The 50,607-nt window shown below is 61.8% G+C and carries 45 protein-coding genes, 2 tRNA genes and 2 rRNA genes (2 of these 49 running past the window's edge); 39 read left to right on the forward strand and 10 right to left on the reverse strand.

Annotation, left to right across the window (positions count from 1 at the left end; all coding sequences use genetic code 11):
- From ACWHYV_RS08400 to ACWHYV_RS08510, 23 genes are all read left to right on the forward strand, one after another.
- Positions 1-122, forward strand: the end of a protein-coding gene (locus tag ACWHYV_RS08400) for a TonB-dependent receptor plug domain-containing protein (protein WP_447980196.1). It extends 1,795 nt beyond the left edge of the window; only the last 122 of its 1,917 coding nucleotides appear in the window; its start codon lies beyond the left edge, outside the window; it ends in the stop codon at positions 120-122.
- An 11-nt stretch (positions 123-133) separates the two neighbouring features.
- Positions 134-1,525, forward strand: coding sequence for a cobyrinate a,c-diamide synthase (locus tag ACWHYV_RS08405; RefSeq protein WP_447980197.1), 1,392 nt, complete (start codon positions 134-136; stop codon positions 1,523-1,525).
- Complete coding sequence (cobO, locus tag ACWHYV_RS08410) at positions 1,522-2,121, forward strand: cob(I)yrinic acid a,c-diamide adenosyltransferase (protein WP_447980198.1); 600 nt, start codon at positions 1,522-1,524, stop codon at positions 2,119-2,121. Before ACWHYV_RS08405 ends, cobO begins: the two co-directional genes overlap by 4 nt.
- Positions 2,122-2,132: 11 nt before the next feature.
- Positions 2,133-2,342 (forward strand): cysteine-rich CWC family protein, encoded by a 210-nt coding sequence (locus ACWHYV_RS08415; protein WP_447980199.1) that lies wholly within the window; start codon positions 2,133-2,135, stop codon positions 2,340-2,342.
- The gene (gene bluB, locus ACWHYV_RS08420) at positions 2,339-3,016 is read left to right on the forward strand and encodes a 5,6-dimethylbenzimidazole synthase (protein WP_447980200.1); all 678 of its coding nucleotides are present in this window, start codon (positions 2,339-2,341) and stop codon (positions 3,014-3,016) included. Before ACWHYV_RS08415 ends, bluB begins: the two co-directional genes overlap by 4 nt.
- A complete protein-coding gene (cobU, locus tag ACWHYV_RS08425) occupies positions 3,013-3,540 on the forward strand; it encodes a bifunctional adenosylcobinamide kinase/adenosylcobinamide-phosphate guanylyltransferase (protein WP_447980201.1) in 528 nt (175 codons plus the stop codon). The genes bluB and cobU overlap by 4 nt, the downstream gene beginning before the upstream one ends.
- 12 nt (positions 3,541-3,552) lie before the next feature.
- Complete coding sequence (gene cobT / locus ACWHYV_RS08430) at positions 3,553-4,605, forward strand: nicotinate-nucleotide--dimethylbenzimidazole phosphoribosyltransferase (protein WP_447980202.1); 1,053 nt, start codon at positions 3,553-3,555, stop codon at positions 4,603-4,605.
- A 3-nt stretch (positions 4,606-4,608) separates the two neighbouring features.
- A complete protein-coding gene (locus ACWHYV_RS08435; protein ID WP_447980203.1) occupies positions 4,609-5,382 on the forward strand; it encodes an adenosylcobinamide-GDP ribazoletransferase in 774 nt (257 codons plus the stop codon).
- Positions 5,379-6,329, forward strand: a complete 951-nt coding sequence (cbiB, locus tag ACWHYV_RS08440) for an adenosylcobinamide-phosphate synthase CbiB (protein ID WP_447980204.1) — start codon at positions 5,379-5,381, stop codon at positions 6,327-6,329. The genes ACWHYV_RS08435 and cbiB overlap by 4 nt, the downstream gene beginning before the upstream one ends.
- On the forward strand, positions 6,326-7,420 hold the full coding sequence (gene cobD, locus ACWHYV_RS08445; RefSeq protein WP_447980205.1) for a threonine-phosphate decarboxylase CobD: 1,095 nt from the start codon (positions 6,326-6,328) through the stop codon (positions 7,418-7,420). Before cbiB ends, cobD begins: the two co-directional genes overlap by 4 nt.
- Before the next feature lie 3 nt (positions 7,421-7,423).
- Complete coding sequence (locus tag ACWHYV_RS08450; protein WP_447980206.1) at positions 7,424-8,191, forward strand: adenosylcobinamide amidohydrolase; 768 nt, start codon at positions 7,424-7,426, stop codon at positions 8,189-8,191.
- Entirely contained in the window at positions 8,188-9,750 is a 1,563-nt protein-coding gene (locus ACWHYV_RS08455) for a cobyric acid synthase (protein ID WP_447980207.1), read from the forward strand. Before ACWHYV_RS08450 ends, ACWHYV_RS08455 begins: the two co-directional genes overlap by 4 nt.
- A gap of 15 nt (positions 9,751-9,765) precedes the next feature.
- On the forward strand, positions 9,766-10,356 hold the full coding sequence (locus ACWHYV_RS08460) for a cob(I)yrinic acid a,c-diamide adenosyltransferase (protein ID WP_447980208.1): 591 nt from the start codon (positions 9,766-9,768) through the stop codon (positions 10,354-10,356).
- Positions 10,357-10,704: 348 nt separating this feature from the next.
- A complete protein-coding gene (locus ACWHYV_RS08465; RefSeq protein WP_447980209.1) occupies positions 10,705-11,439 on the forward strand; it encodes a Tll0287-like domain-containing protein in 735 nt (244 codons plus the stop codon).
- A 47-nt stretch (positions 11,440-11,486) separates the two neighbouring features.
- Entirely contained in the window at positions 11,487-11,849 is a 363-nt protein-coding gene (locus tag ACWHYV_RS08470; RefSeq protein WP_447980210.1) for a response regulator transcription factor, read from the forward strand.
- 23 nt (positions 11,850-11,872) lie between these two features.
- Positions 11,873-12,391, forward strand: coding sequence for a chemotaxis protein CheW (locus ACWHYV_RS08475; protein WP_447980211.1), 519 nt, complete (start codon positions 11,873-11,875; stop codon positions 12,389-12,391).
- Positions 12,392-12,433: 42 nt separating this feature from the next.
- A complete protein-coding gene (locus ACWHYV_RS08480) occupies positions 12,434-14,308 on the forward strand; it encodes a methyl-accepting chemotaxis protein (protein WP_447980212.1) in 1,875 nt (624 codons plus the stop codon).
- 21 nt (positions 14,309-14,329) lie between these two features.
- Complete coding sequence (locus ACWHYV_RS08485) at positions 14,330-17,233, forward strand: hybrid sensor histidine kinase/response regulator (RefSeq protein WP_447980213.1); 2,904 nt, start codon at positions 14,330-14,332, stop codon at positions 17,231-17,233.
- A 19-nt stretch (positions 17,234-17,252) separates the two neighbouring features.
- Positions 17,253-17,903 (forward strand): chemotaxis protein CheW, encoded by a 651-nt coding sequence (locus ACWHYV_RS08490; RefSeq protein WP_447980214.1) that lies wholly within the window; start codon positions 17,253-17,255, stop codon positions 17,901-17,903.
- Positions 17,872-18,390: a chemotaxis protein CheW gene (locus ACWHYV_RS08495; RefSeq protein ID WP_447980215.1), complete on the forward strand. Its 519-nt coding sequence runs from the start codon at positions 17,872-17,874 to the stop codon at positions 18,388-18,390. Before ACWHYV_RS08490 ends, ACWHYV_RS08495 begins: the two co-directional genes overlap by 32 nt.
- The gene (locus ACWHYV_RS08500) at positions 18,365-19,492 is read left to right on the forward strand and encodes a response regulator (protein WP_447980216.1); all 1,128 of its coding nucleotides are present in this window, start codon (positions 18,365-18,367) and stop codon (positions 19,490-19,492) included. Before ACWHYV_RS08495 ends, ACWHYV_RS08500 begins: the two co-directional genes overlap by 26 nt.
- Positions 19,493-19,508: 16 nt before the next feature.
- Positions 19,509-20,507: a hypothetical protein gene (locus ACWHYV_RS08505; RefSeq protein WP_447980217.1), complete on the forward strand. Its 999-nt coding sequence runs from the start codon at positions 19,509-19,511 to the stop codon at positions 20,505-20,507.
- A 308-nt stretch (positions 20,508-20,815) separates the two neighbouring features.
- Positions 20,816-21,367, forward strand: a complete 552-nt coding sequence (locus ACWHYV_RS08510; protein WP_447980218.1) for a hypothetical protein — start codon at positions 20,816-20,818, stop codon at positions 21,365-21,367.
- An 8-nt stretch (positions 21,368-21,375) separates the two neighbouring features.
- On the opposite strand, the gene lpxD is transcribed toward ACWHYV_RS08510, so the two are convergent.
- From lpxD to ACWHYV_RS08535, 5 genes are all read right to left on the reverse strand, one after another.
- Positions 21,376-22,479 (reverse strand): UDP-3-O-(3-hydroxymyristoyl)glucosamine N-acyltransferase, encoded by a 1,104-nt coding sequence (gene lpxD, locus ACWHYV_RS08515; protein ID WP_447980219.1) that lies wholly within the window; start codon positions 22,477-22,479, stop codon positions 21,376-21,378.
- 5 nt (positions 22,480-22,484) lie between these two features.
- Positions 22,485-22,799 (reverse strand): acyl carrier protein, encoded by a 315-nt coding sequence (locus ACWHYV_RS08520; RefSeq protein WP_447980220.1) that lies wholly within the window; start codon positions 22,797-22,799, stop codon positions 22,485-22,487.
- Between the two features lie 10 nt (positions 22,800-22,809).
- Complete coding sequence (gene fabF, locus ACWHYV_RS08525; protein WP_447980221.1) at positions 22,810-24,063, reverse strand: beta-ketoacyl-ACP synthase II; 1,254 nt, start codon at positions 24,061-24,063, stop codon at positions 22,810-22,812.
- A 138-nt stretch (positions 24,064-24,201) separates the two neighbouring features.
- Positions 24,202-25,293, reverse strand: a complete 1,092-nt coding sequence (gene lptG, locus ACWHYV_RS08530; protein WP_447980222.1) for an LPS export ABC transporter permease LptG — start codon at positions 25,291-25,293, stop codon at positions 24,202-24,204.
- 4 nt (positions 25,294-25,297) lie between these two features.
- Positions 25,298-26,377: an LptF/LptG family permease gene (locus tag ACWHYV_RS08535; RefSeq protein ID WP_447980223.1), complete on the reverse strand. Its 1,080-nt coding sequence runs from the start codon at positions 26,375-26,377 to the stop codon at positions 25,298-25,300.
- A gap of 293 nt (positions 26,378-26,670) precedes the next feature.
- Here ACWHYV_RS08535 and ACWHYV_RS08540 point away from each other — a divergent pair, with 293 nt between their 5' ends.
- The 3 genes from ACWHYV_RS08540 (at position 26,671) to ACWHYV_RS08550 (ending at position 29,863) form a co-directional block, all read left to right on the forward strand.
- Positions 26,671-26,892: a cold shock domain-containing protein gene (locus ACWHYV_RS08540; RefSeq protein ID WP_447980224.1), complete on the forward strand. Its 222-nt coding sequence runs from the start codon at positions 26,671-26,673 to the stop codon at positions 26,890-26,892.
- 157 nt (positions 26,893-27,049) lie between these two features.
- Positions 27,050-29,035, forward strand: a complete 1,986-nt coding sequence (locus tag ACWHYV_RS08545) for a tetratricopeptide repeat protein (RefSeq protein ID WP_447980225.1) — start codon at positions 27,050-27,052, stop codon at positions 29,033-29,035.
- A 12-nt stretch (positions 29,036-29,047) separates the two neighbouring features.
- Complete coding sequence (locus ACWHYV_RS08550) at positions 29,048-29,863, forward strand: ExeA family protein (RefSeq protein ID WP_447980226.1); 816 nt, start codon at positions 29,048-29,050, stop codon at positions 29,861-29,863.
- 44 nt (positions 29,864-29,907) lie between these two features.
- Here ACWHYV_RS08550 and ACWHYV_RS08555 read toward each other — a convergent pair whose 3' ends face one another.
- The gene (locus tag ACWHYV_RS08555) at positions 29,908-30,867 is read right to left on the reverse strand and encodes a 2-hydroxyacid dehydrogenase (RefSeq protein WP_447980227.1); all 960 of its coding nucleotides are present in this window, start codon (positions 30,865-30,867) and stop codon (positions 29,908-29,910) included.
- Positions 30,868-31,045: 178 nt separating this feature from the next.
- Between ACWHYV_RS08555 and ACWHYV_RS08560 the strand changes: the two genes are divergently transcribed.
- The 3 genes from ACWHYV_RS08560 to guaA all read left to right on the forward strand — a co-directional run bounded on the left by ACWHYV_RS08560 (position 31,046) and on the right by guaA (position 37,210).
- On the forward strand, positions 31,046-34,015 hold the full coding sequence (locus ACWHYV_RS08560; protein WP_447980228.1) for a 6-bladed beta-propeller: 2,970 nt from the start codon (positions 31,046-31,048) through the stop codon (positions 34,013-34,015).
- 58 nt (positions 34,016-34,073) lie between these two features.
- Complete coding sequence (gene guaB, locus ACWHYV_RS08565) at positions 34,074-35,540, forward strand: IMP dehydrogenase (RefSeq protein WP_447980229.1); 1,467 nt, start codon at positions 34,074-34,076, stop codon at positions 35,538-35,540.
- Positions 35,541-35,659: 119 nt separating this feature from the next.
- A complete protein-coding gene (gene guaA, locus ACWHYV_RS08570; RefSeq protein WP_447980230.1) occupies positions 35,660-37,210 on the forward strand; it encodes a glutamine-hydrolyzing GMP synthase in 1,551 nt (516 codons plus the stop codon).
- 58 nt (positions 37,211-37,268) lie between these two features.
- Here guaA and ACWHYV_RS08575 read toward each other — a convergent pair whose 3' ends face one another.
- Positions 37,269-38,081 carry an IS1595 family transposase gene (locus tag ACWHYV_RS08575; RefSeq protein ID WP_447976685.1) on the reverse strand — a complete coding sequence of 271 codons (813 nt, stop codon included), beginning with the start codon at positions 38,079-38,081 and terminating at the stop codon, positions 37,269-37,271.
- Positions 38,082-38,151: 70 nt separating this feature from the next.
- Between ACWHYV_RS08575 and ACWHYV_RS08580 the strand changes: the two genes are divergently transcribed.
- The 4 genes from ACWHYV_RS08580 (at position 38,152) to ACWHYV_RS08595 (ending at position 42,315) form a co-directional block, all read left to right on the forward strand.
- A complete protein-coding gene (locus ACWHYV_RS08580; RefSeq protein ID WP_447980231.1) occupies positions 38,152-38,958 on the forward strand; it encodes a pseudouridine synthase in 807 nt (268 codons plus the stop codon).
- The gene (gene aspS / locus ACWHYV_RS08585; protein ID WP_447980232.1) at positions 38,955-40,718 is read left to right on the forward strand and encodes an aspartate--tRNA ligase; all 1,764 of its coding nucleotides are present in this window, start codon (positions 38,955-38,957) and stop codon (positions 40,716-40,718) included. Before ACWHYV_RS08580 ends, aspS begins: the two co-directional genes overlap by 4 nt.
- Positions 40,711-41,547, forward strand: coding sequence for an ABC transporter ATP-binding protein (locus ACWHYV_RS08590; protein WP_447980233.1), 837 nt, complete (start codon positions 40,711-40,713; stop codon positions 41,545-41,547). Before aspS ends, ACWHYV_RS08590 begins: the two co-directional genes overlap by 8 nt.
- A gap of 81 nt (positions 41,548-41,628) precedes the next feature.
- Positions 41,629-42,315, forward strand: coding sequence for a hypothetical protein (locus tag ACWHYV_RS08595; RefSeq protein ID WP_447980234.1), 687 nt, complete (start codon positions 41,629-41,631; stop codon positions 42,313-42,315).
- A gap of 131 nt (positions 42,316-42,446) precedes the next feature.
- On the opposite strand, the gene ACWHYV_RS08600 is transcribed toward ACWHYV_RS08595, so the two are convergent.
- On the reverse strand, positions 42,447-42,944 hold the full coding sequence (locus tag ACWHYV_RS08600) for a DUF4112 domain-containing protein (protein ID WP_447980235.1): 498 nt from the start codon (positions 42,942-42,944) through the stop codon (positions 42,447-42,449).
- A 44-nt stretch (positions 42,945-42,988) separates the two neighbouring features.
- Positions 42,989-44,323 carry an APC family permease gene (locus ACWHYV_RS08605; protein ID WP_447980236.1) on the reverse strand — a complete coding sequence of 445 codons (1,335 nt, stop codon included), beginning with the start codon at positions 44,321-44,323 and terminating at the stop codon, positions 42,989-42,991.
- A 236-nt stretch (positions 44,324-44,559) separates the two neighbouring features.
- On the opposite strand from ACWHYV_RS08605, the gene ACWHYV_RS08610 reads away from it, so the two are divergent.
- Together ACWHYV_RS08610 and ACWHYV_RS08615 are read left to right on the forward strand one after the other, a co-directional pair.
- Entirely contained in the window at positions 44,560-45,492 is a 933-nt protein-coding gene (locus tag ACWHYV_RS08610) for a methyltransferase (protein WP_447980237.1), read from the forward strand.
- A gap of 194 nt (positions 45,493-45,686) precedes the next feature.
- The gene (locus ACWHYV_RS08615; protein ID WP_447980238.1) at positions 45,687-46,460 is read left to right on the forward strand and encodes a c-type heme family protein; all 774 of its coding nucleotides are present in this window, start codon (positions 45,687-45,689) and stop codon (positions 46,458-46,460) included.
- A gap of 119 nt (positions 46,461-46,579) precedes the next feature.
- Here the strand turns inward: ACWHYV_RS08615 and ACWHYV_RS08620 are convergent, their stop codons facing one another.
- Positions 46,580-47,611 carry a molybdopterin-dependent oxidoreductase gene (locus tag ACWHYV_RS08620; protein WP_447980239.1) on the reverse strand — a complete coding sequence of 344 codons (1,032 nt, stop codon included), beginning with the start codon at positions 47,609-47,611 and terminating at the stop codon, positions 46,580-46,582.
- A 646-nt stretch (positions 47,612-48,257) separates the two neighbouring features.
- Here ACWHYV_RS08620 and ACWHYV_RS08625 point away from each other — a divergent pair.
- The 4 genes from ACWHYV_RS08625 to ACWHYV_RS08640 form a co-directional block, all read left to right on the forward strand.
- Positions 48,258-49,800, forward strand: a 16S ribosomal RNA gene (locus tag ACWHYV_RS08625).
- A gap of 166 nt (positions 49,801-49,966) precedes the next feature.
- A tRNA-Ile gene (locus ACWHYV_RS08630) sits at positions 49,967-50,043 on the forward strand.
- 68 nt (positions 50,044-50,111) lie between these two features.
- Positions 50,112-50,187, forward strand: a tRNA-Ala gene (locus ACWHYV_RS08635).
- Between the two features lie 105 nt (positions 50,188-50,292).
- Positions 50,293-50,607: ribosomal RNA gene (locus tag ACWHYV_RS08640) — 23S ribosomal RNA — on the forward strand (it continues 2,695 nt past the right edge of the window).
- The 16S and 23S rRNA genes sit together here with 2 tRNA genes alongside, the layout of an rRNA operon.

Here is a 50,607-nt window from a genome sequence, read left to right on the forward strand (position 1 = left end):
TGAGTAGAAATTGGCAGGTCTTCGGCCGAATTGAAAATCTTTTCAATCAGGACTACGAGGAAGTGCTTTTCTTTGGTACACCGATCCGATCCATCTACGGCGGTATTAAGGTCAGCCTATGATGGGCAGGGCCATGAAGTTCCCTCGGTTGGTGATTGCCGGCACTTCAAGTGGCGTCGGGAAGACGACAGTGACCTTAGCGCTCCTTGCCGCTCTTAAAGCTCGGGGCCGCCGGGTGCAAGCCTTCAAGGCCGGACCTGATTTCATCGATCCAGGTCACCATACCGCTGTAACGGGGCGACCTTCGCGTAATCTCGATGGTTGGATGTTGGGATCCGAGCTGAATCGCCAGATTTTTACTCGTGCGGCTGCCGATGCGGATGTTTCGATCATTGAAGGGATGATGGGGCTCTTTGATGGAAGCTCATCGGTCAGCGAATGGGGTAGTACGGCCGAGTTGGCCAAGCAACTGGAGGCTCCGGTGCTCTTGGTGATCGATGGCAGTGCCATGGCCCGGTCTGCGGCTGCCATGGCGTTCGGCTATGCCCGCTTCGATCCCACTCTTCGGGTGGTCGGCGTGCTCTTTAACCGGTTGAGTGGGGAGAAACACTATTGTCTACTCAAAGAAGCGGTTGAGAAAGAGACGGATTTACAAGTCGTCGGCTACCTGCATGCCGATGCCTCACTCACCATGGTGGATCGACATTTGGGACTGCAGACGGCGATCGAGCAGGGAGCGACCGATCTGTACGAGCGACTGGGAAGCATCGCCTTACAGACGGTCGACCTGGAGAAGATCGAGACCCTTGCGTCCTCGGCGGGAGAGATTGCTGTGCACCCTTGCCTTTCTTCGAGAGACACGGACTGGGAGAAGGTTCGAGTCGGGGTTGCCTACGATCCCGCCTTTTGTTTTTACTATCAGGAGAATCTTGAATTGCTGGAGGTGGAAGGGGCCGAGCTCGTTCGATTTTCGCCGATCCACGATCGGCATCTGCCCGAGGTCGATCTGCTCTATCTCGGCGGCGGCTATCCGGAGATGTATGCGCGAGAGCTGGCGGACAATGAGGCGATGCGGGAGGCCGTTCGACGATTTGCCGACGAGGACGGGCCGATTTATGCCGAATGCGGAGGCTTGATGTATCTGACCGCAGGCATACGAGACTTCGAAGATCGCCTCTACCCGATGGTCGGCCTGTATCCCGCGACGGCGCGCATGCGGAGGTCCGGGCTGACGTTGGGCTACCGCGAGGTGCAATTCACGACAACATGCGCCCTTGGGGAGCCAGGCATGCGACTCCGAGGGCATGAGTTTCATTACTCGGTGCTCGAGCCCGCCGGTCCGCTGGAGTATGGCTGCCGGCTGACCGACGCAAGGGGGATAGTCCGGGGGCAAGATGGATTGCTCTACCGCCGGGTCCTGGCCTTGTACACGCACGTCCATTTTTCTGCAGCACCGCAGCTCCCGCGGCGGCTCGTCGCCGCGGCGCAGGCGTTTCGGTGCCGCGAGCGGAAGGCAGGGGCATGACAGCGCCGGACGAACACAAGGCACGCATGCAGCGGTTGAAGGCCTCGGTCGACCGCCGTATCGCCGCCGCCCAGGAAGAAAGGGGCGTGCTCATCGTCTATACGGGCGCAGGGAAAGGGAAGACCACGGCGGCGCTGGGTATGGCCTTGCGGTGCATCGGGCATGAGATGAACGTCGCCATCGTGCAATTCATCAAGGGGGCGATCGACACGGCGGAAGAACGGGTGTTGAAGAGCTTGGGCGACCAGGTGGCCTTTCTTCGCATGGGGGAAGGATACACGTGGGAAACGCAAGACCGGGATCGCGACCAGCGTATGGCGCAGGAAGCCTGGGCGCAAGCGACCCGCTTCTTGTCTGATCCCGCGTACGCCATGGTGATCCTCGACGAGTTCAACCTTGTGCTTCATTACGGGTATGTGGAGTTGGACGACGTGTTGGCGGTGTTGAAGCGACGTCCACCCTTCCAGCATGTGGTGATCACCGGCCGTTCCGCCAAGCCCCAGCTGATCGAAGCGGCGGACCTCGTGACGGAGATGGCGCAGGTCAAGCATCCGTTTCGAAAGGGAGTGAAGGCTCAGAAGGGCGTCGAATTCTGAGCGGCCCTTGCATGCGCGGCCCGATCGAAAAGCGGTGTGAGCACTGCGGCCAGGCCTTTCTCTGCGGACAATACGGCTGCTGGTGCAATGCGGTGAGCGTGACCGAGGCGCAATACGAGTGGATTGCCGTGCGCTATCGCGAGTGTCTGTGTCCCACATGTCTTGGGAACGTCAGCCGAGGTGTCCTCGGCCCCCCTCCAACCCAGGATTCCCAGACATGACGCGCGTCTCCGTCCACGACGGAAATGCATTCTCACAGCAGGAGCGGGAGGCCGTCTACCGCGCGATTTTCGGCCGCCGTGATGTGCGTCGAAACTTTCTGGCCCGCAGCATCCCGGAAGACGTCCTGCTGCGAGTCTTGACGGCCGCGCACCATGCCGGGTCTGTCGGCTTTATGCAGCCGTGGGATTTTCTCGTGATCCGGGCGGCTGAGACGAAACAGGCCGTGAAAGCGCTCTTCCAGCAGGCGAACGCGGAAGCGGCCAGGGTGCACCGCGGCTCCCGAGCCGCGTTGTACCGGCGGCTCAAGTTGGAAGGAATCGAGGAGGCGCCCGTCAATCTCTGCGTCACCTGCGATCGCCGGCGAGGGGGGCCGCACGTCCTGGGCCGGGCCACCGTACGCGACACCGACCTGTACAGCACCTGTTGTGCCATTCAGAACCTATGGTTGGCCGCACGGGCCGAAGGGATCGGTGTCGGATGGGTCAGCATTCTTGACCACCGTGCGCTGAAGCGGGTGCTCGGGATCCCCCGATCCTGTAGAGTGGTTGGTTATCTGTGTCTCGGATATGTCACAGAGTTCGAGAGCCAGCCGGATCTGGAGCGGGAAGGCTGGAGGCGCCGTCTTCCTCTGGAGCGTCTGGTTCATTATGAACGCTGGGGCCGGTCGGCATGAGCGCGGAGCACCCTTCCCTCGTACTCGTCATCGGCGGGGCGTCATCCGGGAAGAGCGCCAAAGCGCTCGAGCTGGCCGGTTCCGGGGAGCCCCGCGTGCTGATCGCGACTGGGGAGGCCTTGGACGATGAGATGGCCGAGCGCATTCGCCGCCATCGCCGCCAGCGAGGTCCTGGCTGGGAGACGGCTGAGGTCCCCCTCGACCTCATCGGATGGTTCGAGCGGAATGCGTCACGGTATGCGGCGGCCGTCCTCGATTGCGTCACGCTCTGGCTGAGCAACCTCCTCGGGAAAGGCTCCAGCTCCGAGGATGTCGTGCGTCTGGTGCCGGCTTTGGTGCGGGCGATGCGGGGCATGCGGGCGCGGGTGGTCGTGGTGACGAATGAACTGGGTCTTGGGCTGGTTCCCGGCGATCGGACGTCCCGGGCCTTCCGAGATCTGGCCGGGCAGGTCAACCAACAGTTGGCGAGGGACGCCGACGAGGTGCATCTCGTCGTCGCCGGCCTCTCAACACGGATCAAGTGAGGGGAACAGCCGATGGACCTCCAACAGGTGCTCGACCAAATCCCCGTGCTGGACCGCGATTCCGGCCGGCATGCCCAGCAGAGACTCGATCGCCTGACGAAGCCCGTAGGCAGCCTCGGCCGGCTGGAAGACCTCGCCGTCCGGTACGTCGAGATGACGGGGGACCGATGGCCGAAAGTTCCACAAGCCGCGATCTTTACCTTTGCGGCCGATCATGGCATCGCAGCGGAGGGGGTGAGCGCCTACCCCGCCGCCGTGACCGCCCAGATGGTGCTGAACTTTCTCCGAGGCGGTGCCGGCGTCAATGTCCTCGCCCGCCACATCGGCGCCGAGGTCCGAGTCATCGACATCGGTGTGGCTCATGACTTTGAGTCCATCTCCGGCTTGATCCATCGTAAGATCGCGCCGGGCACGAACAACTGTCTGCGGGAGCCGGCGATGACCCGGAAGCAGGCCGAAGAAGCCGTCCTGATCGGCGCGGAGCTGGCGAGAGGGGCGGCCCTCGACGGGGTCGGCGTCATCGGGACCGGAGACATGGGAATCGGCAATACGACCGCGAGCGCGGCGATCACGGCCGTGATCACCGGGGCGACGGTCCGGGACGTCACCGGGAGAGGAACGGGCATCGATGATGCGACGTTCGAGCACAAGGTTGCCGTCCTCCAAGAGATCCTTGCCCTTCACCATCCGGATCCCCGCGACCCGCTTGATGTGCTGGCCAAGGTGGGGGGATTTGAAATCGGAGGGCTGGCCGGTCTCATCCTCGGAGCCGCGGCACATCGGGTGCCCGTGGTCTTGGACGGGTTCATTGCCGGCGCGGCGGCCTTGATTGCGGTCGCCTTGGCTCCGAGATGTCAGGACTACTTGATCGCTTCGCATCGCTCGGTCGAGCGTGGCCACGAGGTCGTCCTTCAACACCTCGGGCTCGCGCCGCTGCTGGACCTTGGGCTTCGACTCGGTGAGGGAACGGGCGCGTGCCTCGGTATCGGTCTGCTCCAGGCGAGCATTCAGATCCTGACCCAGATGGCGACCTTTGACGAGGCGGGCGTGTCCGAGCGCGTGTGACGGATGGTGAATTCCTTTCTCGTGGCCTGGCATTTTCTGACCGGCGTGCCGTTCACCTCCACGCATCATGCACCGAGCCCCTCGGAGTTCGCCCGGTCCATGACGTGGTTTCCCGCTGTCGGGCTCGTGCTCGGGAGTTGCCTGGCCGTGGCCGATCTGTTGTTGTCGGGGGTCTTTGCTCCCGCTGTCGTCAACGCGCTCCTGATCGTCCTGCTCGTGCTGCTGACACGCGGCCTTCATCTCGACGGCCTCGCCGACATGGCCGACGGGGTCGCTGGCGGTGCGTCTCGCGCGGACCGGCTCGCGATCATGAAGGACCCGCGAGTGGGGGCCATAGGGGCCAGCGTCCTGGTCCTGGCGCTCGGTCTTCGCTATGCCGGCCTCAGCGCGCTTTCCGGCTCCGAGCGGTTGCCGATCCTGATCTGCATGCCGGCCGTCGGACGATGGAGCATGGTGATCGCAGCCTTCGGGATGCCGTATGCCCGCGCGGAAGGCGGACTGGCGCAGCCGTTCCTTCATGGCTTGTCGGTCTGGCAAGTCATGGGATCGAGTGTCATCGTGCTCGGCCTCCTGACCTGGCTGTTCGGCCCGGCCGGGGCTGTCGTCAGTGGCGTCGCGTTGGTCCTTGTCGCCCGGGCCCTGACCTCCTATACCGGGCGTGTCCTGGGAGGCGTGACGGGTGACAGCCTTGGAGCGACCAATGAAGTGGTTGAGATCGGCTTCGTGATCATGGTGCCCGTCTGGTCCGCCGTGCGCCATCTCAATGCCTTGACATGACACCCGGCCAACTGCTCGCGGCCTGCGTTCTCGATGGCCTCATCGGTGACCCGGCGTGGATGCCGCATCCGGTGCGGCTCATGGGTCGGGTGGTTTCCCTGTTCGAACGCCTGGTTCGGCCCAGGCTTGCCGGGCCTTCTGCCAAGAGGGTGGCCGGGGTCGTTCTGGCCATCGGACTGCCGCTGACCACGGCCGTGGTCGGCTGGGCGATTATCGAAGGGGCCCGCAAGGTGCATCCCGCTGCCGAACAGGTCGTCATCGTCCTGCTCTCGTTCACGGTCCTCGCCGCCCGTGATCTCGGCGATCATGCATGGAGGGTCTTGCAGGCCTTGGAAGCCGGTTCATTGCCGTCGGCACGAGACGCCGTGGGGAGGATTGTGGGCCGGGATACGGAGCAATTGACGGAGCGCGAGGTGGTTCGGGCGACGGTGGAAACGGTGGCGGAAAGCACCTGCGACGGCATCATCGCCCCGTTGTTCTACCTCACGCTCGGCGGACCGGTATTGGCGCTGAGTTACAAGGCGATCAACACGTTGGATTCGCTCATCGGGCATCGAGATGAAACGTACGAGCAGTTCGGCTGGGCGTCGGCCCGACTCGATGACATGGTCAACTGGATTCCGGCCCGGCTCACGGCCGTTCTGATGGTGGTGGCGGGAGGCCTATACAACGGAAGTCTCAGGCGTGCATGGCGGATCGTCCTGCGGGATGGCGGCCGCCATCCCAGTCCCAACAGCGGGCGGTCGGAGGCCGCGATGGCTGGCGCGCTGGGGATCCAGTTGGGCGGGAGGAATACGTACGGTGGGATGATCTCCGAGCGCCCCACGCTCGGAGAGCCCCTGGCCCCGCTTGGGCGGCACCACATCAAAGCCGCGGTGGCCCTGATGTCATTGACGACGGGTCTGGCCGTCGCCCTGGCGACCGTCGTGCTGGCCGTCCGTTCATGAGCGCGCGTCCGATCAGCCACGGTGGGGACATCTACAGCGCCGCGAGGGAAACCGGTCTTCCGCTACGCCGGATTCTCGACTTCAGCGCGAGCATCAATCCCCTCGGTCCGTCCCCGCTCGCCGCCCGCGCGATTGCCGAGGCCGGCCGGTTGGTGCCTCACTATCCGGACCCTCACGGGGTCGCTCTTCGCGAGGCGCTGGCGCATCGTCAGGGGCTGTCCTTCGAGCACCTCGTGCTGGGTAATGGCTCGATCGAGTTCATTTACTCGTTCCCTCAGGTGCTGGGCGTACAGCGTGCGATTGTGGTGGGGCCGACGTTTTCCGAGTATGCCCGCGCGCTCGCCCGGTTCGGTGTACAGGTCAAGCGTGTCAATGCAAGACGCACTGAGGGCTACCGGCCGCCGCTCGAAAGGGTCATTACGCTTATGCGGGCGGCTGCCCGGACTCCCGACGTGGTGGTGTTGTGCCAGCCCAATAGTCCGACCGGCCAGGTGCTCGAGCGCGAGGAGGTGGGCCGCCTCATCGAGGCGGCCCACCGGCGGAGGAGCTGGGTTCTTCTGGATGAAACGTTCATCGAGTACTGTCCGGAGCGATCGATGATGGCCGAGCTGAACCGGTACCCGCGCCTGCTGATCCTCCGGAGCTTCACCAAGTTCTACGCTCTCCCGGGCCTGCGCATCGGATATCTTGCCGGGGCGCGGCGTGTGATCCGGGCCTTTCGCGCGCACCAGCCTCCCTGGTCCGTCAACGTCCTGGCTCAGCATGCCGCACTAGCGTCATTACAAGATGCCGGGTATGTCGACCGGAGCCGACGGGTGATCGAGGAACAACGGGACTCGTTGTCCGAGAGCCTCCGTTCAGTGAAGGGCATGCGGGTCTATCCATCGGCTGCCAACTTCTTGCTCCTTGAGTTGCCGCCGCCGTTTCGGGCGTCGCATGTGGCGTCCATGCTCCGCAAGCAAGGCCTTCTGATCCGTGATTGCTCAGGCGTGAGTGGGCTGACCGATCGAACCGTGCGGATTGCCGTGCGCACGGGCCGGGAGAACCAACGACTGATCCGTGCCATGCGCGGTGTGCTGGGAGGCATGTAAAGGATGTCGGTATCGATCGTCCACTCGACAGATCGGGCGGGGTTCGTGACGTCCTTCAGGGTGATCGAGCGGACGCTGGTCATCGATCTCCATCGGCCCCGGCGCATCCTGTCCTCTGCGCCCCGCGGCGGCGGCCTCGTGACGGCCCGGTACGTGCTGAATCATCAGGTCGACATTCGGCCGGAGGTCCGTGACGACGGGTGGGGGGATCCACGTCGGTACCTCGGGCGCCTCGCCCATCGTCTCCGGGCCGGCCAACGGTGCGTGGCCCTGATGACGGCGGTGCCGATGACGCAGCTCGTCTGTATCAGGGAGCAGGCGGACGGGGTGTGGATGGAGGCGTTTCTGACCGTCGGCCTGACCAACGCGGTCCGGGTCGGAGAGTCTCCGGTTGCACGGGAGCGGCGATTGCGAGGGACGCCCGGGACCATCAATGTGATTCTCGTGACGAACGCCCGTCTCGCCCTCTCCGCGATGGTGACGCTGGTGCAAGTTGCGACCGAAGGCAAGACTGCCGCCCTGCTGGCTGCCGGCGTGAAGAGCTGTAGTGGGGCCGACGGAGCGACCGGGACGGGAACGGACGCGTTGGTCGTCGTGAACGGCGCCGGCCCCCGTGTCCGGTACGGCGGCACGCACACACTGATCGGAGCACTCGTCGGCAGGGTGATAAGCCGGGGGATGGACGAGGGCATTCGCCGGTATCGCAAATGGGCGGCGACGGGTTGCTCGAAGGGCCGCGTGGCGCCCAGGCCGGAGGGAGGATCTCGGTGACGACGCCAGCCCGAGCGGTCGCCGTGCTCGGAACGAGCTCTGATGCGGGGAAGAGCGTTTTGACTGCGGGCCTCTGCCGCTTGCTGGCGAGACGCGGCGTTCGGGTCGCGCCGTTCAAGGCTCAAAACATGTCTCTGAATTCGTATGCCACGCCGGAAGGAGGAGAGATCGGCCGGGCTCAAGCCCTGCAGGCGCAGGCCTGCTATCTTGCCCCGCACGTGGATATGAATCCGATCCTGCTGAAGCCCGAGCGTGAGGACTCGGCGCAAGTCGTCGTCCATGGCCGGGTGCGAGGCTCGGCAGCGGCCGCCCGATATTTTGACCAGACCGACGAGCTGTTCCGATACGTACGGGAGAGCTATGCCCGGTTGCGCGAGCAGTATGAGGCGATCGTCATCGAAGGGGCGGGCAGTGCGGCGGAGGTCAATCTTCGTGAACATGACATGGCGAACTGGCGCACGGTCGAGCTGGCCGATGCGAAGGTCATCTTGGTCGCGGACATCGATCGCGGCGGCGTCTTTGCCCAGGTGGTCGGCACGGTCGACCTTCTGTTGCCCCAGGAGCGGGCTCGACTGATCGGAGTCGTGATCAACAAGTTCCGAGGAGATCCGAAGCTCTTTGCCGACGGCGTCGATTGGTTGGAAACTCGGACCGGTGTGCCGATTCTCGGAATCGTCCCGTTCCTGCGAAACCTGAGATTGGATCAGGAGGACAGCCTCGACCTCCCTCGGCAGGATGCCGGTGCATTTGCCTCCGATCGCATCAATATCGCCGTCGCGCTGTTGCCGCGCATGAGCAACTTTACGGACTTCGACGCGCTGGCCGCCGAGGAGGACGTCGTCCTGCGCTATGTGCACGATCCGCGGCAGATCGAGGACGCCGATGTGGTCATCATCCCCGGGACCAAGAACACCATCGAGGACCTTCGGTATCTTCGAGAAACCGGTTTTGTTCCAGTCCTCGAGAGACACGCGGACCGCGGCCGGGAGATCGTCGGCATTTGCGGCGGATACCAAATGCTGGGGATGGACATTCGAGATCCGCACGGGGTGGAGGCGGGCGGCCGAGAGCCGGGCTTCGCCCTCTTGGATATCGAGACCGAGCTGGGCACGACCAAGAACACCATCCAGGTACGCGCCTCACCCGTCCTCTGGCAGGGAGCGGAGTCGATGCCAGTGACCGGCTACTACATTCATCTGGGTCGCACGGCGCGACGTTCCGGTCGCCATGCTTTTGATGTCTTTTTTGGACACGGCTCTCAGGCCGCCCTCGAGGCCGGCCGGTCTTCCGAGGTGACGCAGGACGGCTCGATCAACAGCGAAGGGACGGTCTGGGGAACGTACATCCACGGTGTCTTTGATGAACCGCAGTTTCGGCGCGCATGGTTGAATCGCCTGCGCCGACGGAAGACCTTGCCGTGGCTGGATGTTTCTGTGTCGACACGGGTGACACAAGCACGTGAGGGCGCCATGGACCGTTGGGCCGATCACGTCGAGCGCCATATGGACCTCATGCCGGTGCTGCGAGCAATCCAATGCGGCGAATCAATCTCACCATGACGCCTGGGGGGCAGCATGCGTATCACGAAAGTCTACACACGGACGGGTGACGGCGGGAAAACGCGACTCGCAGGCGGCCAGGAAGTGTGGAAGGACAGCCTACGGGTCGAAGCCTATGGGACGGTCGATGAGCTGAATGCGTCGATCGGGGTCGTGAGGGCTTTCAACGAGCCTGGAACGGAGCCGGCCGCCGCCGTTGAGCTCGAGAACGCTCTCCGTTGGGTTCAGAACAAGCTGTTCGATATCGGAGGCGCCCTGGCCAGTATGCCGAAAAGTGCAGATGCCGTGATGTCGGGTGCCACGGCTGAAGACGTCGCGCGGCTGGAGCGCTTCATCGATCATTGCCAAGGAGATCTGGCGCCGTTGAAGGAGTTCATCCTGCCGGGTGGTGGAAAAGTGCCGAGCCTCTTACATCAGGCGAGAACAGTCTGCCGCCGCGCCGAGCGTATCTGCGTCGCCCTGTCCCACGACGAAGTCGTCGACCCTCAGATGATCAAATTCTTGAACCGCCTCAGCGATGCACTCTTCGTCTGGGCTCGCTGGGCGGCCAAGAAACGAGGAGAACCGGAACTCCTGTGGGAGCGGACGGACGGCCCACAGCCGTAGAGCGAAGCTGCAACGTTTCACCCGCTCGGCGTCACACCGTGCCGGTTCGTCTCTGTTCGTAACGAAATTTTGCCGGATGCGCCGGAAATTGTACTCCTTCGGTCTCGGGGGAGTGCGGCCGGCTGAGTCACGCCCCTTACCTGGCCCTCCCATTCATCCCATCGGGCTGGAATTCTTCATGAATCACTGTGCTTCGCGTCGCCAGTCCTGACCGAGTTAGGTGCTTGCACTAGGCACTGAAATTGCTGAGGGCCGTCGCGGTCTGTACTTACTATAGTTACTCGACTGGCAAGCGGCGCGCGGTTTTTTCAGCGTTAGCTATATTTAACACACACAGGGAGGGGAACCATGAACGCCATTCGATCGGCTCTCGCCTTTGGCGCTGCTGCTGTCGTCTCACTCCTGCTCATCTCAGATCCGGTCCATGCGGGTAACGAGGCGGAAGTCGGTGAGTTACTGGTGAAATTGCTTCAGGCCGGTCGAAGCGTCATCTCCGCGCATCAAGAGCTGATCAACGATGCGAGCAAGGGGAACAAAGGTTTTACCGCCGAATACATGGGCGACAAGATGATCGAGAAATATCGCGAGGTCACGAAAATCGATTTACGCCAACCGAACAGCACGCCTTACAACAAGGTGCTGCTCGCCCTCGTCGACTCGGGTAAGGAGGTCATCGCGGAAGCCCAACCGGTCATCAACAAGCAGGGCATCGGTTTCAAAGGGATGATCCCCGCCGTATGGGGGCGGAAGACCGGAGAAAAGTTCGCGCAAAAGACAGGGATCCGCCTGAAGTTGACGGCGACTGACTACCGATTCCCGGGGAATAAACCCGACGATTTCGAGGCCGAGGTCCTGAAGATGTTTGCGGACCCGTCCTATCCCAAAGGCAAGGAGTACAGCCGCACGGTGATGTACGAAGGTCGCCCGGCCTTGCGGATGATGACGCCGGAATATGCGGGGGCGACGTGCTTGCGCTGCCACGGGGAGCCGCGAGGGGAAAAGGACATCACCGGCAATAAGAAGGAAGGCTTGCGCGAAGGCGGATTGGCCGGCGCGATCAGTTTGGTGATTCCGATTCATTGAAATGCGATGAGTGGGCGTGGGGATCAATTCCAATCAGGGGGGACAGAATGAGCAAGATCGTCGTCGTCGATGATTCATACGCAGAGCTGCAGTTGATCGAGAGCGTGCTCAAAGGCGCCAACCACACGGTTGTCTGCTATCCGAACACCGACAAGCTGGAAGAGAAGCTCTTGAGCGAGCGGCCGGACGCCATCGTGCTCGATGTTGTCATGCCCGGGCGCAACGGGTTTCAAGCCTGTCGTGACCTGAAAGCCGATGAGCGACTCAAGAACATTCCCATCGTGCTCTGCACGTCGAAGGGGCAGGACAGCGACAAATTCTGGGGACAACAGCAAGGGGCGAATGCCTACATCGTCAAGCCTTTCAAGGGTGAGGACCTGCTGACGGCGGTCAAGAAGGTGCTCAACTAGGTCGCGTGGAGTAGGAGGACGGCGTGACCATACAAGCCCTCGCGTTGCACGAATCCGGCGAGCAGATGCACGGGCAGGGGAGAAGCGCTGGCTCTCTCCGCGTGTGCTTGATCAGCCTGGCAGGGGAACTGTTTGCAATCGACCTGCAGAACGTGCGGGAGGTCTTTGAAGTGGAATCGTTCACGCCGGTACCCGGGATGCCGGTATGCCTGATCGGGGTCGCCAACCTGCGCGGACTCGTCATCCCGCTGGTCGACCTGCGCCCGCTGTTGGGATTGGCGGTCACCGGTCCTCCTCCTCCCTTCGGGGTCGTCCTTCGGCATGGACCGCATCAACTGGCCATTCTTGTCGAGCGTGTGCCGGAAATCAGGACGATACAGCCGGAACAACTGCTGCCCGCGATTCAAAACGGCCGAGGCGCAACTCGGCCGTTTGTCTCTGTGGTCTTGAAGGTCGAGGATCGACTCGGGGGCATGCTCGAGATTCCGGCGGTGTTCAGCCAGGTCGAAGGCCGCACGCTTCACATGGCACAACTCACATGATCAGGGCTTGTACGATGAGGTGACCGGGAAAGGGAGGCAGACATGGTCAAGTTCAACGCGAAGGAGTGGTTCCACAACCTTAAGACGCAGGCCAAGCTCATGGTGGGGTTCGGCGCCGTGAGCGTCATCATCTTGACCATGACCCTCATCGGCGTCATCACCCTCCAGCAGCTCAAGAACCAGTCCCACACGATTTACGAGGAATACACCGTCCCGTTAGCGTACTTCTCCGCCATGGGAACCAGCTTGACGCAGCACCATGAATTGCTGCTCGACATCTCAAAGACGGTTCGGAAAGAGGACTTCGAGAAAGAGGTGGCGCGGCTGAATCCTCTCAAGCAAGCCGTGTTGAAGAACATCGCCGACTACGAGGCGACCACGCTGCGAGTCTCACGGTCCGGGCGCGATGAAGCCAAGGATTTGGCCCAGCTCAAGCCGGCGGTCGAGACGTATTTTACGGAAGCCGAGGCCGCCCTGAGCGCGTTCATCGACAGCTTCGACAAGTCGCAATACACGCCCGAGCAGGCCAAGGAACTTCGAAACCTGGGTGTCTTGGCCCTGACGACGAACTTAACCCCGACGTTCGAGCACGTCATCGTTCGTCACGGTGAGCAGGTTGCCACGATCAAAGAGGTCGCGCGCGATTTGAACGAAGACGCTCAGACGGCGGCACGGAACGGAACGTTTGTGTTGACGCTGGGCGGGGCGCTCGCGGTAGGACTCGGACTGGTCATCGGATATGTGATGGCCCGCTTCTTCGCCCGAGGCGTGACGCACATCGCAGACGTCGCAACCTTGGCCGCCTCCGGTCAGTACCAAGCCCGTGCCAAGTTGACGACCCGGGACGAGTTGGGCCAGATGGCCAAGGCCTTCAACGCCATGCTCGACCGGATCACGGCTCTCGTGCAGACGGAAGGCGAGCGAGATCGCATGCAGAAGCAGTTGATGCAGTTCTTGGCGCTGGTGTCGGACGTCGGCAAAGGGGACTTGACGAAGCGCGGGACGGTCACAGAAGACATGTTCGGGAACCTGGCGGACGCCTTCAACTTGATGTTGGATCGTTTCGGCAAATTGCTGCGGCAGGTCAAGGATGCCGCTGAGCGTGTGAACTCCTCCGCGGGAGCCCTGCGGGACACGTCGGGCAGGATGGCGAACACGGCCAAGCATCAGGCGGAGGAATCGGTTCGCGCGCTCAGTTCCGTCGAAAACCTGGCGGCGTCCATGAAGCAGGTGGCACAGACAGCCGGCGCGTCTTCGGAGAGCGCGAAGCAGGTGTTGACGGCCACGGAACGGGGCCGTCTGGCGGTGCAGGAAACGGTGCAGGATATGCAGAATATCCGGGCGGCCGTGCAACGCATGTCGAAACAGGTAAAGGGGCTGGGCGACCGTTCCTTGGAAATTTCGCAAATCGTGTCGACGATTCGAGAGATTGCCTCTCAAACGAACCTGCTCGCGCTGAACGCCGCCATCGAGGCGGCCGGCGCAGGCGAGGCGGGCGCGCGATTTGCGGTCGTCGCCGATCAAGTCCGGAAGCTCGCGGAAAATTCGACCCAGGCGACCCGTGAGATTGCGGACCTCGTCAAGGTCATTCAGCAGGAAACGCAGGATGCCGTCGTGGCGATGGAGCAGGAAACCCAGGCGGTGGAAGCAGGATCTGCGTCGGCATTGCGGACCGGTGACGTGTTCAAAGAAATCTCGGAAATCGCTCAGCGCTCCTCAGAGCTCGCTCAACTGATCGCCCGTTCAGCGACCGAACAATCGGTGAACACGGAATCGGTGGGTGCGACGATCAAAGACTTCACCGGCGGCGCCGTCGAGACGCAGAAAGCGACGGACTCCGCTCGGCTCACAGTCGAAGAAATGGCCAAACTGGCTGAAATTCTGTCCGGCTCCGTGGCTCAGTTCAAGGTCGCCTAGTCAGGCGATTACGCCGGGGGGATGATGAGCGCAGACTTCGATCGACAGGGCTTGATCGGCTTTTTCGTCGCCGAGGCGGAAGACAGCCTGGCCCGGATCTGGAACGCCCTACATCCGCCCGACGACGCCGTACCGGGTCCGGAGTCAGTACGCGAAGAATACATCGCGGCTCACACCTTGAAGGGCGCGTCGGCCCTGTACGGCTATGCGGAGGTAGCCGGGCTCACGAACTACCTGGAAAGCTTGGTGGAACGTTCGGTCGAGGTGCCTGCAGATCGTTGGCCGGAAACGGTGGGGATGCTCCGGGACTTGACATTCACCCTTCGGACGCAGATTCAGGCCATCAAAGAGCGTGGTATGGAAGATGCCGGAGCTTCCGAAGCCTGGGCTCGCCGCTTCGTCCATCTACTGCCTTCGGATGGGTCGTTCCCTCGGACCGCCGATTCAATGGAAGAGCACACCGAGCGGCCCACTGCACTTCCGGGTGCCGATCTGTCGGATAGCTATCTGCTCCCGGAAATCGATGCCGAGGTCGTCTCCTACTTTGCGCCCGAGGCCCAGGAATACATCGAAGCGATCGAGGGGGCGATTTTGAGGCTAGAAAAATCGCCTGACGATGCAGAGCTGCTTCAGCAACTGTTTCGAACCGCACACACCCTGAAAGGATCGGCCCATACGGTCGGGTTCAAGTCCATCGGGGACTTGATTCATCATGTCGAAGACTTCGTCGGCGCGCTTCGTGACGGTCGGATCAAGATCACCGCGGAACTGACGGACACCGTATTCCGCGTCGTGGATGTCGTCAAGATGCTCATGAAGCGCGACCCACGGATGCTCGAACAGGTCCGCCGTGAATTCTTGGGCATCATGGCGCGGTTGGCGCAAATCGGTCTCCCGGCCGCGAAACCGGCAGGTGCACGTGGCGCCTCGATCCCACGACAGAGCCCGGTAGGAGGCGAAGACCAAACTGTCGAGCCGAGTCCGGACAGCGATCAACGCAAGGATGGTGAAGCGCGCGGTGAGGAGACGGCGGTGATTCGAGTGAGCCGCGACCGTCTCGAGCGCCTGCTCAATCTGGTTGGCGAGCTCGTCATCAGCCGAGGTCGTCTCGAACAGCGGCTTGTCTCGCTTGAACAGCTCTCCAATCAACTGTTGGCCTTCAAGGGGAGGATGTTGGACGCCGTTCGCACCTTCGAGGAGAAACATACGTTCACCCTTCCGACCCCGACCTCGGCCCAAAGCACGATGACCGCACAAGGGCGACCGAACCTTGCCGAGATTCAGAAGCTCGGCGAATTCGGGGTGTTGGAGTTCGATCGCTACGATGATTTCAATATTCTGGCCAGGCGATTGGCCGAGGTGTCGGCGGACGTCAGCGAGTCGATGGCGCAGCTGAACGGGTCGATCCGAAAAGCGCGGGAAGATATGGGCCAACTGCAGCAGCTCTCGCTCAGCATGCGAGACGAGATCGCACGGGCCCGGATGGTGCCGATCGGCACGCCCTTCGTCCGCTTCCACCGAGCCGTCCGCGAAATGGCCCGCCACACTGAAAAACAGGTTGTACTGGTCACAGCCGGTGAGCAGACCGAAGTGGATACGGGTGTCGTCGAGCGCCTGGTCGATCCCCTGATTCATTTGGTCCGAAATGCCGTGTATCACGGGATCGAGCCGGCGACGGTCCGAGTTGCTCGCGGAAAACCGGCCACCGGGACCGTGTACCTCACGGCCTCCCACCGCGGAAATGCGGTGGTCATCGAGGTCGAGGACGACGGCGGGGGAATCGATGTCGCGAAGATCAAGAGCAAAGCGATTTCTCTCGGTATGCTGGCCCCCGAATCCGCCGCCTCGATGTCTGACTCGGACGCCATCAAGCTGATCTTTCTCCCCGGTTTCTCGACGGCCGAGCACGTCGGAGAGGTCGCCGGTCGAGGCGTCGGCATGGACGTCGTCAAACAGACGCTCGAAGCGATGAACGGACAAATCGAGGTCGAGACGGAACTGGGCATGGGAACGAAGTTCACGCTGCGGTTGCCGCTGACGCTGTTAATTTCGACGGCCTTGCTCGTGCGCGCGGGCAGTGAGCGGTATGCTCTGCCGCTCCCGAATATCCGTGAAGTCGTCATGCCGCTCCCCGGGTCCATCCAAGAGATCGGCGGACGCCCGGTGCTCCACTTGTCCGATGAAGCTATCGACGTCCAGTTACTGACCCACTTGCTGGGAATCCACGGCGACCGTGCCATCGGTGCCACTCCAGTCGTGATTATCCGGACGGCGACCGGCGTCCAAGGCCTCGTGGTCGACGAATTGCTAGGCCGTCAAGAAATCGTCATCAAGGCCCTGAGTGAGCTCAAGCCATTCCAAGAGTCGCCCTTCGTCGGCGCCACGATCGACCCGGAAGGCCAGGTGATTCTCGTGCTCGACGTTGCGCGTCTGTTCGCCGGGCACCGGGTGGAGGCCTTGCTTCATGCGCCGCAGAATGACAGCGCGAGAACCGGTCGAGACCTCGACGGCGAGGGACGGCCCTCTTCCATTGCGCCGACCGCGGTCAAGATCCTGCTCATTGATGATTCGCTCAGCATCAGAAAGTTCGTGGGCAAAATGGTCGAGGCTGCCGGCTATGAGATCGACACTGCAGTGGACGGCGAAGAAGGTTTGCGGAAGGCGGCGACCGGGGATTACCGCTTGATCATTACCGATCTGGAGATGCCGAAGCTCAACGGCTATGAAGTCATCCAAGGGCTGCGCGACCGGCCGCAGACGAAAACCACACCGGTTCTGGTCATGACGACACGCGCCGGCGAAAAGCACCGCCAGATGGCGCTCAGTGTCGGCGCATCCGGCTACATCGCCAAGCCGGTGGAGGAACGGACGTTGATCGCGGAGATCACCCGTTGGCTTGGACAGCCGGCGGGAGTGAAGTCGTGAGGAGCGCTGTGACGGCCTCATGCCGTCGGCAGCCGATTGTGAGGATTCGGTGAGCCTCCGCGGGTATGTACGGGCTAAGGCCGCTGCCGACCAGGGCCGGGAGTTCCTGCTGGTGTTCTGCGGTGCCACACACTACGCCCTCGCCGCCGAGATCGTGCGCACGGTCGTGCGACATGACGAAGGCGGAAGCCTCGGCCTCCTCGAACCTTTCGGACTATCGGCGGCTCCATCCCATCTTTCAGAAGAATTTGGAATGACGGGATCCTATCTATCCCCGGATTCGTGCACGGTGGTGTGCAAAAGAGGCGGAGCACGGAATGCCGCCCATGTCGCCTTCCAAGTCGATTCGGTGATCGGTCTTCGGGACATCGATGTCCGGCACATTCAACCGTTGCCGGCGCATTTTGTTGGACCTGAACGTCGGTGGTTTCAAGGGTTGGTGCCCTTCGGAGAGACCGTGGCCTTGGTCATCGATACCGACTGGCTCCTCTCATCCGAGCGTCGGCCTGGCGGTGTCTCCGCGGATGGACGCGTGGGGCCGTTCGACACGCATGAGACGAGCGCTGCTTCACCTCTCGAGACGGGTTCCGACGTCCTTCACGACAGGTGGAGCGTGATGCCCGTGGAAGAAGTCAACGATGCCGACGACACTCCGTGGGCTCAAATTTAAGCCCGCTGCCCGTGCAACCGCGGAACAGCGACAGGCTGCGGTGTTGCTGTTTTCCGTCGGCGGGCGACGAATTGCGGCACGTGCGCGCGAGGTCGGAGGCATCTGGCCCTGGTCTCAGCCAGTTGTGGTGCCTAGCGGGACGCCGTTCATCTCGGCTCTTCTACGCCGGAATGGCGACGTCTTCCCCGTGTTTGATCTCGCACGGAAATTGGGCGTGACGGTGAAAGGCGATGTTCCCTTGTGTGTGATCGCCAAGCGCCATGACGGACCCATTGCCATTTGCATTGACAGTGAGATGCCGTCGCTTCAGGTCATCGACGAATCCACTATTCGGCCCGTTCCCTGGCGTGATTCGGATGTGGTCGGCACGTGCCGCATCGGCGTCGAAGAAGTCCCGCTTTATTCGCTTGCACGTTTGGGGCTGGGGGCGCAGAGATCGGCCATAGAAAGCGGAGGGATATATGCCAAAGATTCTGGTCGCGGATGACAGCATCACCGTTCGCAAGGTCGCCGAACGGTTGCTTACGGAAGCGGGAATGGAGGTGGCGCTGGCGGCCAGCGGGGAAGAGGCGATGGCGTATCTCACGACCGAGCACCCCGACTTCATCATTTCGGACGTCATCATGCCGGACAAGAGCGGGTATGACGTCTGCCGGTTCGTGCGCTCGCAGGCCGCGTTGGCGGATACGCCGGTTCTACTGATCAGCGGGATCGTCAACGACGAGGTGAACCGACAGGCGGAGTCGTGCCGGGCCAATGGCGTGCTGAAAAAGCCATTCCAGGGTACGTCGCTGCAGGAGCGGGTACGCGAGTTGATGGCCAAGCAGTGCGAGCCGGGGGCAGAGACGGGATCGCAGCCCCAGGAGGAGCCTAGGGCACCTGTTCATGGTCCTCATGCGAGCGAAGACATCTCCTCCACGGGGACTGCCGCTCGAAAGGCCTACAAGATCACTGAGGACCAGCTCCAATCCTTTCGCGAGGCGGCCGGCAGGATCAAGGAATTGGAACGACTGCTGGACGAGGAGAGAGCCCGATCCAGCCAACTGGCCGCCCAACTCGAAACCGGTTCGAGCAACAGCCGGAGCGGGGAGCTCGAAGCACAGTTGACCGAGTACCAAAGGCGTCTCGAGACCCTCACCGTCGATCACGCTCGCATCGCCGACCTCGAGCAGCGGAACCGGGAGCTTGAAACCCTCGTGGCGGAACTGCGACGAGCTATGCCCGAGCCACACGGTGACGTGCCTCCGCACGGCGGGCACGCGACGGTCGCTGAGCTGCAGGCGCTTCTGGCTGATCAGCAGCAACGGCTGTCCGAGTTGACCAACGAAATCCTGAAGCACGGTGAGGCCGGAGAGCGCGTCGCCGCTCTCGAGGCGGCGCTGTCGGAGGAGCGCGGCCGGGCAAAGGAGGCCATGCGGCGTTGCGAGGATGCGGAGCAAGCATGGACCAATGCCAATGCCCAGGTGCGAGATCTGACGGAATCGCTCATGAACGCCAATGCCCGAGTCGATGGACTACGGGACGTGCTCTCGAAGATCTCCCGACTCGCCGCCGCTCCGGAAAATGACGACACGCGGTTGATCGGCTGACGTGGTGGCGGCCGCTATGGTCAATTCCGTGGATGAAGAGGCCTTTCTCGCCGAAGTCTTAGGACTCTTCGTTCTTGAAGCCCAAGAATGGATCAATCAGTGCAACACGGCCCTCCTGGAGTTGGAGCACCATCCGACCTCGGATCGCAAAGCCAAGCTCTATGAGACCATTGCATGCGGCATCGCGAACCTCGGCGGCTCTGCCGCCACCGTTGAACTGCGCGATCTCGAAACATTGTCCTTCGCGCTGCTCCCGTTGCTTGAAGTCATGCGTGAGCGCGTCGGTACAACGCCTGCCGAGCAGTTGACCGTACTCCGCGCTGCGCTCAACAGCATCATTGCCACGGTTCAGGGGCTCACGGAGACCAAGACGGGCCAGGTGTCAGGTCTTGATCGCCTCGTTCGGCAGGTTCAGACGGCGCTCCGTGACGGGTTCGCCCCAGCCACACCGGAATCCAGCCAACCGACAGCGCCTCCCGAGCCCACCACGGCCGTCATGGACAAACTGCAAGACTTTCAACGTCACCATGGTCCCCATGGCGACCCGACGCGCCATATGGTCGATGTCGTCATTCGCATCGCGAAGAAGGAGTACGGAGAACCGGGCTGGCGATTCATCAGCGGTTCGGACGTGTGTCAAATCGTCAAGGATCTCGATCGCGTCGACGAGCAGTTTTTGAGCGAGGTCAAGAAGCTGCTGCCCGGCCTCATCGGCCTCTTTTCAAGAGCTAAATCCTACCAGGACGGCTCATTCGCTCAGGGGGTCGAGGAATTATTGCACGAGGTTCGAGCCCTGCACGACAGTGCACGGCAGGCTGAAGCCAAGGCGCTGATGCTTTTCTTCCACGGCCTTCAGAGCTTTCTCACGATCGTGTCGCAGCACGCCGTTGAGATTCCAGAGGACCGATTCGAGACCATCGAACATCGGCTCCACGGTATCCTGCCCTTGGCTGTGCAATGGGCGGACATTGGGAGGGCCGAGCGCGCCGCCATCGAACAGCTTGTGCTTCAGTAACCCTCGTTCACCGCTTGAATCGACCTGCTATCCCCCCCGTATCTTGAGTTCCCTCTACCCCTAGACCACAAGCCTGCGTAAGGCGCTGAAAGTCAGGTGGTTTCAAAGCCCAAAATTTAGGCAACCTGCTCGCAAACGCCGAGGACATCAGCGCGTTCATTGTATTCACAATCCTATCCACAGGTGGTCCACAATTTTTGTGGAAACAGAATTGCCAAAGATATTCGAGGCACTGCCCCGGTTTCTTGTAATCACGAGTGTTATAATCCCGCCCACTCAAGAGGTTGTCGGCCGTTAAGGCAGTTCCTATGCCCAAGCTCATCACCACTCATCGGGCTGAAGACGAGTCTCTCAAGGCCAAGGAATATATCCGCACGCACGTGCTGCTACCATCGAGCCTCCTTGGTCTCGTCTTCATGGTAGCTGGGATGGCCAGCTTGGTCTATCAGTTCTTCTCCATTTCATATGGCTGGCGGACTTTCGTCGAAACCGTGCTGTTGCTTGGCCTCGGTGTGTTACTGGGATGGACCCAGACCCGTTATCAACAGTACCTCCTTCGTGAGTTTCCCGGCCACTTCTCCGGCCGGTTGCGTATCTTTGCCCAGGATCCACGGAAGCGGCCGGCGAAGGACATGACGATCCCGGACATTCACCATCGGGGTCGACAGCTCGTGCCGCTGGCTTATACGCTCGGCGCCGCCGCCCTGTTCGGCGCATCCGCGGTCATCTCTGTGTTCGGGACGAGTTATTATGTGGCGGCGTTCTTGATGCCGTGGGTTGGATTCTTTTGGGCAAAGGTTTATTTTTGGCGGGGAATTCTGATCGAAGCTTCGGCTCACAAGCCGGGGCGGCGACGCTGAGGTCGGAGCTACTTCCGGCTCTGTTTACGCTTGGAGGGGCCTGACCGCTTAGCAGCTGCATTATTCCGTTGACCGGCCTCCAGGGTCCGCACGCGCTGTTCCAAGTTCCGCAGTTGCTGGCGAAGGTCCGGCAGGCGCGGGATGAGGGCATGGGCTTTGACGGCCACGTCGTGCGGCATGATGGGGGCGCCGGACACCACTTGGCGTGGCCCGATACTGCGATTCACCCCGGACCGCGCGGCGATCATCGTCTGGTCGCCGATCTCGAGATGATCCGCAAGGCCGGCTTGTCCACCAACTATCACGTGATCCCCGAGCGTCGTGCTACCCGCCACACCAACCTGTGCAACGAGGATACAGTCCTCTCCCACGCGGACATTGTGAGCGACCTGGACAAGGTTGTCGATCTTGGTCCCGCGCTTGATCAGCGTTTGCCCGAAGGTCGCGCGGTCCACGGTCACATTGGCACCTAGTTCGACGTCGTCTTCGATCACTACGATCCCGAGTTGCGGAATCTTCCAGTGCCGGCCCTCGTGCTGCACATAACCGAATCCGTCGCTCCCGATCACCGTTCCGCTGTGCGCGATGACCCGTGAACCGAGCCGGCAGCCCTCGCGGACGGTGACATTGGGATAGAGGATGCAGTCATCGCCGAGGACCGTATCGTCGCCGAGAAAGACGCCAGGGTAGAGGGTGGCTCGGGCGCCGATCTTCACGCGGTCCCCAATCGTAACGAAGGGCCAAATGGAGGGATCGGGTCCAATTTCGACGTCCCGGCCTCGGACGGCTTCGGGGGAAATACCCCGGACGGGAGGCCGTGTGACGAAATAATGCTCGGTAATTCGGGCGAAGGCATAGGCGGGATTGGGAACGACGATGTGTGGACGACCGAGATCGGAAAGGTCGCGAGCCGCGACGAAGGCCGCGGCCTTTGATTCGCGAGCGGCCGGGATGAACCGATCGGCTGCGATATAGGCAAGATCGTGAGGCCCGGCATCCGAGAGACTCGAGACGCCGGTGATAGTGATATCCGAACGGCCGACGACTCTGCCTCCAACCGTCTCGCCGATCTCCTTGAGTGAAATGCGCCGCCCGGCCGGCTCTCCAGACATGGATGCTATCGTGCCTTTTTCTTGGGACCGGCCGCTTTTTTCACGGACGGCGCCGGGCGGCGGGTGGCGGGCGCCGATGACTTCAGCCGGCCCTCGACATAACGGATGACATCACCCACGGTCTGGAGCTTCTGCAGGTCCTGATCAGGAATTTGGAGATCGAAGGCCTCTTCTATACGGAAGAGGAGCTCGATGGTGGCCATGGAGTCGAGGCCAAGGTCGTCCCGCAGGGAATGAGCGGGCGTGATGCTCGTGACATCGCGTTTCAAATAGTCGCCCAGAGCCCGTTGAATGCGATCGGCAACCGACGCCGTCGTCATGGTCGTAGCCTCATGCGAATCGCTTGAATGCGACGGCGGCATTGTTGCTGCCAAAGCCAAAAGCGTTGAGGAGGGCGGCCTTGGCCTTCCGTTCTTGCCCGTGATTCGAAATGCCCGGGAGCGCACACGCCGGGTCCGGGTCGTCGTAATTGGCCGTCGGATGGATGCGGCCGGTCTGGAGCGTGAGCGCGCAGACGATCGCTCCTATGGCCCCGGCGGCCCCCAGGGTATGGCCGACCAGTGATTTCGTCGCGTTCACGGCCAGTCGCTCGGCCCTCGATTTGAACATCCGCCGAATGGCCTTGATCTCGACCGCATCCCCGATTGCGGTAGACGTGGCATGGGCGTTGATGTAGTCGATCTGTGAGGGGAGGAGCCGGGCATCACGAAGCGCCAACTGCATGGTCGTCGCGACTTCTGTGCCGTCTTCTCGCGGAATGACCATGTGATAGGCTTCACTGGTCGCCGCATAGCCGGCGACCTCCGCATAGATCCGTGCTGTTCGCTTCTTGGCGTGCGCCAACGACTCGATGATGAGGGCTCCCGCGCCTTCGCCCATCACAAACCCGTCACGTCCGCGATCGAACGGTCGTGAGGCGCGCGCCGGCGTCTCGTTGTACCCGGTGGAGAGCGCCCGCAAGGAGCAAAACCCCGCAAAGACCAACGGCGTGATGCTGGCATCCGCGCCGACCACGATCACCACATCGGCCCGGTTGTCACGAATGCACGTTAAGGCTTGCCCGATTGCGTGCGCGCTCGAGGAGCATGCCGTGGAGATGGTGAGGTTCGGCCCTTTGGCGCCATGCGCCATGGCGATGATCCCGGAGGCCGAGTTCAAGGTAATGGTCGGAATGAAATTCGGATGAACGCGGTTGGGGCGGCGGCTTTCGTAGAGGCGGGTGATCTCGCGCTCCCCCATGACCATGCCGCCCATGCCGGCCCCCACAATGACGCCCACGCGGTGAGGGGATTCGTGGTCCATCCGGAGGCCGGCGTCGAGGGCGGCTTCCTTGGCTGCGACGAGCGCGAACTGGGCGTAGCGGTCGACCCGGTCGGCATGAGGAGAATCGAGAAATCGGGTTGGATTGAAGTCGGCCACCTGCCCGGCTACCCGGCAGCGGTAACTGTCCATCGGAAAGTCGCCGAACGAGCCGATCGCCGTGATCCCCGACCGACCTTCGAGTGCGGCCTTCCAGAATTGCTCGATGCCGATGCCGATCGGGGAGACGATCCCCAGGCCTGTAATGACGGCGCGTGGTTGCATGGGCTAGTGTAGGCGGAGCCTCAATCGCACTGTCTTTTACTCTATGGACCCTCCCCAGTCAACTTGCGGGGTCCCTTCGAGCTGGAATCGCTGCGTCGAGCGCCGAGATCTCGGTCACCGATACCGTCGCCGAGCCATTTAATGGCTGACCTTCAAATACAGGTATGTGCCATATGACAGAAACAGGAGATTCGAGACCCAGCCGGCGAGCAACGGCGCCATGACGCCGCTGCGACCAAGCGCGATGGCGACCGAATGAGTGGTCCAGTAGAGAAAGCCGATCACGAGCGCTTGGCCGATCCCGATCGCCATCCCGCCGCCCCGGGTACCGGTCCGTTTCAAGCTGAGCGCAATCCCGACGACCGCCATGACCACGCTGACGAACGGAAAGGCGATACGGCCGTGGTACTCCGTCAACAGACGAGCTACTTGGTAGCCGTCTTGCCTCAACCGCTCGATGCGCATCCGGAGCGTCCGGAGCGTCAGCTCCTCTGAGTCCACCGAGAGGCCTGCCCGGAAGTCGGCCGGATCATGCGAGAGCGCGAGGGGTTTTGTCGTGAACGGCTCCGTCCGCACGCCGCCGCCGGGGAGCAGGACGCGCGTGACGCCGTCTTCCATGACCCAGCCCTCCGTGGTAAAGCGCGCCAGCTTCGCCTCGCTGATTTCGAGCAACCGAAAGTCGGACCCGAGACGATACAGGCGCAGCCCGCGAAGTGTGAGCCCGTCCGGTTCCATAACCTCGATGTTCATGAGTGTTTGATTCTCGAGCTGAATCCAGGGGCGGATCGATTTCAGGATGGCCAGCGGGTTCTTCTTTTCGATCAACACGGTCTTCACGTATTCCGCTTGCGCATTCGTCACCGGGATCACAACGGCGCTCAGCAGGAACAAGGCAAGGGCGATGACCACCGAGCAGAGGAGGAACGGGAGCGCCGTGCGGTAGAGACTGATTCCGCAGCTCCGCATCGCCGTGATCTCGTGATTGCGCGAGAGGATGCCCAGGGTGAGCAACGTAGCCATGAGCACCGCGAGCGGAGCGATTTGAAACGCGATCGCGGGCGTGCGCAAAAGAAAAAACAGCAGAATGTGAGCCGCCTCGGCGTCGAAGCGAATGAACCGGCGGACCTTCTCGAAAAAATCGACGACGAGGTACACGGTCATCAGACCGGCAAAGCACATGAGGAAGACCTTCAGGTACTCGCGGACGAGGTATCGAAAAAGAATCCGCATAGGATCAGCGGCGACTGACCCGGTGGAACAAGACGAGCCCGGTCGCTAAAAAGACGGCGTTGGGCCCCCACGCCCCGGCCAAAGGGGGCAGGATCAGCGTCGTCACGAGGAATTCACACAGGACGTTGAGCACATAGTAGACGATGATGATCATCACGCCGGCGGCGAATCCACCGATACGCCCAGAACGCTTCGATACGATCCCCACGGGAATGCCCACCATCCCGAAAATGAGGGCCGCTGTCGGAAATGCCAAGTCCTTGTAGGACTCCATCAGCCGGCGCAAAGCGGCGGCGTCCTGCCAGTTGCTCCGCTGGAGTTGGGCGAGGATGGCTTCCCGGGACGGGCGCTCGTCGGCGGCCGCATACAAGCTCTGATCGAGCGTCAGCTTCAGATCGTACGTCGAAAAAGCGACCTGCTGGTATTGGTCGATTTGATCGGGACGGCTGTGCACCGTTCCATTGAGGAGGCGAATCCCGATGCTGCCGCTCGCGGGATCGTTGAGCACACTGTACGCGCTTGCGACGATCACGCGCGGCTCTTTGGGATTGCGCTCATCGGCAATGAAGATGTGGCCCCCGCTGTGCGCGGTGTCGGCGACGTAGATCACCATTTGAGGAATCGGTTCGTTGAACACGCCTTTGTCCAAGGCGAGCGTGAGTTGGTCGCGCAGCAGGCTCAAGGCCAGCTTCTTCAACGAGACGCTCGTCCAGGGTTGGCCCCACTGCGAGAGCACGAGGGTCAGTGCAAAGACCAGGCATGAGAAGACGAAGACGGGCCAGGACAAGCGAAGCAGGCTCAACCCTGCGGCCCTCATGGCCACCAATTCTTTGTCGAACGACAGCCGGCTGAAAGCCGTAATGGAAGCGATGATGCCGGCGATCGGCAGCGTCAGCACGAGGAACGACGGCAGGAGGTGCAAGAACACCTTGATGACCGCGGTCAAGCCGATCCCTTTGGACACGAAGAGCTCGACCAGGCGGAGAAGCTCCTTGGTCAGCATTACGAAGCACAGGGCTCCGACGCTGATCAAGAAGGGAGGAAGCAGTTCTGCGAAGATGTACCGATCGAGAATCTTATTCAATGAGGGGTCCTGACCCGCGGTTAGGCCACTATACCCGATCAGAGGCACGCAGACAATTCAAGGCGCCACGTGAGAGCGCCATTCGGGCGCGTGCGCTTGGCGTGAAAACATTGCTTGACAGGCTACGGGATTAATGCTAGAGACTTCCCCGCTTTTCCTTCAGGCATGTCTTCATGCGCATTGTTACGCTCGTTCAAGGCCGCAGAAACCCCGCTTTCTGCGGCCATTTTTGTTAGTCGCAGAGTAAAGGCCCGGACAGGGTGTCATTGGGCGATTGAGGAAAGGAGGATCTCGTGAGGAGTAAGGGCACGGTGAAATGGTTTAATGACCGGAAAGGATTTGGATTTATTCGACTCGAAAGCGGGGAGGACGTGTTCGTTCACTATTCCGCGCTCCAGGGGGACGGATTCAAGTCGCTGAAAGAAGGGGAAAGCGTGGAGTTTGACATCGTCCAAGGAGCAAAAGGCCCTCAAGCCGCCAACGTCATGAAAATGTCGATGAGCAGCGGGAACTAAGCCGCTTTCTTCCTCCAAAGGGTCCGCCATCTCGGCGGACCCTTTGTGTTTTTGACGCCGGTTCGTGCTCTCTACATCGTTGCCGTGCTTGGTGTCGTAAATCCTTGACAGTCCTGCGGAATGTTGATACTTTTTTCGGTGCAGAAGGAGGGGCTGCTTGGAGGCGGACAAGGGGAAGGTATTGCAGAATGCCAACCAGTTGGCCGCCAAGGGCCAATTCGACAAGGCCATCGCTGAATGGCGAAAACTTCTCGCCGATTCCCCGAACGACGGGTCCATCCACAACAATATCGGTGATCTTCACCTCAAGCGGAACGCCACCGACGAAGCGATCGATGCCTACCTCCAGGCCGGGGCCGCTTTCCATGCGGCCGGTTCCGCGCTGAAGGCCATCGCCGTCTACAAGAAAATCCTCAAGCTCGACCCGTCGCGCTACGGCGTGTACCAGCAATTAGGCGATCTGAACGCCGAACGCGGGCTCGTCAACAACGCGATCGCGGACTATGTCACCCTGGGGAAGCTCTACCTCCGCGACGGTCGCGTCCGGGAGGCATTAGCCGTCTATCGAAAGATCGTCGCGCTCGATCCGACCAGTCTTGCCTCGCGCCAACGCCTGGCCGAGCTGTGTCTCCAAGAAAATCAGCGGGACGAAGCCATCAAGGCGTATTTCCAGCTCGGCAAAGAGGCCGTGGCACAAGGCCACATCGACCAAGCCCGTAAGGCCTATGAAACGATCCTGAAGCTGGACGCCGGCAACGCCAAGGCCGCCAAGCTGCTGAAGGATCCGCAATCGGCGATCCAGGACGTCAAGGCCGAGATACCGAGCCTGGCGAGTACGGACTCTCCGTTGGATCAGGCGCAGCAGCGCATCGAGGCCGGAGACTATGATGACGCCGAGAGACTGCTGTCGGACCTCCTGAGCGCCCAGCCCGGCGATCCGCAGGTATGCCGGCTCCTGGCGATGCTTCATTTGCGGCGCGGCGAGCTCGGGATTGCGCTGAGCGAAATTCAATTCCTCTCGGAGGCGGCCATTCGCGCTGAGGACTATGCCTTGGCCGAGTCGATGATCACGGATTATTTGAAGGCGGACCCTCAGTGTGTGTCCCTCTTGGAGCTGCTCGGGAGCCTCTACGAGCGCAAGGGTGACCCGGCGACCGCGGTCGTTCACTATGGCAAGGCGGTGATGGTCCTGCTGGCGCAGCCCGATCCCGAAGCGCCGTCCAGGCACACCGAGCTGTTCAACAAGATGAAGGCATTGGGCCCTGAGAGTCCTGCGGTCGCAGACGTTGCGACCGCTCTTGCCGCACCGGGTGCCACACGAGTCGACGTAGAGACCACGCCATCGGCCTTACCGGCTTCCGACGGGGAACCGAGCGTCCAACCCGACCCGGTGGCGGTCGAGGCGAAGGCTTCGGGCCAAGGCGCGAGACCGGAGCTGGAGTTGGCGCTCGCACCGGTCTTCGATGCGGGTGAACCTGCCGTCCAGGAAGAGGAGCCTGCATCCTTCACGGCCCAGCCCATGCCTTTGCGGCTCGTTGATGCGGCCATCCCTGATCCCGTAATGGGTTCCGGGGAGAATGCTCCCGCCGCTTCGCCCACACAAGTGGAAGAGCCCAATGGGACTCCTGTCGTTGAAATCGAGCCCCAACCGGTTGCCGTTGAGTCGAAGCCGCCGGGTCCAACCGAGCATGACTATCGAGTGCGCTTCGAGCTCGGGATGGCGTACAAGAACATGGGCATGCTGGCAGAAGCGGTTGAGGAGCTTCGATTCGCCGTCAATGGGAGGGAATGTTTTCTCGAGGCTGCGAGCATGTTGGCCGCCAGTTTCAAAGAGCAAGGCCTGCTCGAGCCGGCTATGGAATGCCTCGAACAGGCGCTTGCCGACCCACGGTGCGAGAAGGACAAGACCATCCCCGTCCGCTACGAATTGGGCGTCTTGTATGAAACCGGCGGACTTTTGGAGAAAGCCCGAAACCTGTATGGGACCATCCCCACGTTTCTTGATGTCCCGATCCGTTTGGAGCGCTTGCAGGGCGGTACGAAGATCGATGCGGGCGAGGTCGACATGGAGGCCGGCTCGGCGACGGCCGCAGCAGGCCCCGGCACGGTGGAACGAAAGAAACGCCGGATCTCCTACCTCTAATTATTGGACCGAATGAGTCTTCTGGAGTTCTTCCACCTCAAGGAAAATCCCTTCTCGATCACGATCGACAACCGGTTCTTCTTCAAGTCCCAGCAACATGCCGAGGCGCTGGTCCGCCTGAAATACGCCGCGGAGAACATGAAAGGGCTTGCGCTGGTGGTGGGGGATGTCGGGACGGGAAAAACGACCCTCGCCACGCGTTTCTTGGAAGAGCTGGAAACCGCCGAGTATGAAGCGGCTCTGTTAATCGTCCTGCATGCCGCCGTGACGTCCGAGTGGATGTTGCGGAAGATTGCGCTTCAGATGGAGATCACCACGCCCGCCGAGAGCAAGACCGACTTGCTGACCCAGCTATCTCGGCGACTTGAGGAGGTCTCGGAGTCTGGCAAGAAGGCGATCGTCTTGATCGATGAGGCCCAGATGTTGCGGAGCCAGGAGTTGATGGAAGATTTTCGCGGCCTGCTGAACATCGAGAACAACGGGCGCAAGCTCGTTACGTTCGTCCTGTTCGGGCTCCCGGAGCTCGATCAGGTCCTTGCTCTCGACCGTCCGCTTCATCAGCGGGTCGCCGTCCGCTACGAGCTCACGGCTCTCAACTCGCCGGGGACCGAAGCGTACGTGAATTACCGGCTCAGGATCGCCGGGTGCCAGAAGGAAATCTTCAAAGGCGAGACCTTCCCGCTCATCTGCCATTACTCCAAAGGCATTCCCCGCCTCATCAACACGATTTGCGACAACGCGCTGCTCGAGGCCTACCTCCGGAAGCAGGAGCGGATCGAGACGAATCTCATCCACGAGGTAGCCGAGGACTTGAAGCTCGGACGTTGACGGGCCTCGGCGTACCCGCTGTGGGCTCCTCGGCGGCTCAAGCCTCAGGCGACGCGGTTGGGCGGCTCACGACCTTCCAATACCGCCAGGACGTTCTCCAGGCAGACCATCCCCATTCGGATTCGGGTGCTCAACGTCGCCGAGCCGAGATGCGGCAGCGTGACCACGTTGGTGAGCCGCCGCAACGCTGGATGCACCTGGGGTTCGTGCTCGTACACGTCCAGCGCCGCCCCCGCCAGCCGCCCCTTTTCCAAGGCGTCTGCTAACGCCTCTTCGTCGACGACCGCTCCGCGGGCGGTGTTGATGAGAAATGCGCCCGGGCGCATGAGGCCGAGCTCGGAGGGGCCGATCAGATGGTGCGTCTCGGGTGTCAGCGGCACGTGCAGGCTCACGAAATCAGAGCCCATGAGAAGATCCCGGAGCGGTACTGGTGTGCCCAGCGGCGCGGCCTGTCCCGTCGAACCGCTGCGGGTCGTGTAGAGCACGGACATCTTGAATCCGATACTGCGGCGCGCGACTGCCTGTCCGATCCTCCCCATCCCGACGACCCCCAACGTTTTCCCTGCGACATCGGCGCCGAGCAACTGGCACGCTTCCCACCCCGCCCACGCACCATCTTGGACGAGCCGATGCCCTTCGGGGACCCGTCGCGCGACCGCCAAGAGCAGAGCCCAGGTGAGATCGGCGGTCGCTTCCGTGAGAATGTCGGGGGTATTCGTGACGAGCACGCCGTGGCGTCGGGCCGCCTCCAGATCGATGTTGTTGTACCCGACGGCGTAGTTCGCGACGACACGGAGGCGTGTCGCCTGTACCAGCACCCCGGCGTCGATTCGTTCAGTGAGGGTGCAAATCACCGCGTCGGCCTCCCGGATGCCGGCCAGCAGGGCGTCCGGCGTCGGGGGACGAGAACCCGCTGGAGGAATCACGTGCAGGCGTGCGGAGAGCGCCGCCATCACGGCCTCGGGGAGCTCTCGGGTGACGTACACGGTTCTGCCAAGCCTCATGAACGTGTCCTGTGTAGCGGGGCGACGGCAGGAGCCCCGTGGCACCCGGTGTCGTGTTCACACACCGTCTGATGTCCGCCTTGACGCATCTGTTTCACGTTTGTTAGACTGCGCGATCCTAACCTGTTGAGCCACAAGGCGCTTTACCTTTTATTGTCACGGTTACAAGAGGGCCAATATGCACACGTGGTGGGAAGAGGATCGAGCGGAATTCCGGCGGAAGCGGCTGTCTGCACAGGGAAACCCGGACGACTGGGGGGCTGGGGATTCTGTCGCCGAAGAAGAAGAGCTGCCCCCGGCGCCCACGAACGTCATGGCCAAACCGGGCAATGGTCGCAACACGATCACCTGGGACCCGGTCCCCGACGCGCTCTACTATAACATCTACTTTCTGACGACCAAAGGCGTCCAGATCAAGTTTTCCGAGTTGACCCGCCCGATCGCCAGCGCAGAAGACTTCAACCCCATCAAGGGTGTGAAAAAAGACAAGGGCAACCTGATCGAAGGCGCCGTCTCGCCGTTCGTCCACGAAGATCTCGCCAACGGGACCTGCTACCACTATGTGGTTACGGTCGTCACGCCGAAGGGCGAGAGCCCCGAATCGGCCGAGGTGATGGCGATTCCCTCCCCGTATTTGATCGTGAAGACGTTCGGGCAGGAGGGCGTCGATGACGGTGAGTTCAAGTCTCCGACCGGGATCGCCATCGACAAAGACGGCCACATGTACGTGGCCGATACCGACAACCATTCGATTCAAAAATTCGACAAGGACGGCAAGTTCCTTGCGCGGTGGGGCGGCGAGCCGAGCGCTCAGGAGGGGTTGTTTTATTACCCGCGCGGTCTCGCCTGCGGGCCCGACGGCGAAGTCTACGTGGCGGACAGCGGGAACAACCGCGTGCAGAAGTTCGACGGCGAGGGCAACTGCATGCACGCGTGGGGGAAGTTCGGGTTCGCCTGGCGCGGCGCCGATGTCGGGAAGTTCGACGTGCCGTGGGGCATTGCGACCGACCATCAGGGCAACGTGTACGTCTCGGACACCAGCAATTCACGCGTCCAGAAGTTTCAGCCGGACGGGACCCCGATCATGAAGTGGGGGCGGGATGGCAGCTATGACGGCGCCTTCTTCTTTCCACGGGGGCTAGCGGTCGATTTCGTCGGCAACGTCTACGTGGCCGATGAAGGCAATCACCGGATTCAGAAGTTCGACGCCCGCGGGAGCTTCTTGACGAAGTGGGGCAAGGAAGGCAGCGGCCCCGGACAGTTCAAGTCGCCCTGGGGCGTGGCATGCGACGCGCTGGGGAACGTCTATGTCGTGGACAGCGGGAATCACCGCATCCAGAAGTTCGACGGCAACGGGACCTTCATCTGCGCTTGGGGCAATCGCGGCATCACCGAAGGGCAGTTCAATTTCCCATACGGAATCGCCGTGGACAAAGAGGGCTGCGTGTACGTCGTCGACAGCGGAAACAACCGCGTGGTCAAGTATGCGCCGACGGAGGAAGAGATTCAGCGCGCCGAACAGGCCAAGGCCAAGCCCCAGGAGGCCGAAGGGATCCCGGGCCCGCGCAGCGTCGTCGCAAAAGCCGGCGACACCGAGGTCACGTTGGGATGGTTGGACGTCCCCAACGCGGTCTCCTACAACCTGTATTTCCACACGTCGCCGGGTGTCACGGTCGAAACCGGGACCCGCATCGAGGGCGTGACCAGTCCCTACGTCCATGGGGGCCTGACGAACGATATTCCCTACTATTACGCGGTGGCGGCGGTATTCGAAGACGGAACGGAGAGCCGGTTGTCCGAGGAAGTGACGGCGACGCCGGTGTTGATCGACATCACGGCGCCGCAGAACCCCTCCGCCGTCATCAACCACGGGGCGTTCATGACGAATTCCCCGGAGGTGATCGTGACGATCGCGGCCAACGACGTCGACACGGGGGTCGCCGCGTATTACATCTCGGAAAGTCCGATGGCGCCGACCGCGACGGTCCCCGGCTGGGTCGAGGTCGAGCCGGTCAACAAGTTCGGTGCGACGATTCCATTCATCCTGTCGCCCGGCGACGGCACCAAGACGGTCTATGTCTGGTTCAAAGACGTCGGCAACAACGTCTCGGTTCCAGCCAGCGCCGGCATCCTCCTCAACACCTCCGGATACCTGTGCGTCTCGAAGTGGGGGAAGCCCGGGCGGGGCGCGTCGCTGCTGCACGGCGGCGAATTCATGGCCCCGATGTACGGGCTCGCCGTCGATCAGCAAGGGTCGTTGTTCGTCGTCGACAACGGGAACAACCGCGTGCAGAAGTTCGACAACGCCGGCAACTTCATCATCCTGTGGGGAAGCTTCGGCGCGGCCAACGCCAACTTTCACAACCCGACGGGGATCGCCTGCGATGCCAAGGGGGACGTCTACGTCGTCGACACCAACAACCATCGGGTGCAGAAGTTCGACGGCAAGCTCGGTGGCTATCTGATGAAGTTCGGTTCGCGAGGGAACGGGGAGGGACAGTTCAGCTCCCCCTGGGGGATCGCCATCGATCGGGTCCGCGGCTTCATCTACGTGGTCGACAGCGCGAACTTCCGGGTGCAGAAATTCGACATGAGCGGCGAGTTCATCATGCAGTGGGGCAGCTTCGGGAACAACGACGGGCAGTTCTACTTCGCGCGCGGCATCGCGGTGGACCAGGCCGACGGCTCGGTCTACGTCGTCGATATGGGGAACCATCGCGTCCAGAAATTCGACACGAGCACGAACGTGCTGCCGCAGTTGCTCACGAAGTGGGGCGGCGGCCTCGGCCCGGGTCATGCCAGCAGCCCTCAAGCGCAGGAGCCGGGTCAGCTTCGGTCGCCCTGGGGCATTGCGGTGGACAGCAGCGGAGACGTGTACGTGACCGATACGGGCAACCATCGGGTCCAGAAGTTCGATCGGGAAGGCAACTACATCACGCAGTGGGGCGGGTTCGGGAACGGCGAAGGGCAATTCAACTTCCCGTACGGGATCGCCGTGGACGCACGAGGGAGCGTCTTCGTCGTGGACAGCGGCAACACCAGGGTACAGCAATTCATGCCGGCCGACGAGGGCAGTGAACGGCTCCAAGAAGAAGCGGAGGCGGCCGAGGCGGTGACCGACCAGAGCGGGGAGCCATCGAAAAGATGAGTTCGAAGGAGCCGCCGGAGTTCGGGCACCATGAACCGCTGAGCGCCTAGAGGGATCTATGCTGGAAGAACGGGTGCGTTTGGGATTGACCTTCGACGACGTCGTGCTCGTGCCCGCAAAGTCCGAAGTCCTGCCGAACGAGACGGATACACGGACCCAGGTCTCTCGGCATATCACCATCAACATCCCGATCGTGAGCGCCGCCATGGATACGGTCACCGAAGCGCGGTTGGCCATTGCGTTGGCGCGCGAAGGCGGCATCGGGGTCATCCATCGCGTCCTGTCTCCGGAAGATCAAGCCGCGGAGGTCGACAAGGTCAAGAAGTCGGAGAGCGGGATGATCCTCGATCCGATCACGATCTCCCCCGATCAGACCATCCGCGAGGCGCTCGATATCATGGCGCGGTACCGCATTTCTGGGGTGCCCGTCACCAAGCAGGGCAAGCTCGTCGGGATCCTGACCAATCGCGATCTGCGATTCGAAAACCGGCACGATTTGAAGGTCTCGCAAGTGATGACCAAGGACAAGTTGGTGACGGCCCCGGAGGGCACGAGCCTGGAGAAAGCCAGGGAGATCCTGCACGAGCATCGGATCGAAAAGCTTCTGGTCGTCGACAAGGAGTTCAACCTCAAAGGGCTGATCACGATCAAGGACATCGAAAAGCGGATCAAGTATCCGAACGCCTGCAAGGACGAGCACGGCCGTCTCCGCGTCGGGGCGGCGGTCGGTGTCGGGCCGGACGTCGAAGCGCGCGTGGCGCTGCTCGTCAAAGCCGGGGTCGATCTCGTGGTCGTCGATACCGCTCACGGGCATGCCAAGAGCGTCTTGGAGCGGGTCAAGCTGATCAAGCGGACGTACCCAAAGCTCGAATTGGTCGCCGGCAACATCGCCACCGCCCAGGCTGCCAAGGACCTGGCGAAGGCCGGGGTCGATGCGGTCAAGGTCGGGGTGGGGCCGGGATCGATCTGCACCACGCGGATTGTTTCGGGTGCCGGCATGCCGCAGCTCACGGCGATCATGGATTGCGCCAAGGCCTTGCACGGGAGCGGGATTCCCATCATTGCGGACGGCGGCATCAAGTATTCCGGAGACATTACGAAGGCATTGGCCGCGGGCGCCTCTTCGGTCATGATCGGCGGATTGCTTGCCGGCACGGAAGAATCGCCCGGGGAAACGGTCCTGTTCCAAGCGAGGACCTACAAGGTCTATCGCGGCATGGGGTCGCTCGGCGCGATGGAGAAGGGCGGACGGGATCGGTATTTCCAAGCGGGTCGGGCGGCTTCAAAGCTCGTTCCCGAAGGGATCGAGGGTCGCGTTCCTTACAAGGGGCCGCTCGCGGCGGTCATCTACCAGCTCGTAGGCGGCCTCAAATCGGGAATGGGGTATTGCGGCTCCCGCACCATCCCCGACCTGCACAAGCACGCCCGCTTCATTCGCCAGACCTTGGCCGGCCTTCGCGAGAGCCACGTGCACGACGTGATCATCACCAAAGAAGCGCCCAACTACCGCACGGATTTGGAGTAGCTTTCCCGTTAGGTCCGTAGCTCCGTTCATTCCGTTGAGTCCGGGTTGGGGTCCTGACCGAACGGACCTAACGGGCAAAACGGACTAAACGGACCAACCCGGCCTCACGATCAATAAGCATGGAACTCTGGCACGACCGTATCCTGATCCTCGACTTCGGCTCTCAATACACCCAGCTCATCGCTCGACGCATCCGCGAAAGCCATGTCTACTCGCAGATTCTTCCCTGCACGACTCCGTTGGCCACGGTCATCGCCTATCGGCCCAAGGGGATCGTGCTCTCCGGCGGGCCGGCCAGCGTCTACGAGCGCAAGGCGCCGACGGTCTCCCCGCAGCTCTTCGACCTGGGCATCCCGATCCTCGGGATCTGCTACGGCATGCAGCTCGTCACCCACCTCTTGGGCGGCGAGGTCGCCAAGGCCGACCACCGGGAGTACGGCCGAGCGGAGCTGATCATCGACGACGACGGCGATCTCCTGAAGGGCCTGTCGTCCGACACCCGCACCGTCTGGATGTCGCACGGTGATCGAATCACGCGCATGCCGAAAGGCTTCCGTGCCATCGCCCATACCTCCAACTCGCCGATTGCGGCGATGAAGAGCAGGGTGGGCGCCCGGCGGATCTATTGCCTGCAGTTTCATCCGGAGGTCGCCCATACGGCGGGCGGCGTCCAGATCCTCAAGAACTTCGTTCATGACATCTGCGGCTGTCAGGCGACCTGGACGATGAGCTCCTACGTCGAGACGGCGGTCAAGACAATCCGCGAGCAGGTGAAGGGCGGGAAGGTCATCTGCGCGCTCAGCGGCGGCGTGGATTCCTCGGTGGCTGCGGCCTTGACGCACCGTGCGGTCGGCTCGCAGCTCACGTGCATCTTCGTCGACAACGGGGTGCTACGCAAGGACGAGCGTCGAAAGGTCGAGGAAAGTTTCAGCCGATTGCAGTTGGATCTGCACGTCTTGGACCGTGCGGAGGAGTTCCTGCGTGCGTTGAAGGGCGTGACCGATCCGGAGCGAAAACGCAAGATCATCGGACGCTTGTTCATCAAGAACTTCGAGGCCGAAGCGAAACGCATCGGGAAGGTCGAATACCTCGTCCAAGGCACGCTCTATCCCGATGTCATCGAGAGCGTGAGCTTCAAAGGGCCGTCGGCCACGATCAAGACTCACCATAACGTCGGAGGCCTGCCGACCAGGATGCGCCTGAAGCTCGTCGAACCGCTCCGTGAGCTGTTCAAAGACGAAGTGCGGGTAGTGGGGGCGGAACTCGGCTTACCGCACGACATCATTTGGCGTCATCCGTTCCCTGGACCCGGGCTCGCCATACGAGTCTTGGGCGCCGTCACGCCCGAGCGCTTGCGCATCCTGAAAGAAGCCGAAGCCATCGTGGAGGAGGAAATTCGCCGGGCCGGACTCTATCGAGAGACCTGGCAGGCGTTTGCCGTCCTCCTGCCCATCAAGACCGTGGGCGTGATGGGTGATCAACGGACCTATGAGCACGTCATCGCGGTGCGCGCGGTGACCAGCCTCGACGGGATGACGGCGGATTGGGCGAAGTTGCCCCATGAGGTGCTCAGCAGGATGTCGAACCGCCTCATCAACGAGGTGCGGGGCGTCAACCGCGTCGTCTACGACATCAGTTCCAAGCCGCCGAGCACCATTGAGTGGGAATAGAAGGTTAATAGTTAATCGTTAGGTGATTGCTAAATCTTGGGCCAAGGCCTCTTTTTCCTTAGGTGGAATAGCCAATCGGATACTCGAACAAGACCTTCAACAAGTGAGTCCCAAGCAACTCGAACAGATCATCCCGGCGATGATTGAACCGAAATTCCATTTCCTTCAGATAGAGCGGGAAGTGCAAGCGGCTGACGCCATGATACTTGCGCAAGCGTTCCTTGGCGTAGCTCCAGAACCCTTCAATGCCGTTGATGTGGCGAAGGTAATGACGCCCCCGCTGCACATAGGTCTGCCCATGGTCGACCGGCAGGTGTTTGCCGTAGCGCCGCAGGGATTTATAGCTGCTAAAGCGATCCGTGTAGAAGACGGCACCTTTGAGCGCTCGACGTTCGATTTCCCGCATCAGCGTCGCTGCATCGGCCTGGGGGACGACGACGGTGCTGACCCGGCCCTGCCGTTCCAAGATGCCGAAGACAATGACTTTTTGGCCACGGGCGCGCCCCCGCCGCCCTCCGCGGCGACGGCCGCCGAAATAGCTCTCATCGCATTCCAGTTCCCCGGTCAGCGGCCGGGCTTCCGTCTCGGCCATCGTGGCCATCCAGCGGCGGTAGGCCATAAAGCGCTGCCAGATCGGCAAGGGACTCATGCGCAGTTCTCGCGCCGTCCGCAGCGCCGAGATCTCCAAGCAGAAGAGCTGCAAGATCTGCAGCTCACGGGCGACCCGATCGGGTCGATACCGCCACCGGCAAGCGAGGCAGCGGGTGCGCGCCCCCGGACGATACTGCCGATGCGGTGTCCCGCACCGCACACACTGATGTCGTCTCAATCGTTCGTCGACGAGCCGAACCGACAGCGCCGTCTGTGTCATGGGCCAAGGCCTCCATTTTAGGCCTGGCCCAGAAATTAGTAATCACCTTAACGTTTAACGATTAACGAATATGGAAGTCCGACTTCAAAAGGTCATTGCCGCGTCCGGCCTCGCCTCACGGCGGAAAGCGGAGCAACTGATCACCGAGGGGCGGGTGACGGTGAACGGCCAGATCGTCCGGGAGTTGGGAAGCCGCGTCGACCCCGACCGTGATCACGTCAAAGTCGACGGCCGCCATCTGAAAGCCGTCGAACCATACGCCTACATCATGCTCAACAAACCCAAGGGCATCGTCTCGTCGCTCCGTGATCCCGAAGGCCGGCCGACCATCAAGGATCTCCTCCATGGTGTACGGTTACGGATGTTTCCCGTCGGACGGCTGGATTTCGACACCGAAGGCCTCATGCTGCTCACGAACCACGGCCAATTGGCGCAAGCCTTGTTGCATCCGCGCTACCATGTCGCGAAGGTCTATCTCGTGAAAGCCAAAGGCATCCTCAGCGACGAGGAGATCGATCAGCTCGAGCGGGGGATCACGCTCGACGATGGCGTGACTGCCCCGGCCTCCGTGAAGAAGGTGCGGAAGGCGGAGGAGAATTCCTGGTTGGAGCTGACGATCTATGAAGGGCGCAAGCATCAGGTCAAGCGAATGTTCGAGGCAGTCGGTCATCCGGTGTTGAAGTTGAAGCGGACCCGGTTCGGACCCTTGTCGCTCGGCGATCTGCCGGCGGGGGAGTTTCGCTTCTTGACGGATCGGGAGGCCAATGCGCTTCGGGTGATCCTACGATCGAAGCAAGACGGCTCCCATGCCGGGAAAGCAGACGCCGGGCCGACCTCCGCTTCACGCGTCCGCCGGACGGCACGGAGGGCCTCATGATGATCCGAACCCATCGATGCGGGGAATTGCGGGCGACCGATGTGGGGCAGACGGTGGCGCTGAACGGCTGGGTGCAGCGCCGCCGGGATCACGGGACGGTCATCTTCGTCGACCTCCGGGATCGGCAAGGACTGACGCAGGTCGTCTTCAATGCCGAACGCGAGCCGGCCGCCCACAAGCTCGCCGAGCGGCTGGGCAGCGAGGACGTCATCGCCGTCAAGGGCGTGGTGAACCGACGGCCCGAGGGCGCCGAAAATCCAAATCTGGCGACGGGCCAGATTGAGGTCGCCGTCCAGCAGCTCGAGATCTTGAATGAAGCGAAAACCCCGCCCTTCGTCATCGAGGATGAGGCGGAGATCACCGATGCGCTTCGGCTCAAATACCGCTATCTGGATCTCCGCCGTCCGAGAATGCAGCAGCTCCTTGCCCTGCGCCATGCCGTGACGACTCGGGTCCGCTCGTTCCTCAACGCACACGACTTCCTGGAAGTTGAAACGCCGATGCTGACGAAGAGCACGCCGGAAGGGGCCCGCGACTATCTGGTGCCCAGCCGGGTCAACCCCGGGAGCTTTTTTGCGCTTCCGCAGTCGCCGCAGCTCTTCAAGCAGATCCTCATGGTGGCCGGGACGGATCGATATTATCAGATCGCCCGCTGCTTTCGTGATGAGGACCTGCGGTTCGATCGCCAACCCGAGTTCACGCAGATCGATCTCGAGATGTCGTTCGTGGACCGCGAGCAGATCATGGCGCTGATGGAGCGGATGGTCGCTGTGGTATTCAAAGACACCGCCGGCATCGAGCTGCCCCTTCCATTCCCGCGATTGTCCTACGCCGACGCGATCGGACGCTATGGCTCCGACAAGCCCGATCTGCGCTTTGGGATGCCGCTCCACGACCTGAGCCCATTTGCGGCGACGAGCGAGTTCAAAGTCTTCAAGGACGCGGTCGCCAAAGGCGGCATCGTGAAAGCGATCGTCGTCACCGGCGGTGCGTCGGTTCCACGGAGCCGGATCGACGCCCTGGGCGAGACCGCCAAGAGGTACGGGGCCAAGGGGCTGGCGTGGGTGAAGATCGTCGGCGAAGGCCAGCTCGAGTCCGTGATCGCCAAGTTCCTCGATGCCCGCCAACTGTCGGCAGCCCTGCCCGAGGCGCGCATCGGGGATCTCGTCCTCTTCGTGGCCGACAGGCCGGCGGTCGTCCACGATGTGCTGGGGCGGCTCCGGTTGCTGCTGGGGGACGAGTTGAAGCTCGTCGATCGGTCCCTCTGGCGGCCGCTGTGGGTCATCGATTTTCCTTTGTTGGACTATGATCAGGATGCCAAACGCTACGTGGCCATGCATCATCCGTTCACGGCGCCGCTCGACGAGGACCTCGCGCTCTTCGAGTCCGATCCCTTAAAGGTGCGCGCCAAGGCCTACGACTTGGTGTTGAACGGGAATGAGATCGGAGGGGGCAGCATCCGGATCCATCGCCGCGATGTCCAGAGCCAGGTGTTCGACCGATTGGGCATCGGGAAAGAGGAGGCCCAAGCGAAGTTCGGCTTCTTACTCGATGCGCTCGAGTACGGGGCGCCGCCGCACGGCGGGATCGCGTTTGGACTGGACCGGCTGATCATGCTGCTCGGCGGAGCGGACTCGATTCGCGACGTCATCGCCTTCCCCAAGACACAGAAAGCCCAGTGCCTGATGACCGAGGCGCCGTCACCGGTGAGCGCCGATCAGCTCAAGGACTTGCATATCAAGCTGGACACGCTTGAGTAGACCGACTCGGCCCCTTTCTTCGCCGTCCCCGCCCATCATCGACCTCAGCCACGTAACGGTCTATCGCGGTGACGTCCCGGTCCTGCTCGATCTGTCGCTTGAGGTTCCTTCGGGCTGCCATACGGCCATCCTCGGTCCCAACGGTTCCGGGAAGTCGACTCTGCTCAAGCTGTTCACGCGCGAGCTGTATCCCGTCGATCGGTCGAGCAGTTGGGTGAAACTGTTTGGAGAAGAGCGGTGGGACGTGTGGGAACTGCGGAGACGTCTGGGCCTGGTCTCCTTGGACCTCCAGATCGAGTATGCGGGATGGGCCACGGGACGTGAGGTCGTGCTGTCGGGGTATGTCGGCAGCATAGGGCTGTACGAGCCGCATCGTCTCAGCGAGGACCAGCGCGCCCACGCCGGGTGGTGGATGGACCGGCTCGGGGTCTCCGCGCTTGCCGAACGGCCCTTTGCTCGCCTGTCGACCGGTGAACAGCGACGCCTGCTCTTCGCGCGGGCGTTGATCCACGATCCGGAGGCGCTCGTGCTCGATGAGCCGACGACGGGGCTCGACCCACGCGCCTGCACACAATATCTCAGTCTCGTTCGCTCCCTCATACGAGAGGGCAAGACCGTGATCGTGGTGACTCATCATCTGCACGAGATCCCTCCAGAGGTGCGGCGTGTGGTCCTGCTCAAAGAAGGGCGGGTGGTTGGAGACGGTGCCAAGGATCAACTCTTGACGACCCGGCGGATGAGCGATTTGTTCGGGGCCGACCTGGAGGTCACCCAGGTGAACGGGTTTTATCAAGTCACTGCCGGCCGAGTCGAAGGGGGGGCGACTTAAGATCACCTCGTTGGAGCGGCCGGGATCGAGAGGCTTGACAGCGCGTGAACACCCGCCTAGCCTATCGATAGGGAGCCTCCGATGAGCGCCGAAGGTGAAGGTAAAGCCAAACAGGCATTCTGGGTCGTCGCCGCTTCACTCTTGGTCCTGCTCGTTGCCTACAATCTCTACAGCGGCCGAACCATCGAAGAGATTGGTCTCGGCAGTTTCGGCTCCGTCAAGTTCGGGAAATCGAGCGGGCCACCCACGCCAGCCTCATCGTCCGATCAGGACCTGTCGAGGGCTCCGGTGTCGTCCGGCTCTGATCAGCCTGCGGAGCCGCTCGTTCGCGAAGCGGCTGCCAAGCGGGTCGATCACGATGAAATGGCCAGACGCCAGGCTGAACTGGAAGCCAAGCTACGGCAGATGGAGGCGGCCCTGAACCGTGCCGAAACGAAGCCGGACCGCCCCGCACGTAACGCCGAGGGCGAGGGAGCTGCGGTACGCCCGGTCGCGATCGCCGGGACATGGCACGATCCCTCCGGGGCCACGTGGATCATTCAACAGAACGGACCGTCCCTCACCCTTGAAGAAATCAATCCGCTCCTCGGAGTGACGGCGGTCGGCCGGGGAACAATCACAGGCCGGCGTCTCGAGCTCACTTACCAATCCGCCATGCAAACGACCGGGCGGGCATCCTTGACCGTCTCAGCCGACGGTCATCACTTGTCCGGCAGCGCTCAAGACTTGACGACCGGGGTTTCCTTCCCGCTGACCTTCTCCCGATAACCGTCCGACGGCCCGTCCGCCCACGAAACGCGCGTTGCCGCGCGGCGTTCATTGACCCCGCAACCGCCCCAGGGTGGACCGACGGATCGCCGCCGGCGATGTCTCCCGATTCGGCAGAGGCCCACGAAACGTCACCTCATGAAGAGCAGCGAGGTCACTGAGATGTCATGCCGCCACATCCACACGCTCAGGTATGCGACGGCTGCGGCGATGGGGCCGGTCAGGGCAATGATTACACCAAAGTCGAGAAGCGTGGGAGGGGGAACCACGAGCGGGCAGGCGTCTCCGGAGCTATGCTTCAACGTGCGAACGAGCAGGGCGCTGTTCTTCGCGTGGCTCTTGAAGCCGAACGAGTACAGGTCTCCGAGAATCGGGACGGCGCCCAGCATGCCGTTCAGGACGGTGTTGTACGCCATTTCGAAGAGGACGGCCTTCGGCACGCGAAGTTGGCGGGCAATGAGGAGAATGAACGTTCCTGCAACGACCATGGCCGCGTCCCCGACGACGGGGATCATACCGATGACCGGGTCCAGGCCGAATCGCAGGCGGGTGCCGGGAACTCGCACCGCATCGTCGAAGATGTGGGCGAGCCATTCAGCCTGTTGCTCTTTGAGCCGTACCTGAACCACCGGTCAATTGTATCGCGGCCGTCAGCGTGCCGTCTCGAGAAGCGCTAGTGGGATGATTGGCGCCAGAAAAGGTAGAACGGAACGCCGGAGAGGACCGTGGCGAGCCCCAAGACCGACTCGACCGGACGAGCCGTCATGCTGTAGCCCACGACGACCAGCAGCACGCCAATGACGAGAGCCGGGACGAGCGGATAGAGAGGAACGCGGTAGGGCCGGGCGAGATCGGGTCTCCGGCGACGAAGGACGATGACCGCGCCGATCGTGAGCGCGGTAAACGCCGAGAGCGTGAACCCGCTGAAGACCACCAATTGCTCAAAGGTCCCGGTCAGGATCAGCACCGACGCCCAGGCGCTCTGGACGTACATCGCGCGGTCCGGAACCGCGGTCCGGGCATTGATCCGTCGAAAGGCCGGGGCAAACACGCCGTCCTCGGCCATCGCCCAATAGACGCGAGGTCCGGCCCACACCATCGCGCTCACCCCTCCGGCAATCGACACACAGAGCAAGGCCGCCACGAGCCGCCCGCTCGCCGATCCCCACAGGGCGGTGACCGCCTTCTCCGTCACGGGGAGCAGGGGCGGATCGGCCAGGGCAGGAATCGGGAGCGCATAGGTATAGACGAGGTTGAGCAGCACATAGAGCACCATGACAAACGCCATGCCGCCGATGACGACTTTCGGGATCGTACGCTGCGGATCGGAGATCTCTCCGGCCACATAGCCGACGACGTTCCAGCCGATGTAGGTGTAGAGCACGAAGATCAAGGCGACGATGAAGGCCGAGAGCGAAGGAGTGTGAGGTGAGCGGGTACCGAAATGAGCCCAGTCGCCGTGACCAAACGAGAGCGCGGCCACGATCATAATCAGAATGGCGCCGACCTTCGTGGTCGTCAACAGGCGTTGCAGCCGGCCGCCGGCACGCACCCCGGCCAGGTGCACGGCGGTCATGCTCCAGACGAGGAAGAGCGCGAGGGCCTTACCTGCCGGGCCTTCCGTTTCCGGGAGCCCCACCACCCGACCGGCATAAGCGGCAAAACTGACGGACGCGGCGGCGATGCCGGCGCCGAACCCCACCGTGAAGGAGGTCCAGCCACTCAGGAAGCCGGCCAACGGGCCGTAGGCCTCGGTTAGATAGACGTAGTCACCTCCGGCGCGCGGCAGCATGGCGGGGAGCTCACTGTACGAGAGCGCGGCGGCGAGCGCGAGGAGTCCGCCGCCGACCCAGACGGAGATGATCAGAATGGGATCACCGAGGTCGCGCGCCAAGAAACCGGTGGTGGTGAAGATGCCGCCCCCGATGACGTTGCTGACGACCAAACAGGCCGCCGTAAACCAGCCGACGTGAGCTTTGCTGTCGTGCGGCGCGTCAGGATGGGCCATGCCTCGCTGAGCGTACAGGAGAACGGCGGTCGAACGCCATGGATCGGCGACTGAGGACCTCATGCCTGTATGGGAATCCTGGATTTGTTCGTGGGTTCTCAGTACAATGCAGTCCCGTCTGCGGGGAACGGCTGGTGCCATGACCGCACTGTCCACGACCCCCGACGCACCGCCGTTGCAGCCTCTGCATGAGCGATATCTCTCCTGATCCTATCCTTCGCGTAGCCGGAGGGTTCATGGCGGCCACGTGCCTGTTCGTCGCGCACGAGCTACGCCTCTTCGAGCATCTGGGCCATGGCCCGGCCACGCTCCATGAGCTCTCCAAGAAAACCACCGTTCCGGCGCCAAGGCTTCGCATCATCGCGGATGCGATGGTGGCCTTGAAGCTCTTGGAGCGCCGAGGGGCACAATACGTGAACAGCGCCGCGGCTGCGGCCTATCTCAGCGGGTTGCCGATGACCGATCTCAGCCCGGTGCTTCGCTGGTGGCACGAGCTGAGCTATCCGAGTTGGATGAAGCTGATCGAGACCGTGCGAACAGGGAGGCCGGCAGCACGGCCGTCGACCGTGGATCAAGAAAAAGCCTGGTACGCCGGCATGGAGGCGCTGACCGAGCGGAGTGCGGAAGCGTTGGCCCGGCAATACGAGTTCGAGCAGCAGCGGCGCCTCTTGGACATCGGCCATGGAGCGGCCAACTACGCGACGTGGATCCTTCGGCGGCATGCACATCTCCGGGCGACATTCTTCGAGCAACCTCACCGGGCCGCCCAGATGCGGTGGCGTTTCAAAGGGACGGAGGTGGAGCATCGGGTAACCGTGCTCGCCGGTGATTGCTTGGACGATGCGATCCCGACGGGTCATGACGTCATCCTGCTGGGGCAAGTCGTTCACTTCTACGGGCCCGATCGCGTCCGCCGGCTGTTGGCAAAGTTGCGGGCGTCCGTGGATCCGGGTGCGCGGCTGCTCCTGGTCGATTATTGGACCGACCCCACGCACACCGACCCCTTCTTCGCTGCGCTGATGGCCGCGGAATTCTTACTGGCCACCGGTGAGGGCGATGTGTACAGCGAAGAGGAGATTCGGGGGTGGCTCCAGGAGACCAGATGGCGGATGCTTCGCCACGAGCCGTTGAGCGGATCGAGCAGCTTGATCGTGGCCGAGGCGGTGTAGCGGCGTCCGGGCGGTTTCAGGCTCACTGACCTCTGGTGCCAGGGGGTGTCAGAGGAGAGTTCCGTCTCCCCGCATGTTTCGGGCCCGCTCTGGACGAGGGAACGTCCGACCTTGGCCGGCAGACTGACTTGCTGCTGTCGTGCGGCGGGCAAGAGCCATCCGATAGCTTGGACCGCCACGGAGGAGGAGACCCAATGAGCACTCGATCGGTTCGGCTCTGTCTGACCGTTGTCTTGATGTTGTGGGGCAGCGGCATGCTGTCGGGCATGGAAGGAAGCCGAGCATGGGCCGACGATGATCTCGTGGAGACCGGCCGGCTGCTCGCCATTCTCTTGGATAGCGGACGGGTCACCGTTGCGACCAACCAAGCGCTGATCAACGACCCGAACAAGGGCGACAAGGGGTTTACGCCCGAGGTCTTCGAGCGACAAGTGTTCGAGATCTTTTACAAGCGGACCAACGTGGATCTTCACGACATGGCGCATGCGCCGATCCCTGAGCGGGCGAAGCCCTTGCTCGCCCGGTTGATCGAGGAGAGCAAGAAGACGATCGCCAGTTACCAGGCCGCCATCAACATCCCGGGCATCAAATACAAGGGGCTGATTCCAGCCACCTTCGGAACGGAGACCGCGGCGCGCTTTCGCGCCTGGTCCGGAATCTACCTCAAACAAACGGCGCCGCCGCAGTGGGTGCGCAACGCCAAGAACAAACCCGACGAGGTCGAGCTGATGATGCTCCGAAAGGCGGAAGCGCTTCAGCGCGCTCCTGGTCAGGATGCGATCGTGAGCGAGATCGACGGCCACAGCACCCGCGTCTTGCTCCCGTTGTTTTACACAAAGGACTGCCTCAGTTGTCACGGGGAGCCGAAAGGAGAGCGAGACATCTCGGGGTATCCCCGTGAAGGGGGGCGAGAAGGCGAGCTCGGCGGTGGCATCAGCGTCAAGATCGAGGTGAAGCCCGGACCGTGAGGCTCGTGGCTCTCCAAGCGGGGGAGATTCCGCCTCATAGCCGGCACAGGGCTCTTCACTACAGCTCTGTGGTCTGAAGCGACCTCGTAGGAGGAGAGAAAGAGAAGGCGGGAAAAACTTCAGGCGCGGGTCGGCTCCAACGCCTCGACGTCCGCGATGATCGTGTGATAACCGGACGCGCCTGCCGGTTGGGGCCGAACGATCTCTTCGATCTGCAGGTTGCCCTTCACGTCCGTCGCGCGGACGGCGACTTGGAATTTACCCGGCTTGGGCGGGCGCCATCGATAATTCCAGATCACCCAGGAGTAAGGGGATTGCGGGGGGTCGATTGCCGCGTCGTGCCATGTCTTGCCGGCGTCGAAACTCAGCTCGACCTTGGCGATCGTGTTCGGTCCGCCGAAGGCGATGCCCCGGAAATCATGCTCGGCCCCGCGCAGTGCCTGATAGTGCCCCGGGCTATCGATGCGCGAGAAAATCTTGATCGTGCCATCGTCCGTCCAGCCCTTACGCTGCCAGTAGCCGAGATAGTCGCCGTTGTAGACTTCGATCTCGGTGATCCACTTGACATTCTTGATGCCATAGAGCCCGGGAACGATCAGTCGAAGGGGAAACCCATGCGCTTTGGGGAGCTTCTCGCCGTTCATCAGGTAAGCGAGCATCACGTCGTCCTGCGTGGCCCGGGTAAACGGAATGCTGTCGTCGTAGCCGTCCGCAGCTCGGAACACTACGTCCCGCGCTGTCTCCTCATCAGCCCCCACGTCCTGAAGCAGCTTTTTCAGTGAAATGCCGCGCCAGAGCGCATTGCCGAGGCTATCGCCGCCCGGCAAGGTATCGATGCACTCGAGCGTCACGACCTGCTCGAAGGAGTCGCGGTTGAGGATATCCCGCCAACCGAGGGTCGTTTTTGATTTGACCTCTCCTGTGATGTGGAGCCGCCACTGCTCTTGATCGATATCACGGGAGAGGTTGAACGGAGAATCCATATAGTTGACGACGTAGAATTTGTCGTTGGGCGTGAAGTACACGGTCTCCCGCGGCGGCATCGCAAACATACGGCCGAAGACGCTCCCGACCGAATCACAGCCACCCAGCATGCCGGCCGCGGCACCGAGCCCTAAGGCTTTCAAGATCGTTCGGCGACTCAAGTTCATGGATCCACCGATGCTTCATCATAAAGAGGTGTACCAGGGCTACGCAAGCCAGGTCGGCGATGATCGACTGGCGTTGGAAGAAAGATCGGCATGCCTACACGAGGGGACGTACGGGTGGAGTGCCATTGCCGGTATAGTCGTGACGACTGCTCGGTTTGCTGCACGAACCGATCGTTGACGAAGCGGCTTGGATCGCGCGATCGCTGATGAGTTGCGGCAGATGTTTCTCAGATGGATGCTTCTCGTTGCGCCGTGACTCGATGCTACGAAGAAAAAACATTGGGGGCCTTGATTCTCGATTTTGGTGTGGTATCTTACGCTTCCGTCGCGCTGGTCGAAGAGTTGATCGTGCGGCGACGGGAACGCGCCAACGGAAAAGTTTTCCACACGAGCCTCGGTTCTCTTGACATGAGGGAGAGAGAAGTTATATATACACTTCTCCGCGACGATCATCGAAACTCCTCGGTAGATTCTCGCGCTAACCGGAAGCCCCTTGACAGGTCTTGAATCCCTGTTGTAAAGTGCACGGCCCGGTTATCGTTCTTTGACAACTGAATAGAGTGAGCGAGCAAGAAGCTCGAAACTCAGCCAAGTCAGCTTAGGTGTATTGAAGTGGTGGCCCTTGGATCCAATTCCTAGACACCTATTTCATGAGAGTTTGATCCTGGCTCAGAACGAACGCTGGCGGCGCGCCTAACACATGCAAGTCGAACGAGAAGGCGGGGCAACCCGCTTGTAAAGTGGCGAACGGGTGAGTAATGCATGGGTAACCTACCCTTGAGTGGGGGATAACCAGCCGAAAGGTTGGCTAATACCGCGTACGCTTCCGGTCCTACGGGGTCGGAAGGAAAGCTGCACCATGGGTGTGGCGCTCAAGGATGGGCTCATGTCCTATCAGCTTGTTGGTAGGGTAACGGCCTACCAAGGCTTCGACGGGTAGCTGGTCTGAGAGGACGATCAGCCACACTGGCACTGCGACACGGGCCAGACTCCTACGGGAGGCAGCAGTGAGGAATATTGCGCAATGGGCGAAAGCCTGACGCAGCGACGCCGCGTGGGGGATGAAGGTCTTCGGATTGTAAACCCCTTTCGGGTGGGAAGACGGCCCACGACAACGTGGGCGGACGGTACCACCAGAAGCAGCCACGGCTAACTTCGTGCCAGCAGCCGCGGTAATACGAAGGTGGCAAGCGTTGTTCGGATTTACTGGGCGTAAAGGGAGCGTAGGCGGTTCGGTAAGACCGATGGGAAATCCCGGAGCTTAACTTCGGAAGGTCATCGGTGACTGCCGGGCTAGAGGACGGGAGAGGAGCGCGGAATTCCCGGTGTAGCGGTGAAATGCGTAGAGATCGGGAGGAAGGCCGGTGGCGAAGGCGGCGCTCTGGAACGTTCCTGACGCTGAGGCTCGAAAGCGTGGGGAGCAAACAGGATTAGATACCCTGGTAGTCCACGCCCTAAACGATGGACACTAAGTGCCGGCGGGTTACCGTCGGTGCCGCAGCTAACGCAGTAAGTGTCCCGCCTGGGGAGTACGGCCGCAAGGTTGAAACTCAAAGGAATTGACGGGGGCCCGCACAAGCGGTGGAGCATGTGGTTTAATTCGACGCAACGCGAAGAACCTTACCCAGGCTGGACAAGCAGGTAGTAAAACCGTGAAAGCGGAATGAGCCCGCAAGGGCAGCCTGCTCAGGTGCTGCATGGCTGTCGTCAGCTCGTGCCGTGAGGTGTTGGGTTAAGTCCCGCAACGAGCGCAACCCCTGCCTTTAGTTGCCATCGGGTCATGCCGGGCACTCTAAAGGGACTGCCCAGGAGAACGGGGAGGAAGGTGGGGATGACGTCAAGTCAGCATGGCCTTTATGCCTGGGGCTACACACGTGCTACAATGACCGGTACAAAGGGCTGCAAACCCGCGAGGGGGAGCTAATCCCAAAAAACCGGCCTCAGTTCAGATTGGGGTCTGCAACTCGACCCCATGAAGGCGGAATCGCTAGTAATCGCGGATCAGCACGCCGCGGTGAATACGTTCCCGGGCCTTGTACACACCGCCCGTCACACCACGAAAGCCCGTTGTACCTGAAGTCGCCGGAGCCAACCCGCAAGGGAGGTAGGCGCCCACGGTATGACTGGTGATTGGGGTGAAGTCGTAACAAGGTAGCCGTAGGGGAACCTGCGGCTGGATCACCTCCTTTCTAAGGAGTACCACTCCTTCAGATCGGATCTGAGGGCCACCTCTTCAGTACACCAGCGAGACCGAGTTTCGGACACCGAGTTTGAAGGGATTCGCTTCCGTATCGTCCCCCTGAAGGAGGACCATGCCGAAGCGGAGAGCGACATCGCCCCGTGCCGTGTTCGGCTGGGCCTATAGCTCAGATGGCTAGAGCGCACCCCTGATAAGGGTGAGGTCGGTAGTTCAATCCTACCTAGGCCCACCATCTGGGGGCGCGGTCATGCGAGAGTCCTCCTGCCTCGGTTTCCTGCGGAGTCGGATCCACGAAAGCTCGGGGCTGTAGCTCAGTTGGGAGAGCATCTGCTTTGCAAGCAGAGGGTCGGCGGTTCAATTCCGCCCAGCTCCACCAACATATCGCTCACTCGATTCAGTACGACTGAAGATCGCGTCTTCAGTCCGTTCTTTGAAAATTGAATAGGTCTGGAAAGACCATGTGTGTCAGGAGCAATGTCATTGTTAAGCTACTAAGGGTGTACGGTGGATGCCCTGGCATCAGGAGGCGACGAAGGGCGTAGCTAGCTGCGATAAGCCTCGGGGAGCCGCAAGCAGGCCGTGATCCGAGGATGCCCGAATGGGGCAACCCAGGCGATGAATGCCGCCTATCCACTGCTGAATCCATAGGCAGTGAGAAGCCCACGCAGGGAAGTGAAACATCTCAGTACCTGCAGGAAAAGAAAGCAATAGCGATTCCCCCAGTAGTGGCGAGCGAAAAGGGAAGAGCCTAAACCTTACCTCTGTTCAAGCCCGTGTGCGTTGGAGGTAGGGGGTT

This window comes from Candidatus Nitrospira bockiana (assembly GCF_965152565.1).

Excerpts from the sequence above, each read along its gene's own strand:
- ACWHYV_RS08405 (WP_447980197.1), top strand. The coding sequence starts at position 134 with ATGAAGTTCCCTCGGTTGGTGATTGCCGGCACTTCAAGTGGCGTCGGG.
- cobO (WP_447980198.1), top strand. The coding sequence starts at position 1,522 with ATGACAGCGCCGGACGAACACAAGGCACGCATGCAGCGGTTGAAGGCC.
- ACWHYV_RS08415 (WP_447980199.1), top strand. The coding sequence starts at position 2,133 with ATGCGCGGCCCGATCGAAAAGCGGTGTGAGCACTGCGGCCAGGCCTTT.
- bluB (WP_447980200.1), top strand. The coding sequence starts at position 2,339 with ATGACGCGCGTCTCCGTCCACGACGGAAATGCATTCTCACAGCAGGAG.
- cobU (WP_447980201.1), top strand. The coding sequence starts at position 3,013 with ATGAGCGCGGAGCACCCTTCCCTCGTACTCGTCATCGGCGGGGCGTCA.
- cobT (WP_447980202.1), top strand. The coding sequence starts at position 3,553 with ATGGACCTCCAACAGGTGCTCGACCAAATCCCCGTGCTGGACCGCGAT.
- ACWHYV_RS08435 (WP_447980203.1), top strand. The coding sequence starts at position 4,609 with ATGGTGAATTCCTTTCTCGTGGCCTGGCATTTTCTGACCGGCGTGCCG.
- cbiB (WP_447980204.1), top strand. The coding sequence starts at position 5,379 with ATGACACCCGGCCAACTGCTCGCGGCCTGCGTTCTCGATGGCCTCATC.
- cobD (WP_447980205.1), top strand. The coding sequence starts at position 6,326 with ATGAGCGCGCGTCCGATCAGCCACGGTGGGGACATCTACAGCGCCGCG.
- ACWHYV_RS08450 (WP_447980206.1), top strand. The coding sequence starts at position 7,424 with ATGTCGGTATCGATCGTCCACTCGACAGATCGGGCGGGGTTCGTGACG.
- ACWHYV_RS08460 (WP_447980208.1), top strand. The coding sequence starts at position 9,766 with ATGCGTATCACGAAAGTCTACACACGGACGGGTGACGGCGGGAAAACG.
- ACWHYV_RS08465 (WP_447980209.1), top strand. The coding sequence starts at position 10,705 with ATGAACGCCATTCGATCGGCTCTCGCCTTTGGCGCTGCTGCTGTCGTC.
- ACWHYV_RS08470 (WP_447980210.1), top strand. The coding sequence starts at position 11,487 with ATGAGCAAGATCGTCGTCGTCGATGATTCATACGCAGAGCTGCAGTTG.
- ACWHYV_RS08480 (WP_447980212.1), top strand. The coding sequence starts at position 12,434 with ATGGTCAAGTTCAACGCGAAGGAGTGGTTCCACAACCTTAAGACGCAG.
- ACWHYV_RS08485 (WP_447980213.1), top strand. The coding sequence starts at position 14,330 with ATGATGAGCGCAGACTTCGATCGACAGGGCTTGATCGGCTTTTTCGTC.
- ACWHYV_RS08490 (WP_447980214.1), top strand. The coding sequence starts at position 17,253 with ATGCCGTCGGCAGCCGATTGTGAGGATTCGGTGAGCCTCCGCGGGTAT.
- ACWHYV_RS08495 (WP_447980215.1), top strand. The coding sequence starts at position 17,872 with ATGCCGACGACACTCCGTGGGCTCAAATTTAAGCCCGCTGCCCGTGCA.
- ACWHYV_RS08500 (WP_447980216.1), top strand. The coding sequence starts at position 18,365 with ATGCCAAAGATTCTGGTCGCGGATGACAGCATCACCGTTCGCAAGGTC.
- ACWHYV_RS08505 (WP_447980217.1), top strand. The coding sequence starts at position 19,509 with ATGGTCAATTCCGTGGATGAAGAGGCCTTTCTCGCCGAAGTCTTAGGA.
- ACWHYV_RS08510 (WP_447980218.1), top strand. The coding sequence starts at position 20,816 with ATGCCCAAGCTCATCACCACTCATCGGGCTGAAGACGAGTCTCTCAAG.
- lpxD (WP_447980219.1), bottom strand. The coding sequence starts at position 22,479 with ATGTCTGGAGAGCCGGCCGGGCGGCGCATTTCACTCAAGGAGATCGGC.
- ACWHYV_RS08520 (WP_447980220.1), bottom strand. The coding sequence starts at position 22,799 with ATGACGACGGCGTCGGTTGCCGATCGCATTCAACGGGCTCTGGGCGAC.
- fabF (WP_447980221.1), bottom strand. The coding sequence starts at position 24,063 with ATGCAACCACGCGCCGTCATTACAGGCCTGGGGATCGTCTCCCCGATC.
- lptG (WP_447980222.1), bottom strand. The coding sequence starts at position 25,293 with ATGCGGATTCTTTTTCGATACCTCGTCCGCGAGTACCTGAAGGTCTTC.
- ACWHYV_RS08550 (WP_447980226.1), top strand. The coding sequence starts at position 29,048 with ATGAGTCTTCTGGAGTTCTTCCACCTCAAGGAAAATCCCTTCTCGATC.
- ACWHYV_RS08555 (WP_447980227.1), bottom strand. The coding sequence starts at position 30,867 with ATGAGGCTTGGCAGAACCGTGTACGTCACCCGAGAGCTCCCCGAGGCC.
- ACWHYV_RS08560 (WP_447980228.1), top strand. The coding sequence starts at position 31,046 with ATGCACACGTGGTGGGAAGAGGATCGAGCGGAATTCCGGCGGAAGCGG.
- guaB (WP_447980229.1), top strand. The coding sequence starts at position 34,074 with ATGCTGGAAGAACGGGTGCGTTTGGGATTGACCTTCGACGACGTCGTG.
- guaA (WP_447980230.1), top strand. The coding sequence starts at position 35,660 with ATGGAACTCTGGCACGACCGTATCCTGATCCTCGACTTCGGCTCTCAA.
- ACWHYV_RS08575 (WP_447976685.1), bottom strand. The coding sequence starts at position 38,081 with ATGACACAGACGGCGCTGTCGGTTCGGCTCGTCGACGAACGATTGAGA.
- ACWHYV_RS08580 (WP_447980231.1), top strand. The coding sequence starts at position 38,152 with ATGGAAGTCCGACTTCAAAAGGTCATTGCCGCGTCCGGCCTCGCCTCA.
- aspS (WP_447980232.1), top strand. The coding sequence starts at position 38,955 with ATGATGATCCGAACCCATCGATGCGGGGAATTGCGGGCGACCGATGTG.
- ACWHYV_RS08595 (WP_447980234.1), top strand. The coding sequence starts at position 41,629 with ATGAGCGCCGAAGGTGAAGGTAAAGCCAAACAGGCATTCTGGGTCGTC.
- ACWHYV_RS08605 (WP_447980236.1), bottom strand. The coding sequence starts at position 44,323 with ATGGCCCATCCTGACGCGCCGCACGACAGCAAAGCTCACGTCGGCTGG.
- ACWHYV_RS08610 (WP_447980237.1), top strand. The coding sequence starts at position 44,560 with ATGGCGGCCACGTGCCTGTTCGTCGCGCACGAGCTACGCCTCTTCGAG.
- ACWHYV_RS08615 (WP_447980238.1), top strand. The coding sequence starts at position 45,687 with ATGAGCACTCGATCGGTTCGGCTCTGTCTGACCGTTGTCTTGATGTTG.
- ACWHYV_RS08620 (WP_447980239.1), bottom strand. The coding sequence starts at position 47,611 with ATGAACTTGAGTCGCCGAACGATCTTGAAAGCCTTAGGGCTCGGTGCC.